Below are 57,157 nucleotides of genomic sequence, written 5' to 3' on the forward strand. Positions count from 1 at the left end.
CTAGGAGATCGATCGGCAGCCGCGCCACGCCGGAGGCAACGCCGGCAGATTGCAGCGCGGTCATCGCCGCATCGGCATCGCGCGCCGCGGTCCAAGCCGTGATCGCAGCCTCGATCTCGGCCTCGATGGCGCGGCGGCCCGCGGCCGTCTTGAGTGCCGCGTCCGCTGCCCAATCCTCGCGGCCGAGCAGCCGGGCGAGCTTCGGCCACATCGCGTCGTCGGACGCCGCGACGACGATCCAGTTGTCTTCTCCGGCGCAGCGAAAGCAGCCATGCGGCACGAAATCGGGATGGCGGTTGCCGTATTTGGTCGGCGGCTCGCAACTGGTCGAATGCGCCACGATCCAGGGCGCGGCGAACGGCATCATGCATTCGATCTGGGCGAGATCGATGAACTGCCCCTGTCCCGTCAGTTTGGCGTGGATCAGCGCGGTCAGCACCGCGGCGGCGCCGTTGAGCCCGCCGACGGCGTCGCCGAACGCGGTATGGCTCATGACCGGCGGACCATCGGGATCGCCGACCACACTGGGCAGGCCGGAGCCCTGCTCCAGCGTCGAGCCGTAAGCGCGGCAGTCGCGATGCACGCTGCCGGCACCGAACGCCGACATCGACATCATCACCAGCTTGGGATTGATCTTGCTGAGCACGTCGTAGCCGAGGCCGAGCTTGGGCAGCACCTCGACCGAATAATTGTCGACCACGAGGTCGGCATCGGCGAGCAGGCGCTTGGCCAATTCAAGCCCCTTCGACCGGGTCAGATCGAGCGTGATGCCGCGCTTGTTGCGGTTCATGATGCAGTAGCGCACCGACTTCTCGTACATCTGCTCCAGCACATAGGCCGGACGGCGGTCGACGCCGCGCCACCAGTCCGGATACTGGGTCGCCTCGATCTTGATGACGTCGGCGCCGAGATCGGCGAGCGTGCGGGTGCAGATCGGCCCGGCCCAGCCCATCGAAAAGTCGACGACGCGGATGCCCTCGAGCGGCAAGCGATCGGTTGCAGCGGGCTTGGGCGCCGGCACGCGCGGCGCAGCCTCGCGCCTCGCCTGCTGCTCGCCGAGATCAGGCACCCGGCCGCCGCGCAGCGGCGGCGTTGCGGTCAGCCGCTGCATCGTGCCGGCGGAAAAGCCGGTCTCGTCACCGATGGTGATCGGGACGATGGCGCCACGCGCACGCTTCTCCTCATCGGCGATGAGATCCGCGACCTCCGGCACCGGCACGATCGGAATCTTGCGCTTGAGCCCTTCGGCGAACCATTCCTGCGCGGTGCGCTGCTTCAGCTTCGGCAGGATCTTGGCTTCGATCTCGGCGACATGGCGCAGCCGGTCGACCCCCATGACCAGTGTCGGATCGTCGCGCAGCTCGTTGAACCCGAGCATCTCGCAGAACGCGCGCCACTGCGCCGGGGTCACCGTGGTGACGCCGAGCCAGCCCTGCTTGGTCTCGTAGATGCCGACCGGAAAGGTCGGCCAGAACCGGTTGACGCCGATCCGCCGCATGATGTCGCCGCGCTGGAATGCCTCGAACATGATGTATTCGGTGACGGCGATAGAGGCCTCGAACAGGCTGAGATGGTTTTCGCGCCCGCGCCCATCGTGCATGCGGCCGAGCACCGACGAAGCGGCCGCGATGAAGCCCCACAGCCCGCCCAGAATGCCGGTCTGGAAATCCGGCGCATGCATCGGCGGCCCCTGCTCCGGACCGACCAGCTTCACCAGTCCGGTCAGCGCGCGGATCGTGGAGTCCGTCGCCGCGAAATTGGCGTAGGGACCGCGATCGCCGAACCAGGCGAGGTCGAGATGGATCAGGCCGGGATGGTCCCGCCTGATCCCGTCGAGATCGATCTCGGGACAATCCGCCGCAGCGATGCCGCGCCCGTCGAGCAGGATGTCGCAGCCGGCAATCAGCTCCCGCAAGCGCGATACCGCACCCGCATCGCGCGTGTCGAGGACGACACTCGACTTGTTGAAGTTGAGGAACGCAAACCACGCGCTCCGGCCTTTGGGCGTCAGCGGCGCGGTGCGGCGAAGCGGATCGCCGTGCGGCGGCTCGACCTTCTGCACATCGGCGCCGAAATCGGCAAACAGCCGCGCGCAATAGCTCGTCGCCGCAGCACTTCCGATCTCGACAATCCGCAGATGCGATAACGCGCCCATCAGGCTTCCTCGCGACACATGACCAGCCGGTGACAGCGACTGATTCAGTCTTCTTGTTGGGTGAACTTGAAGCCGCGCCGACTGTGTGATGCAAGTGGAATTTTCTTCCGCTTGACGGAATTAGCGAGCGTATGACCGAAGTTGCTGCTCAGCGCGAAGCGAAGATTGTGCAGCTAATTGCAGGTGAGCTGCGCTTCGAACCAGTGTTGCACTGAGTTCGACAATCGCGGCCATGCGCGCAAGACATGCGCGTATGTGGCCGCGCTCGCGCGGGTGATGCCGCGCAGTTCCTGCTCGATGGCGGGGAGATCAACACCGAGGCACCGGCCGGCCTTGGCGACGCTGCGACCATCGACCACAAGCTCAGAGATCAGCGACGCATTGCCGCGTGCGAACAGCAGATCGAGCGGATCGGCATCGAGAATCTGATCACGCTCGAGGCGGTCGAGATCGATGCTGACGAAATCGGCCGGCGCACCGACCGCGAGCTCGCCGGTGCCCGGCGCGCCGGTGGCGCGGCGGCCGTTGCGGATCGCGAGCGTGAAGAATTCCTGAGCAGTCCATGTACGCTTGAAGCCGAGACCACCGTGCATCATCTGCACCAGCCGCATCTCGCGCAGCACGTCGTCATCCTCATCGAGCGCGAGGCCATCGACGCCGACCGCGATTGCACAGCCGCAGCCGTGCGCCGCCGCGATCGGTGCCAGCCCGGAGCGCAGATGCAGGTTGGAGGAGAAGTTGGTGACAATGCGCGCGCCCGACGCCGCGATCATCTCGAGCTCGTCGGGCCGCGCGTGGATGCAATGCGCGAGCGTCAGCCGCTCCGAGAGGAAGCCGATATCGCGGAGATAGCGCACGATGCCGCCGGGAAAATGCTGGTCGGCCCAGGTGCGCTGGTAGGTGGTCTCGAGCAGATGCATGTGGATGCGGCGGCCGGTCCGCGCCGAGTTCTCCGCGACCGCCTCCAGCAGCGGCTTCGAGCACCACTGCACCCCGGCCGGCCCAAGCTGCACATCAACCTTCGGCCCGCCGATCGCAGCCGCGATCGCGTCGGTCAGCTCGATATACGCTTTTGGCGACATCGGGGCCCGCACGAACAGCTGTTCGATCGTCTTGCGGTCATCGGCCGGAAGACCTGACAGCACCGCTTCGCTGTCGCCATAGACGATCGGGTTCTGGTCGCGCACCGCGATGGCAAAGGCGATGCGGATGCCGACATCGCCGGCGGCGCGCGCGATCGCCCTGGCTTCATCGACGAGCGGCATGGTACCGCTCGGGCGGGTGTAGTGCACCATCATCGCCGCGCAGCCGGCCTGCGCCGCGCGGGCAAACGCCGAGGCCGCGGTGAGATAGGGATCGACCGGCGTGCCGACCACCGTGCGCAGGATCCAGCTCTCCAGCGGCATGCCGACCGCGCCGAAGCTCGAGGCGCGCGGGCGGGCGTGGTCGTGGGCGTCGACGAAGGCGGGAAGGATGAGGGAACGCGGGCCTGTCGCCGGGCGCGCGGCTTCGGAAATATCGGTGATGACGCCGCCGTCGTGACGGAGCACGACGTCGTTGCGGATGTCGTGGTCAGAACCGCAGAACAGACGGGTTGCCGTGACGTCCATCGGTCCCTCCGCCGTCATTGCGAGGAGCGGAGCGACGAAGCAATCCATCTATTCCCGTGCCGAAGAATGGATTGCTTCGCTTCGCTCGCAATGACGAGTTAAACTTAATTCGCCGTATACACCAGCTCCCGCTCCGCGCGTGGCGGCAGGAATTCCCGCGAAAACACTTCGGCCGGGGCCGGCGTGCGGGTGAGCTGGTAGCCTTCGACGATGAAGCCGATGGCGCGCGCCATGCGGTCGTCCTTGACGTCGCCGATGCCGATGTCCTTCATCTCCGGCGAGACGATCAGCTTCTCGAAGGAATATTGCAGCCGGCGCTTCTCGACATCGACATTGATCAGATTGTCATAGTTCAGCGCCGCCTTCATGGCCGCGTTCTGGTCCTTGGCGACCGCGACCGCGCCCTTGTTGATGGCGCGCACCAGACCGGCCACCGCCTTCGGGTTCGAGGCGATCAGCTTGCGCGAGACCATCACGCCGTTGGAATAGAGGTCGAGCCCGTAATCGCCGAACGAGAACCATTTGAAGTCCTTGTCGGGGTCCTGGCGGTTCAGCACCAGGTTGAAATAGCTCGTGATGTTGAACACCAGCGCGGCGTCGATGTCGCCCTTGATCAGCATCGGCTCCTGCAGGTTCGGCGCCATGTTGGAGACCTTGATCTTCTCGCCATCGAGCCCGTTCTTGTGCACGAACACCGGCAACAGCCGCGTGGTCGGCGTCCCCTGCGCGCCGCCGAGCGTGTGGCCCTCGAAATCCTTGATCGTCTTGATGCCGCTCGAGTTCTTGGCGACGATCGCGAATGGCGGCTGGTTCCACATCATGTAGACCATGACCGGCGCATCCTGCGGCTTGGTCGCGGCGTTCTGGATGATCGCATTGACGTCGCCGAAGCCGGCGTCATAGGCGCCCGACATGATGCGCGTCACGGTCGCGCCGGAGCCTTCGCCCTGGTCGATCACGACGTTGAGGCCTTCCTCTTTGAAGTAGCCGTTGTCCTTGGCGTAGAAGAACGCGGCGTCCGAGCCTTGCGTCTTCCAGCCCAGCGTGAACTTGATGGTGGTGTCCTCGGCGCGCGCGGGACCGGCGACCAGGGCCAATCCCAACAGCGCGGCGCTTACTTTTCTCAGCATCGATATCTCCTTAAGCTTCATTGCTTGACGGTCGACGAAGTGTCTCAAGTGGCGATGACATTGTCCTTGCGTGTCGCCCAGCCGGTGACCTGGCCCTCGATCAGCGAGAACAGGACGTAGAGCGCGACGCCGAGACCGGCGAGCACGAACAGCCCGGCGAACACCAGCGGCACGTTGAAATTGGAGGACGCGGTCATCATGACGTTGCCGATGCCGCGGTTTGAGGCGACGGTTTCCGACAGCACCGCGCCGACGAAGGCGTAGGAGACCGCGACCTTCAGCGAGGCGAAGAAGAACGGCATCGTCCTCGGCAGGCCGACGTTCCAGAGGATGTCGAACTTGCTGGCGCCGAGCGCCTTCAGCACGTCCTCAAGCTCGGGCTCGGTGGTGGCAAGGCCGGTGGCGATGTTGACGACGATCGGGAAGAAGCAGATCGACAGCGAGGTCAACACCGCCGGCACGGTACCGGAGCCGAACCACAGCACGAAGATCGGCACCACGGCGACCTTCGGGATCGACGAGAAGCCGACCAGCAGCGGATAACAGGTGTCGTAGGCGGTTTTTGACACCCCGATCACGGCACCGAGCGCGACGCCGAGCGCCACGCCGAGCACGAAGCCGATCATGGTGGTGACCAGGGTCTGCACGATGTGCGGCCACAGGATCGGGAATTTCTCGAACAGCGTGACGAAGATTTGCGACGGCCGCGGCAACACGAGGTCCGACATCCCCGTCATCAGGCAGAACAATTCCCAGGCGACGAAGAACAGCACGATCAGGGCGGCGGACCAGGCCTTCTGCCTGATGTCTGACACGGACATGGTCAGGCTCCCTCGCGCGCCGCGCTGCGCGCATCGACGATGAAGGCGCGGAGCTTCTGGTTGAGCGCGACGAAGTCGGGCTCAAAGGTCATCGCCACGGTGCGCGGACGGGCGAAGTCGACCCTGGAGTCGTCGAGGATGCGGCCGGGCCGCGCGCTCATCACGCAGATACGGCTGGCGAGGAAGCCGGCCTCGCGCAGATCATGGGTGACCAGCAGCACGGTCGGCCTGTGGGTCATCCAGAGCTGCTGAAGGATTCCCCACAGCTCCTCGCGGGTGAACTGGTCGAGCGCGCCGAACGGCTCGTCGAGCAGCAGCATGCGCGGCTCGTGGATCAGCGCGCGGCACAGATTGGCGCGCTGGAGCATGCCGCCGGAGAGCTGCCACGGATAGCGGCCGCCGAACCCCTTCAGCCCGACCTGCTCGAGCAACGCATTGGCCTTGTCGCGGAACTCGGTCTTGCGCAGCTTGCGGAACTGCGAGCGGAACGGCTCGACGATCTTCAGCGGCAGCATGATGTTCTTTTCGATCGTCATCCACGGCAGCATGGTCGGGTTCTGGAACGCCATGCCGACCCGCATCGCGCGCGCCGCGACCTCGCGGCCGCCGACGATGACGACGCCGGTGGACGGCCGCGCCAGGCCGGAAACCAGCCGCAGGATGGTGGACTTGCCGCAGCCGGACGGGCCGACCAGCGCGACGAACTCGCCGTCGGCGATCCGCAGCGTGGTTGTCGACAGTGCCGGCACGGCGCGGGCGCCGCGGCCGAAGGTGACGGAGGCATCCGACAGCTCGATCGCGGTCGGCGCGGATCCGGCGGCCATCGGCTCGCCGGCAAATTCGGAGTTTGGTTGCATGCGCATCACGAGCAAAGTGCATGCAAGCCGGATGCCAGCGGCAGCCGCGTTGAAAATCAAGGAGATCGCGCGTTCCCCGCCTCAAAGGCCGGATTCCTTTTGGGCAATCCGCGGCTCAAACTGCATGCAATTCGAGCGCCCGATTGCTCTGGCGGTATGATAAAGAGGCGTTCGAAGCACCTTCGAGAGGGATTCGCGGCAATGGCGGGGCGCGCCGACAGCAGCAAGACGGCTGAATCGTCAGACAAGGTCAGCGTGATCTGCCGCGCGCTGCGGCGCGCGATCATCGAGCAGGCGCTGGAGCCCGGCGCCAAGCTGCCCGAGGATTCGCTCGGCGAGCGCTTCGGCGTCAGCCGCACCATCGCACGGCATGCGCTCGGGCAATTGGCGGCCGAAGGCCTGGTCGAGCTGCGCCGCAACCGCATCGCCGTGGTGGCGACGCCGAGCTGGCAGGAGGCGCGCGATGCCTTCGATATTCGCATCGAGCTCGAGCGGCTGGTGGTGCGGCAGCTCGCGGGCAAGCTGACCAAGGCGCAGATCGCCGAGCTGAATGCCCATGTCGACGCCGAGGATCGCGCCCGCGACGGCACCGACGCGGTGTCGATCCGGCTCGCCACCGAATTCCACATCCTGCTCGCCCACATGACGAACAGCCCGATCCTGGTGCGCTATGTCAGCGAGGTCGCCTACCGCTGCTGCCTGACGCTGTCGCTGTACAGCCGGCCGCATTCGTCGGAATGCGCGATCAACGAGCACCGCGCGATCATCGCCGCGCTGGCGAAAGGCGACGTCGACAAGGTGATGGGGCTGATGCACAGCCATCTGGATTCCGTGGCGACCCGTGCGCTGGTCGCGCCAAGCCCGCAGCGCGGCCGCGATCTGCTGGATATTCTGGCCCCCTATGCCGACGAGGCAAGCGGCGAAAAGGTGGTGAAGCTGCCGAATGCGGCGCGGCGCTGATGCTCTTACCTCGCCCCGCCTGCGGCAGGGGTGTCCGGGGAATGATTCACTGTGTCGCGGTGCATGCTCGGCAGGACCGAGGCAAATCGGTCTTTTCTGGTTGTCGAGACACAGAGGGCCGAGCATGCGATATCGCGGTAGCATTTTTGGAAGGCTGCTTGAACCGATCAATCGACGGCAGTTTCAGACGGTTGTGGATCGTCTGGACGGGATGCCTACGACAAGTCGTTCAGGAGCTGGGATCATCTGGTGGCGCTGATCTATGCCCAGCTTAGCGGCAACAGCAGTCTGCGCGGGGTGGTGACTGGCTTCAACGCCAATTCGCAGCATCACTATCACTTGGGAACCGGCAAGCTGTCGCGCTCGACGTTGTCCGATGCCAATGCCCGCCGTCCGATCGGCCTTTTCGCGCAAACCTTTGCGGCGCTGTCGGCGATGGCGCGTCGCCAGCTGCGGAGTGAAGGCATGGAGATGGTGCGTCTGATCGACGCCAGTCCGATCCCGCTCGGCAAGGTCTGCAGTTGGGCGACGTGGAACGGCCGCATCCGCGGCATGAAGCTGCATGTCGTCTACGACCCAAGGAGCGATGTCCCGACCTGCGTCGAGATGACGGCCGCGAACGTCAATGACATCGAGATCGGCCGACAGACCCCAATCCAGCCTGCCACCACCTATGTGTTTGACAAGGGCTATTGCCGTTTCGACTGGTGGCAGAAGATCAATGATAGCAAGGCTTTCTTCGTTACCCGGGCGAAGACGAGCATCCGTCTTCGCTCGCTCAGGCATCGCGCCATCCGCAAGCGTAACGGGGATGGCTTCGAAATCCTTGCCGATGACGAGGTGAAGCTCACCAGCAAGGGCGATTCGCGCCTTCCAATCCCGCTCCGCCGCATCAAGATCAGACGCGAGAAAGGCGGCAAGATCACACTCCTGACCAACGACCTTGCCCGTAGCGCCGTCGAGATCGCCGCCCTCTACAAGAGCCGATGGCAAATCGAGCTGCTGTTCCGCTGGATCAAGCAGCATCTCGATATTCGCAAGTTCCTCGGCGCCAACGACAACGCGATCCGCCTTCAGGTGCTCGCTGCGATGATTGCCTACCTGCTGCTGCGCATCGCCGCTCACACCAACTGCATCAAAATGCTCCCGCTCAGGTTCGCCGAACTCGTCGGCCAGCTCCTGCTCACGCGTCGATCCCTCGCTGCCATCGACAAACCTCCGCCCATCAACCCCAGCCGTCGGAAATCAACCATCTCACCTGACCAGATGGAGCTCCGCTATGCCTGAATTTCCCCGGACACCCCTGCGCCTGCGGGGAGAGGTCGGATCGCATCGCAGATGCGATCCGGGTGAGGGGGTACAGGTCTATCCGCGGCCGATACTCGCGGATGCAGCCCCTCACCCCGACCCTCTCCCCGCAAGAGCGGGGCGAGGGAGAAGTGGCACCGCTTCCTACGCCTCGATCCCCCGCTGCATCAAAATCCGCTCGGCGCTGTCGTTCCAGACGTCCATCTTGACGATCTGCCCGCCCCGCACCACGAAGCGGTCGACATAGCGGTTGCCTTCGAACGGCGTGCCGTCGGTCCATTCGCCGTAGAGCGTGCCGACGCTATAGACGACGGTCTCGTCCGTGCCGGGACAGACATCGAAGCGGTCCATCTTCTTCTTCACCCAGCGATAGCGCTTCGCGTTGAAGCCGGTCGGCCCGCGCGGATGGTCGAATTTGCGCCCGCCGGTGAAGGTGATCACCGTGCCCGGCTTCATATAGGCCGCAGCCGCATCCGGATCGGGGATCATCGACGCCGTCAAATAGGCCTCGACGATCTCGGCATCGGACATCGGGCGGGCATCGGCTTTGGCGGGTGCGGACATGGCGGGTCTCCGGGGATAATCAGGACTCTACAATCTGGTCATCAAAGTGTATGCATATTTTTTAGACAATCGAACCATATAACTGCACACAATCTGGTGCTGCCGGATTCTGGCCGTTCCGCTAGGCTCAGACCACCCTGATGCTTCCCTCGCCGATGATCGCGAAACCTGCCTTCGACCTCGTCTTCCGCAATGCCGTGACGCGCAGCTCTGCCGCCGCGGTCGATATCGGCATCGCCGGCGGCAGGATCGCCGCGATCGCGCCGCGCCTCGTGTGCGAGGCGGTCGAAGTCGACCTCAACGGCCGGCTGGCGTTGCCCGGCTTCGTCGACACCCATATCCATCTCGACAAGGCCTGCCTGCTCGGCCGCTGCGGCCACGATCACGCCAGCCTCGGCGAGGCGATCCGCGCGGTATCGGCGATGAAGCGCGACTTCACGATCGAGGATGTCCATGCGCGCGGCTCAAAAGTGATCGAGCGCGCAATCACGGCGGGCACCACGCGGATGCGCACGCATGTCGAGATCGACCCGAGGATCGGGCTGCGCGGCTTCGAGGCTGTCAAGGCCTTGAAACGCGACTATGCCTGGGCGCTCGACCTCTCGCTCTGCGCCTTTCCGCAAGAGGGCCTGACCAACGATCCCGGCGCCGACGAGCTCTTGGTCGCGGCGCTCAACGACGGTGCCGAGGCGGTCGGCGGCTGCCCCTATGTCGACAGCGATCCGAACGCGCATATCGCACGCATCTTCGACCTCGCGCAGGAGTTCGATGTCGACGTCGACCTCCATCTCGATTTCGACCTCGATCCCTCCTGGTGGCACATGGAGGAGGTCTGCCGGCAGACCGAGCGGCGCAACTATCATGGGCGCGTCGCGATCGGGCACGCCACCAAACTCTCCGCGCTGCCGCCTGATCGGTTGAAGAAAGCCGGCGCTCGGCTCGCCGAGGCCGGTGTCGCGGTCACCGTGCTGCCGGCGACCGATCTCTATCTGATGGGCCGCGACGCCACCCACAACGCGCCGCGTGGGCTGACCGCCGCGCACCGGCTCGTCGCCGATGGCGTGCTGTGCTCGGTCGCGACCAACAATGTGCAAAATCCCTTCACGCCGTTCGGCGATGCTTCGCTGCTGCGGATGGCCAATCTCTACGCCAATGCGGCGCATGCCGGGATCGGCGAGTTCGACGCCTGCCTCGATCTCGTCACCGACCTGCCGGCGCGGCTGATGAACCTGAAGGATTACGGCATCACGGTCGGCAATCCCGCCGACATCGTCGTGCTCGACACCGACAGTGGAACCAACGCGATCGCCGAGCTGCCCGACGTGCTGATGGGCTTCAAGCGCGGCCGCAAGACCTTCGAACGGCAGCGGCCGACGCTGTTCCGGCCTGACACCGAGATGTTTGTCCCGTCACCCTGAGGCGCGAGCTCTTGCGAGCCTCGAAGGATGCACGGCCCCGCGAGATCCATGAAAGAGCCGGGCCGTCGCCCTTCGAGACGCGCGCAAGAGCGCGCTCCTCAGGGTGACGGTGAACGAAGAGGCGAGTGCCGCCTTGCCAATGCGCATTGTCGCCTTGCCTTGGCGCGAATTGACGCGTCCGCCGATCCGTTGTTGGTATCCCGCCAACAGCAACAAACAACCGGGCAGGAAACCATGAGCAAATCCACCACAATCAAAAGCGTCGAGACGCTCGCCTGCGATGCCGGCTGGCGGAATTATCACTTCGTCAAGGTGACGACGACGGACGGGCTGGTCGGCTGGAGCGAATATGACGAGGGCTTCGGCGCGCCCGGCGTGACGGCGGCGATCGAGCGGCTTTCGGCGCGGGTGGTCGGCAAGAACGCGTTCGAGCACGAGCGGATCCATGTCGAGCTGTTCGCCGCGACGCGCCCTGCCGCCGGCGGCGTGGTGGCGCTGGCGCTCGGGGCGATCGAGAACGCGCTGCTCGACGTCAAGGCCAAGGCGCTCGGCGTGCCCTGCTACGACCTGCTCGGCGGCAAGATCCGCGACCGCGTGCGGGTGTACTGGTCGCATTGCGCGACCTGGCGCATCAATCATCCCGACTGGTACAAGCCGGCGATCACTGATCTCGACGGCGTCAAGGCGATCGGGGCCGAAGTGCGCGAGAAGAAATTCACGGCGATGAAGACCAACATCTTCGTCTATACCGACGGCAAGCCGCAAGGCTGGCGCCCCGGCTTCGGCTCGCCGTTCCAACCCGAGATCAATATCGACCGCACCGTGCTGCGCAATCTCTGCATGCACCTGGAGGCGATCCGCGACGGCGCGGGGCCGGATGTCGATCTCCTGCTCGACCTCAACTTCAACGCCAAGACCGAGGGCTATCTCAAGATCCTGCGCGCGATCGAGAAGATGGACATGTTCTGGGTCGAGATCGACACCTTCAACCCGCAGGCGCTCGGCTACATCCGCCGCCAGAGCCCGCACCCGATCTCATCCTGCGAGACGCTGCTCGGCCTGCGCGAGTTCCTGCCCTATTTCACCGAGCAGGCGATGGACGTCGCGATCATCGACACGCCGTGGAACGGGGTCTGGCAGTCGATGAAGGTCGCCGCCGCCGCCGAGCATTTCGAGGTCAACGTCGCGCCGCATAATTTTTACGGCCACCTCTGCACCATGATGAACGCGCATTTCTGCGCCGCGGTGCCGAACCTGCGCATCATGGAGACGGACATCGATCGCCTGGCCTGGGACCACGAGCTGTTCACCCACGTGCCTGAATTCGTCGACGGCCATCTGGTGATCCCGGATCGCCCGGGCTGGGGCACCGAGCCGAACGAGGAAGGCCTGCGCGCGCACCCGCCGAAGAACAAGGGCGGGCTGCTGAATTATGGATTGAAGAAGTAGGCGTTTGTTGCGCCGGCCCACACCCCATCGTCGTCCCGGCGAAGGCCCATAGGCGCTAAAATAGGATTTGCGCCTTGGATTCGTTTGTGATTCCAAGATGGAATGGCACACGAATCGCTTGTGAACAAAGATTGGGCGCGCGTTGTCGCCCGACTTGGCGGAGCCGAGGCTCTGAACATTAGCGCGCGCAAGACGAAGGCGTTTGTCCGTCCGCGGGAGATCAGCAATGCGGTCGACTTGCTGCGCCTGATCTTGGCTTATTGCCTTGGTGAGAAAGGGCTGCGGTTGACGGCGGCATGGGCCACGTCGGTTGGGCTTGTCGATATCTCCAACGTGGCTCTGTTGTATCGCTTACGTCAGTGCGGAGATTGGCTGGCAATCTTGGTCGAGCAGGCGCTTGCCGACGCGGCGCCGAAGGCGAGCCGCGGTCGTCTGATCCGTATTGTTGACGCCACGACGGTCCCCAAGGCTGGGACGAGCGGCAGGAACAAGAACGCAGTGTGGCGTATCCATAGCGCGTTCGATCTTCCGCAGGAGCGCTTTGGTCACTTCGAGCTGACCGATCAGCGAGCGGGCGAGACGCTGGATCGGATACCGGCGGTTGCCGGTGAGATCCGTCTTGCCGATCGCGCCTATCTGCAACCGGAGCGCATGGCGCATCTCGTCGATGCCGATGCAGACTTCGTGATCCGGGCCGGCTGGAAGAGCGCGCGCTGGCTCGATGCCGAAGGTAATCTTGTTGACCTCACTGCCGAACTGCGCAACGCCTCGGCGCGTGGCCTGATCGATCGGCCGATTTGGATAAAGCGCAAGTCAGGTGCGCCGCCGCTCGCAGTGCGTCTGGTTGCCGCGAAGAAGCCGGCGCAAGCTGCTGCGGCTGCGCGACGCAAGGCGCGCCGGACTGCACAAAAGGGAGGTCATCAGCTCTCCAGGCAAACACTTGACGCCGCAGATTGGGTGATCCTGGTGACCTCACTCAGGCCAGAGGACTTCACGACTGCAGATATCCTCGCCCTCTATCGGCTGCGATGGCGCATTGAGCTCGGCTTCAAGCGGCTGAAAAGCCTGATTGGCCTGAAGGGACCTCCCGGAACCGACGAGCGGTCCGCCAGACCCCATATCCTCGCTCATCTGCTGATCATTCTATTGCTCGAGCCGCTCGTCGACGAACTCGAAGACTCTCCCCGCTTGCCCGACGCCGCCTGACCCACCCAGTGACGTGGCGTCTGCTGCGCCAGCTCGTCGCTTCGCTACGGCAAGCGATCATTCCACAGCCCGCAATCGCTCTACTCTGCAGAGCCAGTCACGCTCTCCGGCGACATCTACGCGAGCCACCCAGACATAAGCGCCACTATCAGACTATGATCAAACTATCTTAGCGCCTATGGGCGAAGGCCGGGACCCATAACCACCGCTGCCTGGTGTGTAAGGGATTATCGCCCCAGCAGAGCAAAACAATGCGCAGTTGGGGTAATGAGTCCCGGCCCCCCGTGCGCAATTGCGCACTAGGCCGGGACGACGCATGACCCAACTCAACGGCCCTCAATTATCCTCGCGCACCGCCGTGAACGCGCTGTCGATCACGTCGCCGATCGGCTGCCAGGCATTGCCGTCGAACTGCACCAGCCGCATCTGCTTGATCGGGCGGAAGTCCTTCGGTCCGGTGTTGATCACGATCCCGGGTAGCGCGATCGGGCTCTGGTAGTCCTTCAGCGACGCGGCCTGCCGCATGACGTTCTCGCGCGACAGATCGTCGCCGCACTGGCGCAGCACCTGCATCAGCGTATCCGCGGCGGCGTAGCCGAACACGGCGTAGATGTCGTCCTTGTCACCGTCGGGATAATATTTGTCCATGAAGGCGAGCCACGCCTTGATCTGCGGATCGTCCTTCCAGGAGGCATCGCCGGCATCCTTCAGGAATGAGGTCGAGATCACGCCAAGCGAATTCTGCAGGCCTGCTGGCCGCAAGGCGCTGGCGATCGAGGCCGACGCATTGTCGAGGATGAACACCGGATGCCAGTCGAGGTCCGCGGCGACGCGGATCGCGCGCGCCGCGATCGCCGGCGCCCCGTCGAACACCAGGATGTCGGCGCCGGAGTTCTTCAAAATTCCGATCTGGTTCTGGATCGCGGTCTCCGATGCATCGAAGGCGAGATCGGCGACGATCATGCCGGCGGTGTCGCCGAGCCCCTCCTGCAATCCCTTGAACAGGTCGCGGCCGAACTGGTCGTTCTGCCAGAGCACCGCGATCTTGCGCGAGGGATAGGCGGCCTGGATGTAATTGGCGTAGATCCGCCCCTCGGCGCGGAAGGTCGGCTGCCAGCCCATGGTCCAGGGAAAGGTCGCAGGATGCGCCCATGCCTCGTCGCCGGAAGCGACGAACAGCTGCGGGACCTTGTTCTCGTTGAGGTACTTCCGGACCGCGAGGTTGCTCGGCGTGCCGAACGAGCCGAACATCAACAGCACATCCTGCTTCTCGACGAGATCGCGGGTCTGCTCCATCGCGATCTTCGGATTGGAGCTGTCATCGACCGAGACGAACCTGACCTTGCGGCCGTTGATGCCGCCATGCTCGTTGACCATGTCGAAATAGGCCGCCTCCGCCCGCCCGATGGTCGCGAACGCGGCGAGCGGCCCGGTATAGGGCATGACGTTGCCGATGCGGATCTCGTTGCCGGCCGCCGCCGTCTGCGCCAGCTGCGCGCGCAACGGCGCCGCCGCGAGGACAGCTGCGAGGACGAGGGATATCGAAAGCGCAGTTTGTCTTTTTGTTTGCATCAACATCGCCACAAACGCGCCGGCACCAGGCCGGCGCTCCTCCCGAGCGAGCGGAGTTTATCGCCCAAGCCAATGCCGGAAAAATGAAATGTTGATGGCGGAGGCAGGCCTTCTTTCACCTCCCCCGCAAGCGCAGGGCAATCGCATATGGCAGCGAAAAGCTTGGCGGCGCTATTTCCACATCGTCATGGCCGGGCTTGTCCCGGCCATCCACGTCTTTTTCGCGCGGAAACCAAGACGTGGATGCCCGGCACAAGGCCGGGCATGACGAGTCTGTGGAGGGATCGAGCGCACATGCGATAGCCCTGCCCGCAAGCGGGAGAGGGAGTGCAGTTCCGACTTGACGATCAGCGCAATATTATATCGAGCCAGCCCAGCGGGTTGACCGCGACGCGGTCGCCGCTGTCGACCAGGACGGTCGTGGTTTCGGCCTCAATGATCGCGGGACCGGCCAGCGCTTGGGCCGGCCCGAGATCGTCGAGCGCGTAGACCGGCACCTCGCGCCAGGCACCGAACCAGGCCTGCCGCTTGCCGCGCGGCGCGCAGGGCGCAGCCGAGCTGGCCTTTCCGGCATCACTGCTGCCGCGCGCCACCTTGCCGACGGCGGCAACTCGGGCGTTGACGAACACCACCTCCTGCCCGCGCGAGGCATAGGTGTAGAGCTCCTCGTGGCGGCGATGGAAGCGTTCCTCGATCTGCGCCACCAGGTCGGCGGCGCCGAGATCGAGCTCGCCGAGCGGCACGTCGATCTCGAACACCTGCTCGCCGTAGCGCATCTCGGCCGAGCGCTCGATGCCGATATCGCCCTTGAACCAGTCGCGCAGCCGCCCCGCCGCCTGCTCTTCCAGCCCGGCGAACAAGGCGCGAACCTCGTCGGCGGAAATCCGGCCGGTGCCGTAATGGGTGCGGCTGACCTCGTAGCGCAGATCGCTGGTCAGCATGCCCCAGGCCGAAAGCACAGAGGCGACCGTCGGCACGATGATGCGCTTGATCTCGAGCTCGCGCGCGACCTCGGCGGCGTGCATGCCGGCGGCGCCGCCGAAGCTGAGCAGCGCGAATTTGCGCGGATCGACGCCGCGGCGCAAGGTCATCAGGCGGATGCCGTCGGCCATCTTCAGATTGATCATCTTGTAGATGCCGGCGGCGGCCTCGATCCGCGACAGCTCGAGCGCTGCGGCGATCCGGTCCACCGCGGCTTCCGACGCCGCACGGTCGAGCGGCCGCGCGCCGCCCATGAAGGCGGCGGCGTCGAGATAACCGAGCACGACATTGGCATCGGTGACGGTGGCAGCCGTGCCGCCATTGCCGTAGCAGGCCGGTCCCGGCACCGAGCCCGCGCTCTCCGGCCCGACCCGCAGCGTGCGGCCGCCGTCGACGCTCGCGATCGAGCCGCCGCCGGCGGCGATGCTGGCGATGTCGAGGCTGCGCAGCGCGATGCGCTGGCCGGCGAGCATGCCATCCGCCGACAGCGAGGCCTGGCCATCTGCGATCAGCGAGATGTCGGTCGAGGTGCCGCCCATGTCGAACGGCACGAGATCGGGGATCCCGAGCATCTCGGCGCAGCGGCGGCTGCCGGAGATGCCGCCGGCCGGCCCCGACAGCACCGTGCCCGCGGCGAGCCGCGAGGCTTCCTCCACCGGCGCCATGCCGCCATGCGACAGCACGACGAACAGCGAGCCCTTGAAGCCCGCCTCATGCAGGCTACGCTCCAGATTGGTGAGATAGCGTCGCACCGTCGGCGCGACATAAGCGTTCACGATTGTGGTCGAGACACGCTCATATTCCTTGATCTGCGGCAGTACGTCGCTCGAGCGCGACACGCTGACGTCGGGCAGCTCCTTCGCCAGTTGCTCGACGGCGGCAAGCTCATGCGCCGGGTTGAGATAGGCATGCAGAAAGCAGACCGCGACGGAATTCGCACCCGAACGTTTCACTTCCGCGATGACGTCGCCGAGCGCGGCGGCATCGAGCGCAACCGCAGCGCTGCCGTCGGCCTTCAGCCGCTCGCGCGCGCCAAAGCGGCGCTCGCGCGGCACCAGCGGCTCGGGCGGCGGCGTGCGCAGATCGTAGCGGTCCGGCTTCAACCCCTCGCGCATCTCGACGACGTCGCGATGACCTTCGGTGGTCAGCAGCGCAACTTTGGCGCCCTTGCGCTCGAGCAGCGCATTGGTCGCAACCGTCGTGCCGTGCACCAGGCGATCGGTCGCGGCGAGCATCGCCGCGCGCGTCACGCCGAGGCGGCGCGCCAGCTCTTCCAGTCCCGCCATCACGCCGATCGACTGATCGGCCGGCGTGGACGGCGATTTCGCGAACACGGTGCGCCCGCTTTGATCCGTCGCAACCAGGTCGGTGTAAGTGCCGCCGACGTCGACCCCAATCGTATACATCGCTGCCCTACACCGCTTTCGAAACCAAACCTTGCGCAAGATCGCGCGCCCGCGCTTCCGCCGAGCGCTTCTCGGGTGGACCCCAGCCGCCGCCGCCGGAGGACCGGATCTCGAGGCAGTCGCCGGGGCGCAGCTCGATGCCGACTTCCTTCGTCTTCAACACGCGCGGCGCGCGGCCTTCCGAGAGCAGCCGGTAATGATGCGGCTCGCCGTCCTTGCCGCCGAGCATGCCGCAGGGACCATGGCGCGCGCCGTCGCCGGCGGTGTTGCCCTTGGCCGGCTTCTGCGTCTCCAGCACCATGTCGAGCGCGACGCCAAGCCCGCCGCGATGCTGGCCGTCGCCGCCGGAGTCCGGCCGGAATTCGTGCTGGCGGAAATGCAGGGGAAAGCGCACCTCGGCCACCTCGATGCTGCCGAATTTGAGACCGCCGACCGAGTGCCATTCGCCGATCGACGAATAACCGTCGCCGCCCGGCGAGGCGCCGCCGCCGGGCCGAGCCTGGAACATGTGCCAGATGAAATTGCGTCCGTTGCGCGGGTCCTCGCCCTGGATCGCGATGCGGAAGCGGCGCCCCCACCCGCCCATGACGCGATCTGGACAGGACGCCGACATCGCCTTGATGATGGCTTCAACGATCTCGTTGGAGGGATGGCTGGTGCACAAGGTGACGGGACGGCCGGGATCGGCCCAGACAATCGTGCCCTGCTTCGCCACCACCTTCAGCGGCCGCAGCGCGCCGGTGTTCTTCGGAATGTCGGCGTCGATCAGATAGGCAAAGGCCATCGCGACCGCTGCCTGCATGTTGGCGTGTGACGAATTGACGAAACTGGTCGACTGCGGATCGGAGCCGGTGAGATCGACCTCGATGTCGCTGCCCTTCTTGGTCACCTTGGCGGCGATCTTGATGTCGGTGCGGCCGTGGCCGTCATCGTCGAGCAGAGCTTCGCCGTAGAACACGCCGTCCTTCCAGGCGGACACCACGGCGCGGGTCTGCTGCTCGGTCGCATCGAGAATGGCCTCGATCGCGGCTTCGACCGTCTCCGCGCCGAACTCGCTGAACAGTTTTGCGACACGGCGCTCGCCGAGATGCGCAGCGCCCAGCATCGCGGCGAGGTCGCCGCGGAATTCCCTGGGGTTGCGGATGTTCAAAGCCAGCAGGTCGAGCAGATCCTCGCGCGGCTTGCCGGCCTCGTAGAGCTTGATCGGCGGAATGCGGATGCCTTCCTGATAGATCTCGGTGGCGGCTGGATTGTAGGCGCCGTGGGTGGCGCCGCCGATATCGCTCTGATGCGCGCGCACGATGGTCCAGAGCAGCCGCTTGCCACCGTCGAACACCGGCACGAAGGCAGTGAGATCGGGCAGATGGCTGCCGCCCTGGTAGGGATCGTTGAGCAGGATGACGTCGCCGGGCGCGACATCCTTGAAGCGCTCCTCGACCGCCAGCGTCGCCCAGGGCAAGGCGCCGACATGAACCGGAATGTGGTCGGCCTGCGCGATCAGCCGCCCGTTGGTGTCGCAGATCGCCAGCGAGAAATCGCGGCTGGAATTGAGGATCTGCGAATACGAGGTGCGAAGCATGGCTTCGCCCATCTCCTTCACGATCGACGACAGGCGGTGCTGGACGACGGAGCGGGTGATCGGATCGATCTTGGCGGACATTTTGGCCTTCTTGGCGCGAGGATTTGCGCAGGGAGGATGGTGGAACCGGTCGATCGAAACCGGAATTCCTTCTTATAGCCAGTGGCTTGCGGATCGCAAATCGGCTGCCCCGGCCGAAACGGATCATTCCGGCGATCAGCAAGTCGTGATCGACAAGAATCTGCCTGACGACGGAATAGAACTCACGCTGCTGCGTCCCACCCATGCAAGCCGGCCCAAGCCCGTAACCGCTCGGGCCTCCCCGACAACTCCCAGGGTGAACGCAAATGCTTCCTCGATTCCTTAAGTCCGGCCTCGCGCCGCTCGCCGGCGCCGCCCTGCTTGCTTTTGCAGCTGCGGCGGCTGCTTTCGCGCATGACGACCATCATCCGGTCCAGACCGGGCAGACGGCCGAAGAGAGCGCCTTCCTTGCTGAAAACGATACCGCGATGACCAAGATGATGAATGACATGGCGGCCAAGCCGAGCGGCGACATCGACCGCGACTTCGTCGCGATGATGCAGCCGCATCATCAGGGCGCGATCGACATGGCCGTGATCGAGCTCCGCTACGGCAAGAACGAGCAGCTGCGCCGGATCGCGCAGGAAATCATCGTCGAGCAGCAGCAGGAGATCGACGCCATGAAGCTCGCGATCGGAGATCCGGTTACGGCGTCCGCGCCCGCCCCAACACAGCAGACCCCGGCGCCTGCCGCTCACGATCATATGAACATGTCCCACGGAATGAAGAACTAGGAGCCTCAAACGATGAACCGTCAAATCCTCAAGAGCCTGCTGGCCACGACCGTGCTGGCGATGTCGAGCCCTGCTTTCGCCGGACAGGCGCCGGGCGCTGCGTCCGCGCCCGACATTCCGGTCAGCCGTCACGATCGCGTCTACGCCGCCGAGCAGTTCTCCAACACGGTGTCGGTCACCGACCCGGCCGACAACAAGCTGCTCGGCGTGATCCGGCTCGGCGACCCGCAGCCGGGCAATTTCAGCCCGCTCTACAAGGGCCAGGTGCTGGTCCACGGCATGGGCTATTCGCCCGACCACCGCACCCTCGCGGTGGTCTCGATCGGTTCGAACTCGGTGAGCTTCATCGACACGGCAACCAACGCGGTCAAGCACGTCACCTATATCGGGCGGTCACCGCACGAGGCGTTCTTCACGCCCGACGGCAAGGAAGTATGGGTCACCGTGCGCGGCGAGAATTACATCTCGGTCATCGACGCGCAGAGCTTCAAGGAAACGACGCGCATCGAGGTGCCCGCGGGACCCGGCATGCAGATCTTCTCGCCCGACGGCAAGTACGGCTACATCTGTTCGTCGTTCAATCCGGAGACCGACGTGGTCTCGGTCGCAGACCATCAGATCGTCGCCAAGGTGAAGCAGGAAAGCCCGTTCTGCCCGAACATCGCGGCGTCGCCCGATGGCGACCAGGTCTGGTTCACGCTGAAGGATGTCGGCAGGACGCAGGTGTTCAACGCCAAGCCGCCGTTCAACCTGATCAAGACCATCGACAGCGGCCCGATCACCAACCACGTCAATTTCGCCAGGACCTCAAAGGGGACCTTCGCCTATGTGACCATCGGCGGCACCAACGAGGTCAAGGTGTTCCGAACCGACGATTTCTCGCAAGTCGCGACCATCCCCGTCGGCAATCTGCCGCACGGCGTCTGGCCGTCCGGCGACGGCACGCGAGTCTATGTCGGTCTCGAAAATGCCGACGCGCTGGCCGCGATCGACACCGCGACCAACAAGGTGATCGCCAATATCCCGATCGGCCAGGCGCCGCAGGCGATCGTCTATGTGCCGAACGCCGCGCCAAATCCGGAAGATCGCCAGAACCTGCAGGCCCTCGGCGTCGCCGGCCAGGCCGCTCACCTCGCGCTCGCACCGAAAAAGCAAGCCAAGGGCGAGAAGCCGCCGACCAGCGTATCGCTGTTCGATCAAGGCCTGATCCAGGTGCTGCAGGCTTCCGTGACCGGGCTCGAGCCGAAGCAGCGCTACGTGCTGGGATTGGCCGAACACGCTGACGGTGGCGGCATGGTGGAGCCGCTGGCAGCCTTCATGACCAATCCGGCCGGCTCCGCGATCGTCAACGCGGCCGGTCCGATCCGGCAGATCGTGCAGAGCGCGGCCAGGGCGGAGCGACGCTACCTCGTCATCGCAGCCGGCGAGCCGGCGAAACTCGGCGCGGTCGTGCAGGTACAAGCGCCATGAGCGACATGCTGCACCTGGTCGAGCCGCTGATACCTGCCTTGCGGCGTTATGCGCGGGCCCTGGTCCGCGATCACGCCGCGGCCGACGACCTGGTGCAGGACTGCCTGGAACGCGCCGTCATCCACTGGGAGCAGCGGCGGTCGGACAATCCGCGCCCGTGGCTGTTCGCGATCCTGCATAATCTCGCCATCAACCAGTTTCGCCGCGCAACGGTGCGCGGCGTTCATGTCGCGATCGACGAAACAAACGAGGGTTCGTTCGGCCAGGAAGCGGCGCAGGAGCACAAGGTGATGTATCGCGACGTCATGGCGAAGCTCACCAGGCTTCCGCATGACCAGCGTGCGGTGCTGCTGCTCGTCGGCGTTGAGGATTTGTCCTACGCCGATGCCGCGAAGGTGCTTGGGGTGCCCATTGGCACGGTGATGTCACGCCTCGCGCGCGCCCGCGAGCGGCTGCATCACGAACTGGAGGGGACTCCCGGCGACCGGGATCATAATGTCGTGCAATTGCGGAACAAGACATGAGTAACCGACCCATTACAGAAGACGATCTGCACGCCTATGTCGATCGCGCGCTCGAGCCGGAACGCGAGGCCGAGGTCCGTGCCTATCTGGACAAGCATCCGGACGTGGCCAAGCGCATCGCCGCCTACTCCGATGAGCGTAACCTCTTGCGATCGGCGCTGCTGCCGATCGCCGAGGAGCCGCTGCCGCCGCGGCTCAACCTCGCCAGGATGATCGAGAGCCCACGCCGCCGCCCCTCGTCGTTGCGCTGGGCCATCGCAGCGATGCTGATGCTCTCGATCGGCGGCCTCGGTGGATGGATGATCCGTGGCGCGACACAGACACCGGTCGGCGGAATTGTGGCGCTCGCCGAGGAAGCCAGCGATTCCTACAGAGTGTACGCCTCCGATCGCACGCGGCCGGTCGAGCTGCGCGACAGCACCGAGCTTGTGCAATGGGTCTCCAACCGGTTGCATCAACCGGTGAAGCTGCCGGATCTCACCAAGTCGGGATATCGCTTAATGGGCGGACGGGTAGTGCCGACCGCACATGGTCCTGCGGCCATGTTCATGTACGACGACGATCGCGGCGAGCGGCTTGTGGTTCTCACCCGCCCGATGACGTCAGACCAGAACGCGCCGATGGCCGCGCATTCGGGTGGCGATGTCGCGGGCTTCTCGTGGGCTGACGGCGGTACGGGCTACTCCCTGGTGGGGCCGCGCGGGGGCGATTCCCTGCGGCCGCTTGCCAACGAGATTCGCAAGCAGGCGCAGACGATCTGATCGGAACGGCGCGCTAAAGCATGATCCGGAAAAGTGCGAAGCGGTTTTCCGAAAAGATCATGCTCAAACAAAGAGCCAAGGCGCGATGACGTTTCAACCCAATCTCATCGCGCTTTAGGGCCTGGTGTAGATCAGGAACAGCACGGTCCCGATCACCAGCGCGCCGGCGATGAACAGCAGCACCGCAGGCAGCCCGAACAGCGCCGCGACGCCGGCGGTGCTCGATTGCAGCAGCGCTGCGCCAAGGAAGAACGCGAGATTGACCGAGGACAGCGCCTTGCCGGTGTTCTGTGCGGCGACAAGCTGCCGCGTCATGCCGTAGATCAGCGGCTGCGCCGACGTCGCGAGCCCGATCAGGATTAACAGCACCAAGTCATATTGCGTCGGCATCACGGCAACCCCGAAGAGGTTCGAGACCGGGAAATGCGGCGCACCGGCCGCCATCAAGACGAGCAGCAGCGCGGCGATGGCGTGCGTCACCGCCACCATGGCACGGCGGTGCCCGAACTTGCGATCGAAAGCGCCGATGCAGGCTGGGCCGACGATCATCGCCAGCGTGAACAGGCCGAGCACATTGCCGGCCTCGATCCGGCTCAGCCCTTTCTCGTCCATCAGCCACGGGCCGCCCCACAAGCCGCGCAAGGTCAGCGACGCGCCGAGCGACACCAGCGACAGCGCGATCAGACCACGCAGGCCACGCGACATGCCGAGCCGCAGCACCTCGGCCATCTGGTGCAGCGGCGAGGAATCATCCGCATGCGCCGCCGGCTGCCGCGGCACCAGCGCGAACACCGCGATCAGCACGACAATGCTGAAGCCGGCCGAAACCCAGAAACCGGCGCGCCAGCCGAACTGATCGACCACGAACGCCAGCGGGCTTGCCGACAGCAGCATGCCGATATTGCCGATTGAGAGGATCAGGCCGGACCACAGGCCGAATTTCGCCGCCGACATCTGTTTCGCCGCGAGCGTCATCGGGCACATCAGCATGCCCGAAGTGGCGACGCCGAGCATGAGCTGGCCGAGCACAAAGCTCGCAGGCCCCGTCGCCAGCGCCGAGACCAGCGTTCCGATCACGGTACCGGCGAGCAGGCTCAGCGACACCGGCCGCACGCCGAAACGATCCATCGCGGCGCCGACCGGGATTTGCGAGGCAGCAAAGGAGAAATGATAGATCGAGGTGAGGCTCGCGAGCGCCTGCGGCGAGGTGCCGAAATCCGACGCCATCAGATCGAGGCTGATCGCCGGGATGGTCCGCAGCAGCGTCGACAGCATGTGGCCGGAGGCCAATGCCAGAAGTGCAAGCACCAGGGCGCGGAACCCGATCCCCGCCTCTTCCTTCGTCACCACGCCGTCCACGAATCGCCTCTTCCCCGAGCGGTTTGGCGACGGGCGTAACATTATTGGGCGGAGGGTGCCAATCGGTTAGCCCTCTCCCCGTTCTTCACGGGGTCGAGACGAGCGAAGCTCGCTCTAAAGGGTTGGGTGAGGGGCTGCACCCGCGAACACGGTGACAATTGGATGTGCGGAGACTCCCCCTCACCCGGAACGCATCTAACGATGCGTTCCGACCTCTCCCCGCACGCGCAGGGGTGTCCGGGGAATGATTCACTGTGTCGCGGTGCATGCTCGGCAGGACCGAGGCAAATCGGTCTTTTCTGGTTGTCGAGACACAGAGGGCCGAGCATGCGATATCGCGGTAGCATTTTTGGAAGGCTGCTTGAACCGATCAATCGACGGCAGTTTCAGACGGTTGTGGATCGTCTGGACGGGGATGCCTACGACAAGTCGTTCAGGAGCTGGGATCATCTGGTGGCGCTGATCTATGCCCAGCTTAGCGGCAACAGCAGTCTGCGCGGGGTGGTGACTGGCTTCAACGCCAATTCGCAGCATCACTATCACTTGGGAACCGGCAAGCTGTCGCGCTCGACGTTGTCCGATGCCAATGCCCGCCGTCCGATCGGCATTTTCGCGCAAACCTTTGCGGCGCTGTCGGCGATGGCGCGTCGCCAGCTGCGGAGTGAAGGCATGGAGATGGTGCGTCTGATCGACGCCAGTCCGATCCCGCTCGGCAAGGTCTGCAGTTGGGCGACGTGGAACGGCCGCATCCGCGGCATGAAGCTGCATGTCGTCTACGACCCAAGGAGCGATGTCCCGACCTGCGTCGAGATGACGGCCGCGAACGTCAATGACATCGAGATCGGCCGACAGACCCCAATCCAGCCCGCCACCACCTATGTGTTTGACAAGGGCTATTGCCGTTTCGACTGGTGGCAGAAGATCAATGATAGCAAGGCTTTCTTCGTTACCCGGGCGAAGACGAGCATCCGTCTTCGCTCGCTCAGGCATCGCGCCATCCGCAAGCGTAACGGGGATGACTTCGAAATCCTTGCCGATGACGAGGTGAAGCTCATCAGCAAGGGCGATTCGCGCCTTCCAATCCCGCTCCGCCGCATCAAGATCAGACGCGAGAAAGGCGGCAAGATCACACTCCTGACCAACGACCTTGCCCGTAGCGCCGTCGAGATCGCCGCCCTCTACAAGAGCCGATGGCAAATCGAGCTGCTGTTCCGCTGGATCAAGCAGCATCTCGATATTCGCAAGTTCCTCGGCGCCAACGACAACGCGATCCGCCTTCAGGTGCTCGCTGCGATGATTGCCTACCTGCTGCTGCGCATCGCCGCTCACACCAACTGCATCAAAATGCTCCCGCTCAGGTTCGCCGAACTCGTCGGCCAGCTCCTGCTCACGCGTCGATCCCTCGCTGCCATCGACAAACCTCCGCCCATCAACCCCAGCCGTCGGAAATCAACCATCTCACCTGACCAGATGGAGCTCCGCTATGCCTGAATTTCCCCGGACACCCCTGCCGCACGCGGGGCGAGGTGACTTCACTGCTTATGGAACACCAGCGTGCGCAGCTCGATGCTCTCGCGCGGCGCGGCATCCGCCGGCGTGGTCGGATCGACGAACGCCGTATGCGGCCCGAACCGCGTGCGACCGTCGGTCGCCGAGTCGTAGCATTTCAGCAGGATCGCCTCGTCCGGCGTCATCTCGGGAATGTAGAACCAGCGGTGGTTCGGATTGTACTTCACCGAGTAGGTCTCGCCGCTGCGGTTCGGATAGATCAGGTCCGAAGCAATCAAATCCTCCGGCGCGACCGTGGTGCCGTCGGCCATCGCCAGCGGTGAATCCCGCAGGGGACCGCGGATCGGGCGCCACAGATTGATCACCTGGACGCGGCCCTTGACCAGCTGCTCGGCCTCGTCGGGCAGGTGCTCGAACACCCGGTTGCGGCCGGAGACGGCGGTCTGGTCGACATGGACGCGGGTCGCCGGCTGGCGCGGACCACCGCCGCGGATGTCAGCCGCGCCCTCGACGCGCTTGCGCACGGTGTGATCGAAGATGACAACGCGATCCGCCTTCAGCGTCGCCTTCAGGAAGGCTTCGACGGCGGGATAGTAGACGTTGCGGACTTCGTTCTCGTCGTAATAGTCCTTGACGCTGGTCGGATGCTTGACCAGCGCAAAGCCCTCGCGATCGAGCGAGAAGCTGTCGGCGATCAAACGCCCGTCAAATATCGGAACATTGTGGGCTTCGGGCAGCGCGGTGGATTTGGGTTCGCCGGGCGGCGGATCGAAGGCGTAGGTCCGGGGCTTACCCGGCGTCGGCGCGAGATAATTCAGTTCAGCGGTCACAAACGGCAGCGACTCGACGCGAGTTTGTTGAAGGCCCATGGTGATCTCCCGGACTCGATTGTTCGTCTGATTGATCTTGGCGGCGCCGGGCGGGGTGGCAAGGTCGTGGCGAAAATAGCAACGTTGCGGTTTTGGAATGTGCCAAACGGGGAAAATCCTTGCCGCGCGGCAGCCGGCGGACGAATGGATGTTTTGAATCACGGGTTCGTTAGCGGTGCAATAGTGCGGAGCTGAATCGCTTCCGCGCAGACGGTCCACATCTCCCGCCTGCAGGGCCGCCGCAGGCGCCGGCAAAATATCGAAAACAACCCCATGCAAAGGACCTCGCGGCTGCCGGCCTTCGACAGGGCAGCTTCGACAGGGCAGCTTGACACGTCGGGCAAATCAGGGATATTTTTCCAATATTCCGAAATCGTGCGAGCACCCGCCGTCCTGGCGAAAGCCAGGACGACGCTGAATGTTTGGTGTCGCTTGCAAATTGCCTACAGTCCCGCGCCCTTCCCGACGGCCGCACCAAACGAGCGGTCGACGATGTCGGCGGCGTTGATCTTCTGCCGGATCAGGCCCCAGCGGTCGTAGAGGTCGATGGTCTTCTGCTCGTCGGCGACCACGCTGTCGTCGATCGGCGCGATGCGGATCTTGGCCCGCGTCAGCCAGTTCACCGCCACCGCGGGCGGGATGTTCATCAGCCTGCCCCAGGTCGCAGCGTAGCCCTCGACATTGTTCTGCGACCATGCGCGCGCCGCGGCGAGGCGACGCACGAAATCCTCGAGCTCGGCGCGCTTGCCCTTGATCGCATCGGGCGTTGCGACCTGGAAGCCGAGGCCGGGCGTGATGCCGTCAGCCGTGATGACGCGGCGCGACTTGAACAGCACCTCTTCCTGGCTCACATAAGGCTCCCAGGTCGACCAGGCGTCGACCGAACCTTGCGTGTAGGCGACCTTGGCATCCGACGGCGCGAGGAACACGATCTGCACGTCGTTCGCCTGCCAACCCCTGGATTCCAGCGCCGCCAGGATCAGCTGATGGCCGATCGAGCCGCGGCCGGTTGCGATCTTCTTGCCGCGCAGATCGTCGAAGCTCTTGATCGCGGAGTTCTCCGGCACCACGACCGCGAGCCCGTCGCGCGACTGCCGCACCGCGGCGATCGCCTTGACCGGAATTTTGGCGGCCGCCGCGAAGGTGAACGGCGCGTCGCCGACCAGCCCGGTATCGATCGCGCCTGCGCCCAGGGCCTCCAGCAGCGGCGCGGCTGCGGCGAACTCCTTCCACTCGATCTTGTAGGGAACGTCCTTGAGCACACCGGCCGCTTCCATCACGGCCTGCGAATTGCCCTTCTGGTCGCCGACGCGCAGCGTGGTCTGCGCGAAGGCCGCGTCGACGGCGACGAGCGCAAGCACTGCCGCAACAATGAGACGGATCATTCGGCGGCAATCCCTCGCTGCTGGTCGCGCGCTTCGATCAGCTTGCGGGTCAGCGGGATCAGCGCCCGGCCATAATCGATCGCATCGACCAGCGGGTCGAAGCCGCGGATCAGGAAGTGGCTGACGCCGAGATCGTAATAATCGCCGAATACCTCGGCGACCTGCTCGGGTGTGCCGACCAGCGCGGTGGTATTGCTGTTGGCGCCCGTCAGTTTGGCGATCTCGGTCCACAGCCGCTTATCGATGCGCGTACCCTGATCGGCGAGCGCCAGCAGCCGCTTGGCGCCGTCGGTCGCGTGGTTGGGACGGCGATAGCCGGTCTGGTCCTGCAGCGCGGTGGCGCGCTCGAGGATATGTTCCGCCTTCTTCCACGCCTTCTCTTCGGTGTCGGCGAGGATCGGCCGCACCGACAGACTGAAGCGCGGCGTCGGCCTTCCGTGCCTGGCCGCGGCGGCGCGCACCCGCGCGGTGACATCGCGCACCTGCGCGTAGGACTCGCCCCACAGCGCGAAAGTATCGGCGTGCTTGCCCGCGACCTCGACCGCGGCGTCCGAGCCGCCGCCGACGAAGGTGTAGATGCCGCCCTTCTGCAACGGCTTCACCTGCGAGAAGCCGTTCTCGACGTTGTAATACTTGCCGCTGTAGTTGAACGGCTTCTCGCTGGTCCACTCCAGCCGCACCACGTCGAGGAATTCGCTGGTGCGGGCGTAGCGCTCGTCCTTGTCGTCGAGCGTGTTGCCGTCCTGGCGCAGCTCGATGGCGTTGCCGCCCGTGATGACGTGCAGCGAGACGCGGCCGCCGTAGAACTGATCCAGCGTCGCGAGCTGGCGCGCCAGCAGCGTCGGCGCGGTGAAGCCCGGTCGCTGCGCGATCATCACCTTGAGCTGTTTGGTGATGGTCAGGACATGCTGCGCGACCTGCAACGCATCCGGCGTGGTGGAATGGAACGCCAGCAGCGCGCGATCGAATCCGGCGAGCTCATGCGCCTTGGCCACTGTCTCGATATAGGGCGGATCGAGCACCGGGCCTGAGCGGACGATGGTCTCGGAGGCATTGTTGTTGGTGATGAAGCCGATGAACTCGACCGGCATGACGGGAACTCCGTTGTTGTTGGCTATTGTTTTCAGACGCCCAGCGCGGAGCGTCCGGCGGAGACACGGGTGGCATCGTCTTGCGGGGTATGGACGCGGCCGCACAGCACGTCACGGTAATGCCGCTCCAGCGGATTGGTTCGCGACAGGCCGTGATTGCTGGTCAGCGACAAGGCATCCTCCACCACTGCCGCGGCGTTATTTGTCACCGTCAGCTTGATGATGTTAGACTCGATCGCGGACAGCGGGAAGCCGTTATCGAAATCGGTCGCGAAGCTGTCGATCAGGCGGGCATTGACCGCAAGCCGCGCCTCGATCGCACCGACGACCTCCTGCATCCGTGGCAAGGTCGCGAGCGCCGCGCCGAGATTGGCGGGCACCCGCTGCTTCAGGAATGTGACCAGCCAATCGCGGGCCGCGCGGGCGATGCCGTCATAGATCGCGGCGACGAAGATCGCATGCACGGTCGCCTGGGTAACGTCAGGAACCTTCCAGTCGTCGGGCGTGCGCACGTCGATCTCGTAATCCAGCGGAAACACGACGTCGTCGAAGATCACGGTGTGGCTGCCGCTGGCGCGCAGGCCGAGCTGGTCCCAGGTCTCCTCGATCCGCGTTCCCGGCAGACCGGCGGGAACCAGAAACAAGCCGACACGGGTCTCCTGCTCGTCGGTCTTCGCCCAGACCGAATACCATTTCAGGATCGGCGCGCCGGTCGAATAGATCTTCTTGCCGGTCAGCCGCCAGCCGGTCTCGGTGCGGCGCGCCGTCGTCGCCGGCAGGCCACCGCGCGCGGGCGAGCCGAGCTCGTGCTCGACGCGCAATGCGTTGATCAGCGCCACGCCTTCGACCGTTTCCTTGGCGAGCTTGCGCGACAGCCGGCCCGGCCAACGCGTGCTGCGCGCCATCACCAGATGCTGGATGTAATGCATCGACAGCACCAGCGCGGTCGACGGATCGGCCTTGCCGATGATGCCGAGCACGCGCGTGGCGTCGCGGGCGCCCGCTCCGCCGCCGCCGAGCGCCGCCGGCACGGTCAGCGCCAGCAGGCCTTCGCGGGAGAGATCGACGAAATTCTCGAAGGGAAAACTGGCGTCGCGGTCGTGCGCCGGCGCACGCGCTGCAAACACGTCGGCGAGCCGCAACGCGCGCGCGATGTGCTCCGGCCCGTCCGCCGGATGCAGCTCCCTCGCCGCAGATCTCACCATGTCGCCTCCAGTCCGAGCAGGCCGAGAATCTGCTTGCGCAGCTCAGCCAGATAAGGATCGCCGCGATGCCGCGGATACGGCCGGGCGACAGCGATGTCCGCCTTGATCCGCGCCGGCCGATCGGAGAGCACGATGACGCGGTTGGCGAGCACCAGCGCCTCCTCGACGTCATGGGTGACCAACAGCGTGGTGAAGCCCTTGCGCTGCCACAGCGCGACGAGTTCTGACTGCATGGCGATCCGCGTCAGCGAATCGAGCTTGCCGAGCGGCTCATCGAGCACCAGGATCTTCGGATCGTTGACCAGCGCGCGCGCCAGCGCCACGCGCTGCGCCATGCCGCCGGACAACTGGTGCGGATAAGCGTTGCGGAACGAGGACAGGCCGACCAGCTCGATGACGTCATCGACGCGGTGGCGCTGCGCCTTCAGAATGCCCTGCGCTTCGAGGCCAAGCGCAACATTGTCCCACACCGTGCGCCACGGAAACAGCGTCGGGTCCTGGAACACGACAACCCGCGACGGATGCGGTCCGGCGATGCGGACTTCATCCTCGCGCAGCGTGCCCGCGCGCGGCTTCTCCAGCCCGGCCACCAGCCGCAGCAAGGTCGACTTGCCGCAGCCGGACGGGCCGAGCAGCGCGACGAACTCGCCCGGCGCGATCGCGAGGTTGACATTGTCGAGCACCGGCAGCGTGGCGCCATCGATATCGAAGGCGTGGCTGACGCCTTCGATATCGAGCTCGGCGCCGACCGCCGGATAGGTGATCGCCTCAGCTGCGGACTGCGCTACCATTTGACGACGCCCTTCTGCCAGACCAGCAGGCGGTCGCGGGTGCGGAACAAGAGCGTGATCGCGCCGGAGCAGAGCAGCGACATCACGATCAGCGCCGCATACATGTTGGCATACGCCGCCCAGCCCTGCGCCCATTGCAGGTACCAGCCGAGCCCGGCCTTGACGCCGATCATCTCGGCGACGACGAGCACCGCGAAGGACGAGCCGAGCCCCATGAACAGGCCGACGAACACATGCGGCAGCGCGGCGGGGATCGCGACCTTCAGCACCAGGAATGACGGTTTTGCGCCGAGCGTGCGCGCGACGTCGTAATAGGCGCTGCTGACGCTCGCGACGCCCGACCAGGTCAGGACCGTCACCGGAAAGCCGGTGGCAAGCGCGATCAGGAAGGTCGAGGCGCTCCAGCTCGACGGAAAGGTGAAGAAAGCGATCGGCAGCCAGGCCGTAGCCGGCAGCGGGCCGATGAAGCGCAGCACCGGATGCACCCAGTAACCGATCTTCTGCGACCAGCCGATCGAGACACCGGTGATAAAGCCGACGGTTGCGCCGATGATGTAGCCGCCGAGCTGCAGCTTGATCGAGGCGAACACGCTATCGAGCAGTTTCGGCAGATCGTCGGTATAGACCTCGAGGATCGACTGCGGCGGCGGGAAGAACGGCAGCGGCAGCCAGGCGAACTTTGCGGTGGCCACCTCCCACAACGTCACGAAGGCGCCGAATGCCACCAGCCATGGCGCGCGCTTGCGCAACGCCTGCCCGGCGCCGCCGAGATAATCCGCGCTGAATGTGCCGAACAGGATGAACGCGGCGATGACGATCGCGCCGATGCCGAGCGATCCGGTCCGCGACCAGTCGCCGACATCGGGCCAATAAAGGCAGGAGAGGCCAAAGGCGAGCCAGACGAGGCTCGCCGCAAGGCCGACACCGTAACTGCCGGAGAGGTTCGAGAACGTGACCGCCGCACGCGGCGCGGCCGCGGCCGTCGCGTCAGACACTGAATACGTCGACATAGATCCGCTCCGCGAATTTGGCCGTGTCGGTGCTCTGCTTGAACACCTGCACCGTCTTGAGGTCGTCGGCGTAGCCCTTCAGCTCGCGCTTGAGCACCTCGCCGGTCGGATGATGGTGATGGGTGTGGTAGCGCGCCATTGCCTCGAGATCGGCGAGGCTCGCCGCCTTCGGCGCATAGGGCTGGAACGACTTCGCCGCCTTGTCCGGGTTCTGCGAGGTGAACATCGCGGCGTCGAGCAGCGCCTGGGTGATGGCGCGCGCGACTTGAGGCTCCTCGCGCACCAGGCTGCCGCGCAGGCCGACGATGCAGCAGCTCTTGTCGCGATATTCGCCGTCGAGGTTGGAGGCGACCTCCTTGTACTGCGCATCCTTCAGCCAGAGATAGGCCAGCGGGTCCGACGACAGGAAGGCCTGCACCTCGCCCTTCTCGACCGCGACGTTCAGGAGATTGCCGGGATAGGCGCGCCAGTCGACGTCCTTGATCGGGTCGATGCCGAGCTTGGCCAGCTGGATTGAGAAGAAATTCTTGTCGGGACCTGCGAGATCGCCGACCGCGACGATCTTGCCCTTGAGATCGGCGAGCTTGTCGACCCCGGAATTGGTGCGGGTCAGGACGCGCATGCAGCCGCCATGGGTGCCGGCGGCGATCTTGACGTCAAAGCCCTGCTCCAGCGGCTTCAGCCAGCGCAGCGCCATGCCGAGACCGGCGTCGCTCTTGCCGGTGGCGATCGCCTCCAGCAGCTGGTCGGTCGAGCCCGAATAGTTGACCAGCTCGACGTCGAGATTCTGCTTCTGGAAGAAGCCGTGGTCGATCGCGACCGGCAGCGGCGCAAGGCAGACCGCGCCGGCGTTCCAGGACAGCTTCAGCTTGCGCGGCGCGCCGGTCAAAGCCGGTGCATCGGATGCGGTCTTGCAGACCGGGAATTCCGAGAAGTCGATCGCCGGCGTGATCGCCCGTGGCGCGAAGGCCTGCGCACTATACGCCCCGATCGGCGCGGCAAAGGCCGCGGCGGCGCCCGCACGCAGCAATGTGCGGCGATCCATCACCGTCTTCTTGTTATCCGTCGACATCTTCACTCCTGCATTTCGGCAAGGCTCCGCCCCGCGCGCAAAACGTCTCCGTTTGAACGCCCCGTCGTTCGAAGCACATGGTTCAGAAAAAAGCGGATTTCTCCGGCGCGATTGCACTCAAAGCAACATGCAAATGATGCGGCGCGACAAGATCATCGTCAATGAAATGGAATTTCGAATGTTGTCGGCGCCACAGCTGAACTCTCCACGATCGCATCGCGCGGCGATGAAAGGATTTTCACGATCGTCCCAGACGGAGATGCGGCGCGATCACCCGTGACTGCATCAAATCTAGGCGTTTTGCGGCCGCATGCGCGATGTCTTCTACGCGCGGCCTGCTTGACGAGATCATCCTTGCCGCGCAGCCGGCGAATTCAGATTTCCGTTTCGTTGACGGCGAACGGCTTGCTCATAGACTTGATCGAACGCTGCCGCGCGTTCCGCGGCGCAGCGAATGAATCAGGAAGAAAATTCATATGCGCAAACTGACCCGCTCGGGCCCTGCCTATTCTCTCACCCGCCGCACGGCGGCAGCGCTGATCACGGCCGTGATCACGCTGTCGACATCGGCTGCGGCGCTCGCGGCCGACGCGATCGTGCTGCGCGTCGGCGACCAGAAGGGCGGCAACCGCTCGCTGCTGGAGATTTCCGGCCTCGCCAAGGATCTGCCCTACAAGATCGAGTGGTCGGAATTCCCCGCCGCAGCCCCGATCCTGGAAGCGATCAACGCCGGCGCGCTCGACGTCGGCTACACCGGCGATCTGTCCTTCCTCACGGTCTATGCGTCGGGCGCGCCGATCAAGGCGATCGGCGGCACGCGCTCCGATGCGCGGACGCAGGCGATCCTGGTGCGCGGGGATTCGCCGATCAAGACCGCGGCCGATCTGAAGGGCAAGCGCCTCGCCGGCACGCGCGGCGGCTGGGGCCAATTCCTGATCAACGCGACGCTGGAAAAAGCCGGCAGCAGGATCGAGGACGCGACCTTCGCCCCGCTCGGCCCGGTCGACGCCAAGATCGCGCTGCTCGCCGGCTCGATCGACGCCTGGGCGGTGTGGGAGCCGTATGTCTCCTACGCCACGCTGAAGGACAAGGCGCGCGTCGTCGCCGACGGCGAAGGGCTGACGCCGACCATCACCTTCATCGTCGCCTCCGACAACGCGATCGCAACCAAGCGCGCGGCGGTGCAGGACCTGGTGCAGCGGCTCAACAAGGCGCGGCTGTGGTCGCTCGACCATCTCGCCGAGTACGCCAGGAACACGGCCGAGCTCACAAAACTGCCGGAGGACGTGCTGCTCGCCGCCTACACCGCTCAGAAGACGAGCCCGATCGCGATCGACGAGGCCGTGGTGAAGGAGGTGCAGGCCGCCTCCGATCGCGCGACGCGCTACGGCATCCTCGGCAAGACGCTGGATGTCGGCAAGGCCGTCGACCGCAGCTTTACGGCAAGCGCGAGCTCGAACTAGCGGCGCGCGTGAACGGGGCACGCTCTTTCCTCACCTCCCCTTGCAAAGGGAGGTCGGTTTGCGCGCAAGCGCAAGCCGGGTGGGGATCCTGCCTCCGCAAGCGCCGGCGCCCGTGGAGAGCAACCCCCACCCCGCCCTCCCCCTTTCAGGGGGAGGGAGTCAGGCGACGGTGCTCGCCTGACGACAAATAAGATGCGCACCACCATGGAGATCTCCGATGTCCGGTCCGCTCCATCTCGCACTGATTGTCACAGCACACCTGCTCTGCATGACCTTGTTGGTCGCGCTGTCGGTTTGATAGCGTCCTCTCCGGGCCAGCCCCAGGGAGAACAACAATGAACCTATCAATGAAGGACCGCGTCGCGGTGGTTACCGGCGGCAGCAAGGGCATCGGGATCGCGGTGGCGCGGCGGTTTGCCGAATCCGGCGCCAGGGTCGCGATCCTCGCCCGCGGCGGGGCCGACCTCGCTGCGGCGCGCGAAGCGCTCGCTAGGGACGGCCTTGTGGTACGCGATTATGTCTGCGACGTCGCGAAGGCTTCCGATATCACCAAGGCTCACGACCAGATCGTTGCCGATCTCGGCAAGATCGACGTGCTCGTCAACAACGCCGGCACGGCGCGCACGCTGGCGTTCGAGAGCATCAGCGACGAGGCCTGGCAGGAGGACCTCGACCTGAAACTGTTCGCCGCGATCCGCTTCAGCCGGCTGGTGTGGCCGGGGATGAAGCAGCGCAAATGGGGCCGCATCATCAATGTGCTCAACACCTTTGCCAAGGCGCCGGCCGGCAATTCCGCGCCGACCTCGGTGTCGCGCGCGGCCGGCATGGCGCTGACCAAGGTGATGGCCAATGAAGGCGGCGAGCACAACATCCTGGTGAACGCGCTGCTGGTCGGCCTGATCATGAGCGATCAATGGGTCAAGCGGCATGCTGCCCAGGCGCCGAACACGGATTTCGGGGAATTCGCCAAGGGCCTTGCCAAGGGCACCCCGCTCGGCCGCATCGGCACGGCGGAGGAGTTCGCCAACCTCGCCTGCTTCCTGGCCTCGGAGCAAGGCTCCTACATCACCGGCACCGCCATCAATGTCGATGGTGGCCGGTCGCCGGTAGTCTAGAGCCCCGGTCCCGGTTCAACCCGGTCCGGAGCTCCAGATTCTGCTTTGGCGCGTTTTCTTCACGCGAACCGGTGTCCACTCGCTGGAAAACGCGGGCTGGCAACCAACGGCAGGAAGCGACGGCTCAAAAGCAAAAGGCCTCCGTCACCGGAGGCCTTTCATCTTAAACCGCGTCCTTGGCGGCCTTGACCGGCCGTGCGCGGACGATCTTCCGGGCCGGCTTGGCCTTGAACATCATCTCTTCGCCGGTGAAGGGGTTGGTGCCCTTGCGCGCCTTGGTCGCAGGCTTCTTGACCACAACGAACTTCGCGAAGCCGGGGACGAGGAACACCCCGGCCTTCTTCAGCTCCTTGTGGCCGACATCGACAAGCGAGTCCAAAACGTTCTTGACGTCGCGCTTGGAGAGTTCGGTGGTGGTCGCGATCTTCTCGATCACTTGCGACTTCGACAGTTGGGTAGCCATGGTTGCTCCATTGATTCTGGAGTGGGCACGATATGGCGGAAAACGCCGAGAAAAACAGTGTTTTCTGCACTCCCCACCACAATATCGCTGTGGACAGCCGCCGAATCAGGGTTTTTTCCAGCGTTTTTTCAAGTCAAGGTGCTTCCGACCCCTAAAATTACAGGGTTTGCGCGGCTTCGGCGCTCCCGAAACGTCCCTTCGAGAGAATCACCAGACGCAACTCGCGCGGCCCAAACTGCGACAATGCGGCGCCCGATCCGGGTTGCGAAGCGTCGCAATGCGCCACTTCAGGTTTCGGAAACGATCCTCCAAAAGGCCGAGGCATTAGAAAATGACTCGGGTTCCCATTCCATCGTAACATCGCAAAGGGGCGCCACGACCGATCCGGCTGGTCGCCCGATGCAAGCCTTTATGTAAGTACCGGAGACCCGCGTATGGATTTGAGCCGCCTCGAGATCAACCGCCGCACGGCCCTTCTGACCTCGGCCGCGATTGCGGCCAATGTCATCAATCCGATGCGGGCATTCGCGCAGGAGGCCCCGCGCAAGGGCGGCGTGTTCAACGTCCATTACGGCGCCGAGCAGCGCCAGCTCAATCCCAGCATCCAGGCCTCGACCGGCGTCTACATCATCGGCGGCAAGATCCAGGAGAATCTGGTCGACCTCGACGCCAACGGCCAGCCGGTCGGCGTGCTCGCCGAGAGCTGGGAGGCGACCCCGGACGGCAAGAACGTCACCTTCAAGCTGCGCAAGGGCGTCACCTGGCACGACGGCAAGCCGTTCACCTCTGATGACGTCGCTTTCACCGCGATGAACATGTGGAAGAAGATCCTCAACTACGGATCGACGCTGCAGCTGTTCCTCACATCGGTCGATACGCCCGATCCGCAGACCGCGATCTTCCGCTACGAGCGGCCGATGCCGCTGAACCTGTTGCTCCGGGCCCTGCCCGACCTCGGCTACGTCTCCGCCAAGCATCTCTACGAGAGCGGCGACATCAGGCAGAACCCGACCAATCTGGCGCCGGTCGGCACCGGCCCATTCAAATTCGTCAAATACGAGCGCGGGCAATACATCATCGCCGACCGCAACCCGGACTACTGGCGGCCGAACGCGCCCTATCTCGACCGCATCGTCTGGAAGGTGATCACCGACCGCGCCGCCGCGGCCGCGCAGATGGAGGCCGGCGAGCTGCACTACAGCCCGTTCTCGGGACTGACGATCTCGGACATGGCGCGGCTCGGCAAGGACAAGCGCTTCATCGTCCAGACCAAGGGCAATGAGGGCAACGCCCGCACCAACACCATCGAGTTCAACTTCCGCCGCAAGGAACTGGCGGACATCCGGGTCCGCCGCGCCATCGCGCACGCGATCAACGTGCCGTTCTTCATCGACAATTTCCTGGGCGATTTCGCCAAGCTCGGCACCGGCCCGATCCCGTCGACCTCGACCGACTTCTATCCCGGGCCGAACACGCCGCAATACCCCTATGACAAGGCCAAGGCGATCGCGCTACTCGACGAGGCCGGCTTCAAAGCCTCCAGCGGCAACCGCTTCTCGCTGAGACTCCTGCCGGCACCGTGGGGCGAGGACATCTCGCTGTGGTCGACCTTCATCCAGCAGTCGCTGGGAGAAGTCGGCATCCAGGTCGACATCGTACGCAACGACGGCGGCGGCTTCCTCAAGCAGGTCTATGACGAGCACGCCTTCGATCTCGCGACCGGCTGGCACCAGTATCGCAACGACCCCGCGGTCTCGACCACGGTATGGTACCGCTCCGGCCAGCCCAAGGGCGCGCCGTGGACCAACCAATGGGGCTGGGAGGACAAGACCGTCGACAAGACCATCGACGATGCCGCCACCGAAGTCGATCCGGCCAAGCGCAAGGCGCTCTATGCCGATTTCGTCAAGGAGGTGAACACCGAGCTGCCGGTCTGGATGCCGATCGAGCAGATCTTCGTTACCGTGATCACGGCCAAGGCGCGCAACCACTCCAACACGCCGCGCTGGGGCTCGACGAGCTGGCACGATCTTTGGCTGAGCGCATGAGGCCACATCTGCGCTAGGCGTGGCGCCCTCTTCTCCCTCGCCCCGCTCTTGCGGGAAGAGGGTCGGGGTGAGGGGCTCGCTCCACGATATTGCTCCATCGATAGACCTGTACCCCCTCACCCGGATCGCATCTGGCGATGCGATCCGACCTCTCCCCGCAAGCGGGGCGAGGTAAGAAGGGGCCGGTGCCCACCCCGAACCGGTGTCCACATCGTTCGAAAACGCTATAGATAAAATATGCGTATCCTGAGCCTTGCGGGGCGGCGGCTCGCCGCCTCGATCCCGACCCTGTTCCTGATCCTGATCGGCGTGTTCCTGCTGCTGCAGCTCGCGCCGGGCGACACCGTCGATGCGCTGATGGCGCAGATGGGCGGCGGCGACGCCGCGACCGCCGAGGCGCTGCGCAAATTCTACGGGCTGAACCTCTCGGTTCCGGCGCAGCTCGGGAACTATCTGTGGCACCTGGTCCGGCTCGACCTCGGCTTCTCCTCGATCTACGGCAAGCCGGTGGCGACCGTGATCCTGGAACGGCTGCCGCCGACCATCCTATTGATGACGGCGTCGCTGTCATTCGCGTTCTTCTTTGGCCTCGTGTTCGGCGTGATCGCCGCGCGTGGCGTCAACCGCTGGCCGGACACGATGATCTCCACCCTCGGCCTGATCTTCTACGCCACGCCGTCGTTCTGGTTCGGGCTGATGGCGATCGTGGTGTTCTCGGTCTATCTGCAGTGGCTACCGCCGGGCGGCTTCGAGGATATCGGCAACGTCCAGACCGGAATCTGGCGCATGCTGGATATCGCGGCGCATCTGGTGCTGCCGACGCTGACGCTCGGGCTGATCTTCCTCGCGATCTATTTGCGCATCATGCGCGCCTCGATGCTTGAGGTCCTGAACCTCGATTTCGTCCGCACCGCCCGCGCCAAGGGGCTGGACGAGACCCATGTCATCACCCGCCATGTGCTGCGCAACGCGCTGCTGCCGATGGTGACGCTGATCGGATTGCAGGCCGGCACCATGCTCGGCGGCTCGGTCGTGGTGGAGAGCGTGTTCTCGCTGCCCGGCCTCGGCCGTCTCGCTTATGAGTCGGTGGTGCAGCGCGACCTCAACACCCTGCTCGGCATCGTCTTCGTGTCCGCGCTGCTCGTCATATCCGTGAACTTCGTCGTCGATCTGCTCTACGCGCGGCTCGATCCGCGCATCGCGGCGGAGGGCTGACGATGGATGCCGTGAAGCGCTACTTCCGCAGCCCGGCCGCGGTGATCGGCCTGATCCTGCTGCTGCTTGTCATCGCGATGGCAATCAGCGCGGGTCTCCTCTATCCGCGCGATCCGCTCGCTCTCGCGGGCCGGCCGCTGATCTGGCCGTTCTCCAACCCGCGCTTCCTGCTTGGCACCGACAATTCCGGCCGCGACATCGCCGCCCAGATCTTCTACGGCGCGCGGATCTCGCTGCTGATCGGCGGCGTCGCCACCTTGATCGCGATCCTGATCGGCATCCTGGTCGGCGCCTTCGCCGGCTATTACGGCGGCTGGGTCGACAATGTGCTGATGCGGATCACGGAAGCGTTCCAGACGCTGCCGAACTTCGTGCTGCTGCTGGTGCTGGTCGCGGTGTTCGGCTCGACCCTGACCACGGTGACCATTGCGGTCGGCGTGGTGTCGTGGCCGGCGCCGGCGCGGCTGACCCGCGCCGAGTTCCTGTCGCTGCGCAACCGCGAATTCGTCCAGGCCGGCAAGACGCTCGGCATGAAGGACGTCCAGCTCATTCTCGGCGAAATCCTGCCCAACGCGCTGCCGCCCGTCATCGTCTATGCCAGCGTGGTGATGGCGGTCGCGATCCTGCTGGAAAGTGCGCTCGCCTTCCTGCGTCTGTCCGATCCCAACGTCGCCTCCTGGGGCAATCTGATCGGGCTCGGCCGCGACGTGCTCCGGGTGCAATGGTACGTCTCGGCAATCCCTGGCATTGCGATCCTCGTCACCGTGCTCGCGGTGTCGCTGGTCGGCCAGGGCCTGAACGATGCGCTCAATCCGAGGCTGAAGAGCCGATGAGCGAGAGCGTCCTTTCCCTCGACGCCCTGACGGTGCGCCTGCCCAAGGGCGCCGACCGGCCGCATGCGCTGTCCGACGTTTCGCTTTCAATTGCGTCGAACGAGATCCTCTGCGTGGTCGGCGAGTCCGGCTCCGGCAAATCGATGATGGCGAACGCCATCATGCGGCTGCTGCCGAACGAGGTGACGATCGAACGGGGCCGGATGATGTTCGACGGCCGCGACCTCTGCGCCGCCGATAGCGCCGAAATGCGCGATGTGCGCGGCGCCGGCATCGCGATGATCTTCCAGGAGCCGATGACCGCGCTCAATCCGCTGCGCACGATCGGCGACCAGATCGGCGAGATGTTTGCGATCCACACCGCTCTCTCGAAGGCCGAGATCAATGCTCGTGTGCTGGCGCTGCTCGAGGACGTCCGCATCCCCGACCCCAAGGCTGCCGCAAAAGCTTACCCGCACGAGCTGTCCGGCGGCCAGCGCCAGCGCGCGATGATCGCGATGGCACTCGCGCTCGACCCCAAGCTCCTGATCGCGGACGAGCCGACCACCGCGCTCGACGTGACGACACAAGCACAGATCCTGAAGCTGATCCGCGATTTGCAGCAGCGCAAGAAGACGGCGGTGCTGTTCATCACCCATGATTTCGGCGTGGTCGCCGAGATCGCCGACCGCGTCGTGGTGATGCAGCATGGCGCGATCGTCGAGCACGGCACGGCCGACAAGGTGCTGAACGATCCGCAGCATGCCTACACGAAGCAGCTGATCGCAGCCGTTCCGCCGCTGAAGGCGCCGCCGCCGCGCATCCTTTCCGGCAAGGACATCCTAACCATCGACGGCGTCTCCAAGACCTACCGCACCGGCGGCTTCCTCGGCCGCGGCGCGCGGATCACGGAGGCCGTCAAGAACGTGTCGCTGCACCTGCCGCGCGGCGCGACGCTCGGCATCGTCGGCGAATCCGGTTCGGGCAAATCGACGCTCGCGCGCTGCATCGTGCGGCTGATCGATCCGGACATCGGGTCGATCGTGCTCGACGGCAAGGACTGGGCAAAGCTCGGCCGCGACGATATCAGGCGCGAGACCCGCCACATCCAGATGGTGTTCCAGGATCCCTTCGCCTCGCTCAATCCGCGCCGCAAGGCGGCCGAGCTGGTGGCGCAGGGACCGATCGTGCACGGCACCGACCGCGCCACCGCGATCGCGGAAGCGCGAAAGCTGTTCGAGCTGGTCGGCCTCGATCCGTCCGCGGGTGACCGCTACCCGCACGAATTCTCCGGCGGCCAGCGCCAGCGCATCGGGCTCGCCCGCGCGCTGGCGCTGAAGCCGGATGTGCTGGTTGCCGACGAGCCGGTCTCGGCGCTCGACGTCTCGGTGCAGGCGCAGGTCTTGAAGCTGCTCGCCGGGCTGCGCCAGCAGCTTGGCCTCTCCATCATCTTCATCACCCACGATCTGCGCGTCGCCGCCCAGATCTGCGATCTCGTCGCCGTCATGAAGGACGGCGCCGTGGTCGAGCAAGGGCTGACCGCCGAGGTGTTCGGCAAGCCGCGGCATCCCTATACGCAGGCGCTGCTGTCAGCGATCCCCGGCGGCGCGTTTGCGCGCGAGCACGGCACCGCAACCGTGTAGCCGGGCACGCGCGGCCCTACTCCGCCGCTTGTGGCTTGGGCTCCTCGCGCAGCCGGAAGCGCTTCAGCAATCCGGATACCGTGTCGCGGAAGCCGCCATATTCCAGCTCTGAATAGGGCAGCATCGCAGCGCCGGACCAGCCCTGGCTGCGCATCTCGATCGCCTTGCGCTGCGCGCGCTGGCGGACCTCGTCCCAGGCAAGGTTGTCAAAGAAGTCGATATAGGACTCCGAGAACTTCCCGTCCCGGTCGATCGAGAAGCCGACGCAGGACACGATCGGCAGGCAATACATCCCCGTCACCGGGGTGTTGAGCGGCACCGGCATGAGCGGCATCACATGCGAGCCGCGCGCATCGCCGCCCACGAAGTGCGCCTTGGTGAACGGCGAGATGATTTCTTCGGGCGCCGCGAAAATGCCCTGGTTCCTGACGACCGCGACCGGATCATCCTTGCCGGTGTACTTGCCTGCGATGGAGTGAAGGCGCTGCGCCGACACGGCGACGGCGACCTCGCCATAGGTTTTCGAGACGATGCGATCAATGCCGAAGCGCTCGTTGTCGCGAAGCAGCGCCGCAATGTGGTAGCCGTCCGCGGGCGCATCGAGTTCGATCACGCTGTCGCCGGCCGTGTTGTCCATATCGATGATATGGAAACGGAAGCCCTTGATCATCGGGGGCAGCATCAGCCCGGCGCAATACATGGGATCGGCAAAAGCCAGATAGAGCGGCAGGTTGTAGGCGCCGGGGCCGCACTTGTCTGCGGCGAACACCATGAAGGACTCCGCGGGTCTCGCGCCCGAGAGGCTGTGGTCGAAGCTGAGCTCGGCGACAGCCGGGCCCGCGCCGCGAACGTTTCCGGACGGGGCGTCGACGAGAAGATCCTGGCCGGCGCCGTAGAGCCCGGAGGTCTTCGCGACCGCAGTGGCCGCGAGAAACGTCTTCCAGGCGAATTGGTGGACTTCGGAGCTCCCTTCGCCCCGCGTGTGCGTCATGATGATCGCAATATCGTCGCCGGTATGGCGCACGAAACCGTCGATCAGGAGACCGTTTTCGATCGCCTTCGCGACCTCCCCTTCGACAGCCGCCATCATGCGCGCAGATGGTTTCGTGTGGCCCCCGACGGAGCCAATGTCAGCCTTGATGACCGAAATGGTGAGTTTCATGAGCATCCCTCCGACCGCAGCGCAGCGCCTTCGCCTCGGCGCTCGCTGCGCCGGGGGCGACGGCGCGCTCATTTGCAAAAAAGAACGTCGTGTGGTGCGACAGGTTCCCTGCGCATATTGCTTGCGGAACTATGGCCCCTCCGTCACCGCGTGTCGATACGGGCTATCGACGCATCTGGAATAGCTCGCCCTGCCCGATGGGGTTACCACCCGCCCTATGAAGCGCGGTTGAGAAAGATCGGCAGGCCCCGCTTGTTGGAATAGAGAGGACGGTAGCGCTCAGTGTTGTACGCGCTTGCGACGTCCAATTTGCGTGGCCCGAGCTTGGCGTCGGGGATCGGCACGAGGTCGTAGCGGCCCTCGACCAGCGCCGACATGAGGCCGGTCTTGCCTTCCAGGATCGCATCGTAAGCCATGTTGCCGAACGTCAGCGCCACAAGCTTGTCGATGAAGTCCGGATCGCCTGACCGCAGGTCGTAGGTGAGGTCAGAAACGATGGTCTCCTCGCCGGTGCGCCGCTTGATCTCGTCCGCGAACGCTTCGGCCACGCTCGCCTTCCTGCGGTGACCGTAGGCGTCAGGCTCGCCGAATTCCTGCACCTTGTAGCCCTCCCACTCGGCGCCCTCGCTGAGCACGATCAGCGCGTAGTTGCTTGGGTTGCCGTGCTTGTCATCGAGGAGAAGCTGGATCAGCTTGTCGAGATTGACCTTGTACTCCGGTATGGCGCATCGGATCGAGGTTGCGTATGCGGTATAGAGTGCCGTAAAGCCGGCATCGCGACCAAAGACGCGGAAAATGCCGATTCGCTCGTGCGAGCCGACGGTGGTGCGCTGGCGCTGGATGGCATCGCTGGCACGGGTGATCGCGGTCGAGAAGCCGATGCAGTATTCGGTGTTGCGAACGTCGTTGTCCATCGTCTTCGGGATCGCAATGATCTTGACGCCTCGCCTGTTGAGCTTGTCCGCGTAGCTGAGCGTATCGTCGCCGCCGATGGCGATCAGATGCTCGATACCGAGCCCCGCGAGGTTCGCGAGCACCTCGTTGGTGAGGTCCCACGTCGTGGTTGCGATGCCACCCTTGGTGCTCTGGGAAGCCGGAAAGTCGCGGCCCGCGAGATGATCGGGCAACTTCTTCATTTTGGAGGGATTGGTGCGGCTCGAGTGCAGCACGGTGCCGCCGCGCCGGTCGATGACGCGCGTATTTTCGCGGTTCAGCGGGATGATGTAATGGGACTTGCTCGACGGGTCGTCGAGGTTCAGGTGCGTGAGGGCCTCCCAGCCCCGGCGGAGACCGACAACCTCGATGTCGTCCTCACTGCCGCGATAAGTCACGCTCTTGATCACCGCGTTAAGGCCGGGGACGTCACCGCCTCCCGTGAGAATACCAATGCGCTTCCTCGCCATGCCCACCTCCCAGGGTTGCTATCTGGCAATAACGCCTGCGTCGCTCGGGGTTTCCACAACGCTATCCGCCAACGGCGGAATCCTCGTGATCGCGGCACCCACCCGAACCTGCTTGGGCCCCAATCTTCCAGCGACGTCCTCTGACCAGTCCCCAACTCGGGCGGCTTGCCCCTCCATGCCTCTCGCGTGCATGGCGCGACGTTGCTCCGCGCCTACCGCGAACGGCGCGAGGCGAGGAAATACTCCGCCCATCGCAGCAACTCGAAACGATCGCCCTTGACCAACTCCTGTGCATCGCGGCGCCGGTAGAGCAGCAGCATCCAGGGCGCGAGCTTGCGGAGCACGCCGTGCGCCATGTACTGCACCGGCTCGGAGAACGGCAGCGCCAGCTCGCTTTCCGGCACGCCTTGGACCGCGCGCGCCAATTCGCGGCCGAGCGGGATCGTCAGCGCGACGGCACGGCCGTTGCAGCCGGTCCAGCCATAGGCGTTCGGTCCCAACCGGTGCATGCGCGGCAGGAAATCCGCCGTCATCCCGACATAGCCGTTCCAGACATAGTCGGAGGAGACCTCGCCAATCTGCGGCCACAGGCGCTGCAACCGCTCGGTCACCCGCGCCTTCAGCCGCCCGGTCTTGTCGCCCGGACCGAGCACGGCACCGCCGGTGACGAGGCGATTGCGGGCATCGTAGCGCGCGAAATACAGCTCGCCATGGGTATCCGACATCGCCTGCCGGCCGGCAATGATGGTCTTGCGCACATTGTCCGACAGCGGCTGCGTCGCCATCTGCCACGACAGCACCGGCATCACCTCGGTCGCGATCTCCGGCACCAGCGATTTCGCGAACTCGCCGCTGTAGGCATTGGTCGCGACCACCAGAGCGCGACCGGAGATTTCACCCTTTTCCGTCTTCACCACCCAGCGATCGCCGCGGCGCTCGAAACTGAGTGCAGGCGAGCGGGCATAGATTCGCGCACCGAGGCCGAGTACGGTGCGCGCAAGGCCGCGCGCCAGCGCCAGCGGATTGACGTGACCGCCGGTCCTGTTCCAGAAGCCGCCGTACCACGCATCCGAGCCGAGCATGTCCTTGGTCTGATCGCGCGACAGCAATTCGACCGGCGCACCGAATTTCGACCATTGCTGCACCCGCCGCTCGGCGATCTTGATGCGGCCCGGCGAGTGCACCGGCTGCACCCAGCCGGCCTGCTCCTGCTCGGCCTCGATGTTGTAGCGTTTGACGACGTCGAACAGATCAGCGGCGCTGTCGCGCAGCATCGCGACGAAGCGCTCGCCGGCCGCACCGTGCCTCGCGATGATGTCGTCCGGATCGGGACGCGACAGTGTCGGGATCACCTGGCCGTTGTTGCGCCCCGAGGCACCCCAGCCCGGCTCGGCGGCCTCGACGATCGCGACGTCGACATTGGCCTCGCCCAAATGCAGTGCGGTCGACAAGCCGGTGAAACCGCCGCCGATGACGACGACATCGGCCTGCTGCGCGCCGGTCAGCTCGGGGCAATCAGGGCCGAAGGGCGTCACTGCTGCCCAGAGCGAATTGGGCCAGCGCACGGCATTGCTGTTCATCATGATCCTTTCTTGCGGGCGCCCGGTCGTTCTGGTTAGCTTTAGAGCATGATCCGGAAAAGTGTGTAGCGGTTTTCCGAAAAGATCATGCTCAAGAAAAGTCTCTTATTCCAGCCGGGAAGACAACAAGTGGCACTCAAGAACGTCATCGGAATCGATCACGCCGTGGTCATGGTGAAGGACCTCGACAAGGCGGCCGAGAACTACAAGCGGCTCGGCTTCACCGTGTCGCCGCGCGGCACCCATAGCGCGCATATGGGATCGGGCAATTACACCATCATGTTCGACCCTGACTACATGGAATTGCTCGGCGTGCTGACGCCGACCGAACACAACGCTCCGGCGCGCGCCTTCCTCGAGAAGCGCGGCGAAGGCATCGAACGCATAGCGTTCACCGCGGTGGATTCCGCTGCTGGTGCCGAGGAGATTCGCGCGCGCGGCTATGCGCCGATCGGGCCGACCGATTTCGAACGCACGGTGACCTTGCCTGATGGCACGATCTCCGCGGCGAAATTCCGCACCTTCCAGTGGCCGACCGCGGAGGCGCCCGGCGGCGTCCGCATCTTCGCCTGCCAGCACAAGACCCGCGAGACGGTGTGGATTCCCGAATTGATGACGCACGCCAATGGGGCAAAACGCCTCAAGCAGGTGCTGATCGTCTCCCCCGATCCCGCAGCCGATGCCGCGCATCTCTCCAGGATGATCGACGTCGCCGTCAGGAACGACGCCGACGGTGCGGTTGCGGTGCCGTCCGGCGGCAACCGCGCCGACTTCGTGTTCCTGACCAGGGATCAGCTCGGCAAACGTTATCCCGGCGTATCGCTGGATGGCCTGCCCGACCGCGGCGGCGCCGGCCTCGTGATCGCGGCCGACCTTGCCGCGACCGAGAAAGCGCTGGGCTCAGCCGGCGTGAAGAGCGGCAATAGCATCACCGTGCCGCCGGCTTCCGGCAACGGCACCCTGCTCGCTTTCGTCAAGGCATAGCTGCCATACCATGCGCGGCGCAGCGTTATGCAACGGCGCCGCGCATGTGGGACTAGGCACAGAAAGTTGAGGCGCTAGTATCTCTCCCAAACAAGAACCGTCCAGGGAGAGAAACATGTCGCATCACCTGATCTCGCGCCGGCAGATGCTGGCCGGCACCGCGGCCGCCGGCGCGGTTGGACTGACCGGATTTCCGGCCCGCGCCGACGTCAACTGGAAGAAATATTCCGGCACCACGCTCGAGGTGATTCTCGCCAAGGGGCCGCGCGGCGACAATCTGCAAAAATACATCAAGGAATTTACCGAGCTCACCGGCATCAAGGTCGAGTCGGAGCAGATCCCCGAGCAGCAGCAGCGCCAGAAATGCGTGATCGAGCTGTCCTCGGGCAAGCCGAGCTTCGACGTCGTGCACCTCAGCTATCACGTGCAGAAGCGGCAGTTCGAGAAGGCCGGCTGGCTCGCCGACATGTCGGGCTTTCTGAAGGATCCGAGCATGACGCCGCCGGACCTCGTCGAGAGCGATTTCTCGGCGGCCGGGCTGCAATATGCGCGCAACGACAAGGGCCAGATGCTGTCGCTGCCATGGTCGGTCGACTATTTCATCCTCTACTACAACAAGGAGCTGTTCCAGAAGAAGGGCGTCGAGGTCCCGAAGACGCTCGAGGAGATGGCAATCGCGGCCGAGAAGCTGACCGATCCGAAGGAAGGCATCTACGGCTTCGTCGGCCGCGGCCTGCGCAACGCCAACATGGCGATGTGGACCAACTTCTATCTGAACTATGGCGGCGAATTCCTCGATGCCAAGGGCAACATCCTGACCGACGGCCCCGAGGCGATCGAGGCTACCAAGCTCTATCAGCGCCTGCTGACGAAATGCGCGCCTCCCGGCGTCGCCGGCTTCAACTGGATGGAGTCGATGGCGTCCTTCACGCAGGGCAGGTCCGCGATGTGGATCGACGCCGACGGCTGGGCGCCGCCGCTGGAAGATCCCGCCGCCTCGCGCGTCGTCGGCAAGGTCGGCTACACGCTGGTACCCGCCGGTCCCAAGGGCAAGTTCTCCTCGACCTATGGCGACGGCGTCGGTATCGCCGCGGCGAGCAAGAACAAGGAAGCCGCCTATCTGCTGTGCCAATGGGTGGTCTCGCGCGGACAGGGCGCGCGCCTGCTGCAGGCCGGCGGCGGCGTGCCGTTCCGCAACTCCATCGTCGACGATGCCGAAGTCGCCAAGGGCGTGAAGACCAAGGAATGGCTGCAGTCGGTGGTTGACTCCGCCAAGATCTCCAAGCTCGGCCTGCCCGTCATCATCCCGGTCGCCGAATTCCGCGACATCGTCGGCGCCGCGCTGACCGCGACGCTGTCGGGCGCCGATCCGGCCACCGAGCTGAAAAAGGCGCACGAGCAATTCCGCCCCATCCTGGAGCGTAGCGAAAAAGCGTGAGCGTGGTGACACAGACTGAGCCGGCCGCGGCCGGCAAAGCGTTTTCAAGCGAAGTGGGTACCGGTTCGCGTGAAGAAAACGCGTCAAAGCAAGAGTCCAGAGCCGCAGGCTCTGGAGACGCCGCCCCGGCGCGTGAATGGCGTCCGCCGTCGTACTGGCCGTTCGTGATCCCGGCGCTCGTCGTGGTGCTGGCGGTGATCATCTTTCCGTGGGTCTTCACGATCTGGATGAGCCTGCAGGAATGGAAGGTCGGCTCGCCGACCGTGTTCGTGGGGCTCGCGAACTATCTGCGGCTGCCGACCGATCCGCGCTTCGTCGAGGCGGTCGGGCACACGCTGTCCTATACAGCGCTGTCAGTGCTGTTGCCGCTGGTGTTCGGCACGCTGGCGGCGGTGGTATTCCATCAGAAATTCGCCGCGCGCGGTTTCCTGCGCGGCATCTTCATCATGCCGATGATGGCCACGCCGGTGGCGATCGCGCTGGTGTGGACCATGATGTTCCACCCGCAGCTTGGCGTCTTGAACTATCTGCTGTCGCTGGTCGGGCTGCCGCCGCAGCTCTGGGTGTTCAACCCGGCGACGGTGATCCCCTCGCTGGTGCTGGTCGAGACCTGGCAATGGACGCCGCTGGTGATGCTGATCGTGCTCGGCGGCCTCGCCGCGATCCCGACCGAACCCTACGAGAGCGCGCAGATCGACGGTGCCAATTTCTGGCAGGTGTTCCGCTTCATCACGCTGCCCTTGATCATGCCGTTCCTGTTCATCGCCGGCATGATCCGCATGATCGACGCGGTGAAAAGCTTCGACATCATCTTCGCGATCACGCAAGGAGGGCCGGGCTCGGCGTCGGAGACCATCAACGTCTATCTCTACAGCGTCGCCTTCGTCTATTACGACCTCGGCTACGGCTCGGCGATCGCGGTGGTGTTCTTCCTCCTGATCGTGGCGCTGGCGGCACTGCTGCTTTACTTGCGCAAGCGCCTGCTGTGGACATCTGAACTCGGGGGCGAGGCATGAACCCGCGCCAGATTCTCGGGCGGATCGGGCTTTGGCTGTCGGTGTTCGTCATCGTCTCGCCGGCGATCCTGTTCTTCCTCTGGATGGCCTCGCTGTCGCTCAAATTCGAGATCGACAACGCCTCCTACCCGCCGGTGTTCTTTCCGGAGCATATCGCCTGGAAGAACTATGCCGACGTGTTCGCCTCCAACCGGTTCCTGACCTATTTCAGCAACAGCCTTGTGGTCACCGGCTGCGCCACGGGGCTTGCGATGCTGGTCGGTGTGCCCGCGGGCTACGGGATCGCGCGGATGGCCGCGCATAAATCGGCGATCGTGATCCTGATCGCGCGCATCACGCCCGGCCTGTCGTATCTGATCCCGCTGTTCCTGCTGTTCCAGTGGCTCGGCCTGCTCGGCACGCTGGTGCCGCAGATCATCATCCATCTCGTGGTCACGGTGCCGATCGTGATCTGGATCATGATCGGCTATTTCGAAACCACGCCGCTGGAGCTGGAGGAAGCTGCGCTGATCGACGGCGCCACCCGCTGGCAGGTGTTCCGCCATGTCGCGCTGCCGATCGCAAAGCCCGGCCTTGCGGTTGCCTTCATCCTCGCGGTGATCTTCTCCTGGAATAATTTCGTGTTCGGCATCGTGCTGGCCGGGCGTGAGACCCGCACGCTGCCGGTCGCGGTCTACAACATGATCTCGTTCGACCAGCTGAGCTGGGGCCCGCTCGCCGCCGCCGCCTTGATCGTGACGGCGCCGGTGCTGCTGCTCACCGTGATGGCGCAGCGGCAGATCGTGGCGGGACTGACGGCGGGTGCGGTGAAAGGCGGCTAGTCCCCGAGCGCCTCCAGCACGGCAGCTGAATCGGTGACCCAACCAAAGATGCCGCCCTGGGCCTTGATCATCTTCAGACCCATCTCGTGGAATTCCGGGAAGTAGGACGCGCAGCCGTCGGAGATCACGACGCAGCGGTAGCCGCGATCGTTGGCCTCGCGCACCGTGGTGTTGACGCAGACCTCGGTGGTGACGCCGCAGACCAGGAGATTCTCGATGCCGTATTTCTGCAGGATGTCGCCGAATTCGGTGGCGTAGAACGCGCCCTTGCCGGGCTTGTCGATCACGATCTCGCTGTCGAGGGGATAGAGCTCGGGAATGATGTCGTGCCCCGCCTCGCCGCGGATCAGAATCCGTCCCATCGGTCCGGGATCGCCGATCCGAAGCGACGGCGCGCCGCGCTCGACCTTCGCGGGCGGTGCGTCCGAGAGATCGGGCAGATGGCCCTCCCGGGTATGGACCACGAGCAGCCCGGCGTCGCGCACGGCCGCGAGCACTGCGGCAATCGGCTGCACCGCGCGGGCAAGCCGGCTGACGTCATTGCCGAGCGTCTCGCCGAAGCCCCCTCGCTCCATGAAATCGCGCTGCATGTCGATGATGACGAGCGCGGTCCTGCTCCAGTCGAGCGTGATCGGCGCCGGCTCCGCCGCGATCGTCCCGCTTGAATTCGCCATGACGCACGCCCCGAATGCGAGAAAACCCGCATTTGATTAAGCAAACCGCGTGCCATTGCGCAATGATGCGGCGCATCGCGGCGATCCCGATCAGCATGTGACCGTACGCTGCATTTGCGCATTCTGCGATCTTGCTGGCATGATCGTTGCTAGCTGGGAGCCCGACCGAACGAAGATCATCGTTCGCGAAATGACAGCCCATTTCAAACAGGCGGGAGGACAGGCATGAATGGACTTGGCGGTCTCAACAAATCACCGAACGGCGTGGTGATCGGACTGGTGCAGCTGCAGTTGCCTGTGGTTGCGACAAGGTCCGACCTGGCACGGCAGACGGAGCGCATCGTATGGATGGTCGGCAAGGCGCGGCGCAACCTCGGAACCATGGACCTCGTCGTGTTCCCCGAATACTCGCTGCACGGCCTCTCGATGGATACCAATCCGGAGATCATGTGCCGGCTCGACGGGCCTGAAGTCGCGGCTTTCAAGCGGGCCTGCATCGAGAACAAGATCTGGGGCTGCTTCTCCATCATGGAGTTCAACCCGCATGGCAACCCCTATAATTCAGGGCTGATCATCGACGATCACGGCGATATCAAGCTGTACTACCGCAAATTCCATCCCTGGATTCCGGTCGAGCCGTGGGAGCCCGGCAACATCGGCATTCCCGTGATCGATGGACCGAAAGGCGCGAAGATCGCGCTGATCATCTGCCATGACGGCATGTTCCCGGAAATGGCGCGCGAATGCGCTTACAAGGGCGCGGAGATCATGATCCGCACCGCAGGCTACACCGCGCCGATCCGCGACAGCTGGCGCTTCACCAACCAGGCCAACGCGTTCCAGAACCTGATGGTGACGGCCAATGTCTGCATGTGCGGCTCGGACGGGTCGTTCGACTCGATGGGCGAAGGCATGATCGTCAATTTCGACGGCAGCATCATCGCGCACGGGACCACGGGGCGGGCCGACGAGATCATCACCGCCGAGGTGCGGCCCGACCTCGTGCGCGAGGCGCGGATCAACTGGGGCGTCGAGAACAACATCTATCAGCTCTGGCACCGCGGCTATGTCGCGGTGAAGGGCGGTGCGATGGATTGCCCCTACACGTTCATGCAGGACATGGTGTCCGGCCGCTTCCGCCTGCCCTGGGAAGATCAGGTCAAGATCACCGACGGCACGTCCTGCGGCTTTCCCGCACCGACACGGATGTTCGGCAAGACCGCGAAGGCCGCCGAGTAGCCGGCCCTTTGATGTGCGCATGATCTCTTCGGAAAACCGCTCCACACTTTTCCGGATCATGCTCTACTTGAAGAAGTGCACGAGGCCGATGCTCAAGCCCAGCAGCAGCATCAACGACAGCGTGACGGCGGCCGTCACCCGGCCGCCGACGGTCGAGAGCACGCGGACATCGACGCCGAGCCCGAGCGCTGCCATCGAGACGACGGTGAGGATCGCCGCCGTCTTGGTCACCGGCGCGATCGCGATGTCGGGCACGAGCTGGAATGAGCGCAGCGCGGCCAGCGCCAGGAAGCCGATGATGAACCAGGGCACCAGCTTGAACGGGCTGATCGAGGCGGCCTTCGAGGTGCCCTCCCTGGCGGCGCCGGCCTTGCGCCGCCGCGCCACCAGCAGCGAGAGGCCGATCACGATCGGGCCCAGCATCAACACCCGCACCAGCTTGACCAGCGTGCCGATCTGGGTCGAGACGATGCCCGCCGGCACGGTCGCTGCCAGCACCTGCGGCACGGCATAGACGGTGAGGCCGGCGAGGATGCCGTATTGCGTCGCCGTCAGCTTCAGCAGCGGAATCAAGAGCGGCAGGCCGAGCACCATCAGCACGCCGAGAATGGCGGTGAACGAGATCGACGAGGCGATGTCGTCGCCATCGGCCTCGATCACCGGCGCCACCGCCGCGATCGCCGAGTTGCCGCAGATCGAATTGCCGCAGGCGATCAGGATCGCGAGCTTGGTCTTGAGCCCGAGCATCCGGCTGAGGCCATAGCTCACCGCCAGCATGATCGCGACGGTCACGGCGATGGCGCCGATCAGCAGCCCGCCCGACGCCACGATCGCGGCAAAGCTGATGGAGGCGCCGAGCAGCATCACCGCGACCTCAAGCAGCTGCTTGGCGCTGAAGGCAATGCCCGAGCGCCAGCGCGCCGACGGCTCCCAGGCGGTGCGCACCGCCATGCCGAGCAGGATCGCGACGACGAGGGCCTCGATATAGGGATGGTCGAAAACGCGCTCCTCGGCGGCCTGGATGCCGAGCGAGATGACCGTGACGACCCCGCAGAGCAGAATCCCCGGAATGAGCTGGAATATGCGCCGCAGCGCCCCCTGCTTCTGCCCCTGGTCTTGTTCTTGTTCCGGCACAAAATCCTCTTTTCGGAGAAGATTTTATGCGCCAAGGCACACCTCTTGGCTAATATATTTTCGGACTGCCCCAATAGAGAGAAGTTATGTCCCTCAACCTGCATCTGCTCCGCCTGTTCGCGGCCGTGGCGAGGACCGGAAGTTTCTCCCGCGCCGCCGACCTCCTGCACATCAGCCAGCCGGCGATCTCCAAGGGCGTGCGGGATTTCGAGCTGCAGGTCGGCTGCCGGCTGCTCGACCGCACGCCGAAGGGGGTGCGGCCGACCCGGGAGGGCGCGGCGCTGGCGCGGCATGCCGAGACGCTGTTCGCGGCCGAACGCGCCGCCGAGGACGAATTGCAGGCGCTGCGCAATCTCGACAGCGGTTCGCTGCGGATCGGCGCCAGCACCACGATCGCGACCTACATGATCCCGGAATATCTCGGCGTGTTCCACCGCGCCTTTCCCGGCATCGATCTGCATGTCGTCAGCGCCAACACCAGCGACATCGCCGCGCTGATGCTGGGACACGAGATCGAGATCGCGCTGGTCGAGGGACCGGTCGAGGACGAGAATTTGGTCAGCGAAGCCTGGCGTACCGACGTGATGGCGCTGATTGCGGGTCCGGATCATCGCTTCGCAGCGGTCCAGGGGCCGATCGACATCCGGTCGCTGAACGACGAGATCCTGATCGTGCGGGAACCCGGCTCAGGCACGCGCGAGGTGGTCGCGCAGGCGCTGTCCGCCCACCACGTCGAGCCGCAGCGGACGCTCGAGATCGGCAGCACCGAGGCGATCAAGCAGGCGGTGGCATCAGGCGTCGGCGTCGCCATCGTGTCGATCGCAACGATCGACGATCAAGTGAAGCTCGGAAAGCTGAAGGTGATCCCGATCAAGGGCATCCATATCGAGCGCACGCTCTGGCAACTGAAATCGCCCGGCCGGCTCGAGGTGCCAGCGGCGGTCGCGTTCGAGGGGATCATTCGGGAGGCGCAAAGGGCCAGGACGGCGCCGCGCGGACCTGCGGCTAGAGCGCGGCGAACAGACCCTGCGCCCAGGCAACGGCATGCTCGAAGCTGAACACGCCGGGCTCGAAATAGACGGCCCGTGCCAGCACGATGCCGACCACCAGCACCCAGAACACGCTGGTGCCTGCGGTCTTCAGCCATTTCGACACGCCCTCGCTCGCGATCGAAGGATCGACCGCGGGGACCGGCTCGCCGAAGGGATCGAATGCGGATTGGCTCATCGTCGTAACCATCAGGAATACCCTGAGAATGTCGCGACGACGGGGGCAGAAGCAAGGGTAGTGGAATGCCTTTTGCGGCGGTTACTTGGAAGGACGTTTTCCGGTCCGAAAGCCGGGGAGCATTTCCTTCTCGTCGCCCCCTGTAGCCATCAACCATCGGTCACGCGCCGCGGCGCCACGCGTGGCAGCGTGATGCGCATGCGTGTCCCCATACCCGGCGCACTTTCGAGATTGAGCTCTCCGCCGAGCCGGTTCGTGACGATGTTATGAACGATGTGCAGACCAAGCCCGATGCGGCCGATGTCGCGGCGCGTGGTGAAGAATGGATCGAAGGCCTGCCGCAGCACGTCGTGATCCATCCCGCAACCGTTGTCGGCGAACAGGATCTCGACCTGGTCCGCGCCTGAGGCGCGGAGCCGGATCGCGATGATGCCGCCCTTGCCATCCGGGAACGCATGCGCCACCGAATTGACGAACAGGTTGGTCAGCACCTGGCCGTAGGGGCCGGGATAGCTGTTCATGGCAAGACCGGGCGGGCAATCGACCTCGAGCGCCAGGTTGTTCTTCGGCAAGGCCGGACGCAGGCTCGAGAGAACCTGCTCGGTCGCCGCGCCGAGATCGAACTGGCTCCGGTCGAAATAGCTGCGATCGACGGCCACCTGCTTGAACGATTGCACCAGGTCTGCCGCGCGCTTGAGGTTGCCGACAAGCAGCGACGAGGCGCTTTCGACGACCTCGATGAAATCGCTCAGGCTGGATCGCTTCAGCTTGCCGCGCGCAGCCTCGGCAGCGAAGTCGGCGCATTTCTGCTCCAGCACCGAGGCGACGGTGAGACTGGTGCCGACCGGACTGTTGATCTCGTGCGCGACGCCGGCCACCAGCCGGCCCAGCGCCGCGAGCTTTTCCGCCTCGATCAGCGACGCCTGGGTCTCCTGCAGATGGTGCAAGGCCTTCTCGGCTGCATCGCGCGCGGCGCGGATCTCGCGTTCGCTGCGCTTGCGATCGGTGATCTCTTCGGCCGCAACGTTGACGCCGACGATGCTGCCGTTCGGTTCGCGCTGCGGATGCCAATGCGTGATCCAGCATCGCTCGTCATTGTGGCCGGGGCGCTGGCCGTAAACCTCCACGTCGGTGACGGGCTCTCCGGTCTCCATGATCGAGCGAACGATACCCTCGACGGCCGAAGCCAGCGCGGGCACGCAATCATGCACCGTGCGTCCGAGGTGACCTTCGACCGAAATGCCGCAGATCTCGGTGAGCCGCTGGTTGATCTGAAGGTAACGGCAATCCGGTGAGAGATAGGCGAGCCCGATCGGTGCAGTGTCATAGATCAGCTGCAGCGCCGGTTGTTTTGGGAACTGAACGTCCTGGACGACGGACGACCTCATGTCCACTACCCCCCGTTGCACCAAGTCTAGCGCTTCACGCCCGGCCCGCAAATAGGCCAGCTGAGCCGGAAACGGTGGTCTGATCTGTCCGGATCAGGCATGGGTCGGGCCGGCAGCGGCCCCTGACCAGTGCCTGCGGCGTGCTGACGCAACGTGGGCAGCAAGCGCCCCTCGGCGCAGGCCTGCGAAGCGCGCAATTTTAGCTATTCACTGCAACGTGCGGACGAAAATTCTCGACGACGCGCAGCAGCACCCGCGCGCCGATGTCGGCATCGGCGAGTTCGACATGCTCGGCCGGATTGTGGCTGATCCCGCCGCGGCAGCGCAGAAAGATCATGCCGATATCGGCGACATCCACCATCGCCATCCCGTCATGCCCCGCCCCGCTCGGCAGCTCGAACGCGGCATAGCCCTCGGCCGCGACGGCCTCGGCGATCTGCGCCTTGAGCCACGGCGCGCAGGGCACGCTGCGGTTCTCGTGGGTGACGTCGATCTGCAAGGCGAGGTCGCGGCGTTTTGCGATCGCCTCGATCTGCCGCACGATGTCGGCGACGGCGCGCTTGCGATGCATGTCGTTCTGCGAGCGGATATCCATGGTGAAGGACACCTTGCCCGGGATCACATTGGTGGCGCCCGGCATCGCGTTGACATAGCCGACGGTGCCGACGAGGCCTTGTTCGTCGGACCTGCAAAACTGCTCGATCGTAACGATGCATTCGGCAGCACCCGCCAGCGCATCGCGCCGCAGCTTCATCGGCACCGTGCCGGCATGGCCGGCGACGCCGGTGAGACTGGCGGCAAGCCGGGTCGCGCCCGAAATCGCGCTGACGACGCCGACCGGCAGCGCCTTCTCTTCCAGCACGGGACCCTGCTCGATGTGCAGCTCGACATAGCCGAGCAGTTCGCGGCGGGCGCGCGCCGCCTTGCCGATATGATCGGGATCGAGCCCGAAGGCGACCAGCGCATCGCGCATCGAGATGCCGGCGCGATCGCGCGTGTTGACCACGCTCTCGTCGAACGTGCCGGCCACCGCGCGGCTGCCGAGCAGGGTCGAGGCGAAGCGCACGCCCTCCTCATCAGCAAAGCCGACGATCTCGATCGCGAACGGCAGCCGCTTGCCGCGCCGGTTCAGATCGGCGACGCAGGCGATCGCAGTGATGACGCCGAGCGGGCCGTCCCATCTGCCGGCGTCGCGCACGGTGTCGTAATGCGAGCCGAGCATCAGCGCCGGCAGGCCCGGCCGCTCGCCTTCATAGCGGCCGCAGACATTGCCGATGGCGTCGAGATGCGCGCTCATGCCGGCCTCGAGCATCCAGGACAGGATGAGATCGGCCGCCTTGCGGTGCTCCTCGGTGAGGAAGATTCGCGCCAGATGCTCAGGCGTCTCGGAGATCGTCGCGAGCTGATCGATCCGCGCCACGATCTCTTCGCCAAGGGAAGACGATTTCGAGGACG

47 protein-coding genes and 1 pseudogene (2 of these 48 cut by a window edge) are annotated in these 57,157 nt (G+C 64.9%); 22 read left to right on the forward strand and 26 right to left on the reverse strand.

Annotation, left to right across the window (positions count from 1 at the left end; all coding sequences use genetic code 11):
• The 5 genes from ACVWZM_RS06355 to ACVWZM_RS06375 form a co-directional block, all read right to left on the reverse strand.
• Positions 1 to 2,155, reverse strand: partial view of a CaiB/BaiF CoA transferase family protein gene (locus ACVWZM_RS06355; RefSeq protein WP_456852223.1) — the 5' portion only. It extends 278 nt beyond the left edge of the window; only the first 2,155 of its 2,433 coding nucleotides appear in the window; its start codon is at positions 2,153 to 2,155; the stop codon falls past the left edge of the window.
• 173 nt (positions 2,156 to 2,328) lie between these two features.
• The gene (locus ACVWZM_RS06360; RefSeq protein ID WP_456852225.1) at positions 2,329 to 3,765 is read right to left on the reverse strand and encodes an amidohydrolase family protein; all 1,437 of its coding nucleotides are present in this window, start codon (positions 3,763 to 3,765) and stop codon (positions 2,329 to 2,331) included.
• Between the two features lie 104 nt (positions 3,766 to 3,869).
• Positions 3,870 to 4,895 (reverse strand): ABC transporter substrate-binding protein, encoded by a 1,026-nt coding sequence (locus ACVWZM_RS06365; RefSeq protein ID WP_057015162.1) that lies wholly within the window; start codon positions 4,893 to 4,895, stop codon positions 3,870 to 3,872.
• Between the two features lie 44 nt (positions 4,896 to 4,939).
• Positions 4,940 to 5,716: an ABC transporter permease gene (locus ACVWZM_RS06370; RefSeq protein WP_050425957.1), complete on the reverse strand. Its 777-nt coding sequence runs from the start codon at positions 5,714 to 5,716 to the stop codon at positions 4,940 to 4,942.
• Between the two features lie 2 nt (positions 5,717 to 5,718).
• Complete coding sequence (locus ACVWZM_RS06375; protein WP_076824349.1) at positions 5,719 to 6,573, reverse strand: ABC transporter ATP-binding protein; 855 nt, start codon at positions 6,571 to 6,573, stop codon at positions 5,719 to 5,721.
• 201 nt (positions 6,574 to 6,774) lie between these two features.
• Between ACVWZM_RS06375 and ACVWZM_RS06380 the strand changes: the two genes are divergently transcribed.
• Positions 6,775 to 7,533: a GntR family transcriptional regulator gene (locus ACVWZM_RS06380; RefSeq protein WP_076824333.1), complete on the forward strand. Its 759-nt coding sequence runs from the start codon at positions 6,775 to 6,777 to the stop codon at positions 7,531 to 7,533.
• Between the two features lie 124 nt (positions 7,534 to 7,657).
• A pseudogene (locus ACVWZM_RS06385) lies at positions 7,658 to 8,820 on the forward strand (IS4 family transposase).
• Positions 8,821 to 8,985: 165 nt separating this feature from the next.
• On the opposite strand, the gene ACVWZM_RS06390 reads toward ACVWZM_RS06385, so the two are convergent.
• A complete protein-coding gene (locus ACVWZM_RS06390) occupies positions 8,986 to 9,405 on the reverse strand; it encodes a nuclear transport factor 2-like protein (RefSeq protein WP_076824328.1) in 420 nt (139 codons plus the stop codon).
• Positions 9,406 to 9,560: 155 nt separating this feature from the next.
• Between ACVWZM_RS06390 and ACVWZM_RS06395 the strand changes: the two genes are divergently transcribed.
• The 3 genes from ACVWZM_RS06395 to ACVWZM_RS06405 all read left to right on the forward strand — a co-directional run bounded on the left by ACVWZM_RS06395 (position 9,561) and on the right by ACVWZM_RS06405 (position 13,478).
• Positions 9,561 to 10,823 carry an amidohydrolase family protein gene (locus tag ACVWZM_RS06395; RefSeq protein ID WP_076824331.1) on the forward strand — a complete coding sequence of 421 codons (1,263 nt, stop codon included), beginning with the start codon at positions 9,561 to 9,563 and terminating at the stop codon, positions 10,821 to 10,823.
• A gap of 234 nt (positions 10,824 to 11,057) precedes the next feature.
• Positions 11,058 to 12,272, forward strand: coding sequence for a mandelate racemase/muconate lactonizing enzyme family protein (locus ACVWZM_RS06400; RefSeq protein ID WP_076824326.1), 1,215 nt, complete (start codon positions 11,058 to 11,060; stop codon positions 12,270 to 12,272).
• A gap of 120 nt (positions 12,273 to 12,392) precedes the next feature.
• Positions 12,393 to 13,478, forward strand: a complete 1,086-nt coding sequence (locus ACVWZM_RS06405) for an IS4 family transposase (RefSeq protein ID WP_456851881.1) — start codon at positions 12,393 to 12,395, stop codon at positions 13,476 to 13,478.
• Positions 13,479 to 13,814: 336 nt separating this feature from the next.
• Here the strand turns inward: ACVWZM_RS06405 and ACVWZM_RS06410 are convergent, their stop codons facing one another.
• The 3 genes from ACVWZM_RS06410 to ACVWZM_RS06420 all read right to left on the reverse strand — a co-directional run bounded on the left by ACVWZM_RS06410 (position 13,815) and on the right by ACVWZM_RS06420 (position 19,097).
• Positions 13,815 to 15,050, reverse strand: coding sequence for an ABC transporter substrate-binding protein (locus ACVWZM_RS06410; RefSeq protein WP_456852228.1), 1,236 nt, complete (start codon positions 15,048 to 15,050; stop codon positions 13,815 to 13,817).
• A gap of 347 nt (positions 15,051 to 15,397) precedes the next feature.
• On the reverse strand, positions 15,398 to 17,437 hold the full coding sequence (locus tag ACVWZM_RS06415) for a hydantoinase/oxoprolinase family protein (RefSeq protein WP_168858916.1): 2,040 nt from the start codon (positions 17,435 to 17,437) through the stop codon (positions 15,398 to 15,400).
• Positions 17,438 to 17,444: 7 nt separating this feature from the next.
• Positions 17,445 to 19,097 carry a hydantoinase B/oxoprolinase family protein gene (locus tag ACVWZM_RS06420; RefSeq protein WP_168858917.1) on the reverse strand — a complete coding sequence of 551 codons (1,653 nt, stop codon included), beginning with the start codon at positions 19,095 to 19,097 and terminating at the stop codon, positions 17,445 to 17,447.
• Between the two features lie 266 nt (positions 19,098 to 19,363).
• On the opposite strand from ACVWZM_RS06420, the gene ACVWZM_RS06425 reads away from it, so the two are divergent.
• The 4 genes from ACVWZM_RS06425 to ACVWZM_RS06440 are packed head-to-tail and all read left to right on the forward strand — an operon-like array spanning position 19,364 to position 22,586.
• Positions 19,364 to 19,831, forward strand: a complete 468-nt coding sequence (locus tag ACVWZM_RS06425) for a DUF305 domain-containing protein (protein ID WP_057015145.1) — start codon at positions 19,364 to 19,366, stop codon at positions 19,829 to 19,831.
• A gap of 12 nt (positions 19,832 to 19,843) precedes the next feature.
• Entirely contained in the window at positions 19,844 to 21,301 is a 1,458-nt protein-coding gene (locus tag ACVWZM_RS06430; protein ID WP_168858918.1) for a YncE family protein, read from the forward strand.
• Positions 21,298 to 21,825: an RNA polymerase sigma factor gene (locus ACVWZM_RS06435; protein WP_057015143.1), complete on the forward strand. Its 528-nt coding sequence runs from the start codon at positions 21,298 to 21,300 to the stop codon at positions 21,823 to 21,825. The genes ACVWZM_RS06430 and ACVWZM_RS06435 overlap by 4 nt, the downstream gene beginning before the upstream one ends.
• Positions 21,822 to 22,586, forward strand: a complete 765-nt coding sequence (locus tag ACVWZM_RS06440) for an anti-sigma factor family protein (RefSeq protein ID WP_168858919.1) — start codon at positions 21,822 to 21,824, stop codon at positions 22,584 to 22,586. Before ACVWZM_RS06435 ends, ACVWZM_RS06440 begins: the two co-directional genes overlap by 4 nt.
• Before the next feature lie 114 nt (positions 22,587 to 22,700).
• Here ACVWZM_RS06440 and ACVWZM_RS06445 read toward each other — a convergent pair whose 3' ends face one another.
• Positions 22,701 to 23,936, reverse strand: coding sequence for an MFS transporter (locus tag ACVWZM_RS06445; RefSeq protein ID WP_456856628.1), 1,236 nt, complete (start codon positions 23,934 to 23,936; stop codon positions 22,701 to 22,703).
• 336 nt (positions 23,937 to 24,272) lie between these two features.
• On the opposite strand from ACVWZM_RS06445, the gene ACVWZM_RS06450 reads away from it, so the two are divergent.
• Positions 24,273 to 25,436 (forward strand): IS4 family transposase, encoded by a 1,164-nt coding sequence (locus ACVWZM_RS06450; RefSeq protein ID WP_456834807.1) that lies wholly within the window; start codon positions 24,273 to 24,275, stop codon positions 25,434 to 25,436.
• Between the two features lie 41 nt (positions 25,437 to 25,477).
• Here ACVWZM_RS06450 and ACVWZM_RS06455 read toward each other — a convergent pair whose 3' ends face one another.
• From ACVWZM_RS06455 to ACVWZM_RS06485, 7 genes are all read right to left on the reverse strand, one after another.
• Positions 25,478 to 26,323, reverse strand: a complete 846-nt coding sequence (locus ACVWZM_RS06455) for a CmcJ/NvfI family oxidoreductase (RefSeq protein WP_253624144.1) — start codon at positions 26,321 to 26,323, stop codon at positions 25,478 to 25,480.
• 443 nt (positions 26,324 to 26,766) lie between these two features.
• Complete coding sequence (locus ACVWZM_RS06460; protein WP_141340950.1) at positions 26,767 to 27,708, reverse strand: ABC transporter substrate-binding protein; 942 nt, start codon at positions 27,706 to 27,708, stop codon at positions 26,767 to 26,769.
• The gene (locus tag ACVWZM_RS06465) at positions 27,705 to 28,799 is read right to left on the reverse strand and encodes an LLM class flavin-dependent oxidoreductase (protein WP_106328824.1); all 1,095 of its coding nucleotides are present in this window, start codon (positions 28,797 to 28,799) and stop codon (positions 27,705 to 27,707) included. The genes ACVWZM_RS06460 and ACVWZM_RS06465 overlap by 4 nt, the downstream gene beginning before the upstream one ends.
• A 32-nt stretch (positions 28,800 to 28,831) precedes the next feature.
• Positions 28,832 to 30,004 (reverse strand): acyl-CoA dehydrogenase family protein, encoded by a 1,173-nt coding sequence (locus ACVWZM_RS06470; protein ID WP_456852230.1) that lies wholly within the window; start codon positions 30,002 to 30,004, stop codon positions 28,832 to 28,834.
• Entirely contained in the window at positions 29,998 to 30,795 is a 798-nt protein-coding gene (locus ACVWZM_RS06475) for an ABC transporter ATP-binding protein (RefSeq protein WP_229193070.1), read from the reverse strand. The genes ACVWZM_RS06470 and ACVWZM_RS06475 overlap by 7 nt, the downstream gene beginning before the upstream one ends.
• Complete coding sequence (locus ACVWZM_RS06480; RefSeq protein WP_141340949.1) at positions 30,789 to 31,805, reverse strand: ABC transporter permease; 1,017 nt, start codon at positions 31,803 to 31,805, stop codon at positions 30,789 to 30,791. Before ACVWZM_RS06480 ends, ACVWZM_RS06475 begins: the two co-directional genes overlap by 7 nt.
• Positions 31,783 to 32,877: an ABC transporter substrate-binding protein gene (locus ACVWZM_RS06485; protein WP_253587503.1), complete on the reverse strand. Its 1,095-nt coding sequence runs from the start codon at positions 32,875 to 32,877 to the stop codon at positions 31,783 to 31,785. Before ACVWZM_RS06485 ends, ACVWZM_RS06480 begins: the two co-directional genes overlap by 23 nt.
• 476 nt (positions 32,878 to 33,353) lie before the next feature.
• On the opposite strand from ACVWZM_RS06485, the gene ACVWZM_RS06490 reads away from it, so the two are divergent.
• A complete protein-coding gene (locus tag ACVWZM_RS06490; protein ID WP_456784223.1) occupies positions 33,354 to 34,340 on the forward strand; it encodes an ABC transporter substrate-binding protein in 987 nt (328 codons plus the stop codon).
• A 335-nt stretch (positions 34,341 to 34,675) separates the two neighbouring features.
• Positions 34,676 to 35,455 carry an SDR family oxidoreductase gene (locus ACVWZM_RS06495; protein WP_456852232.1) on the forward strand — a complete coding sequence of 260 codons (780 nt, stop codon included), beginning with the start codon at positions 34,676 to 34,678 and terminating at the stop codon, positions 35,453 to 35,455.
• 163 nt (positions 35,456 to 35,618) lie between these two features.
• Here ACVWZM_RS06495 and ACVWZM_RS06500 read toward each other — a convergent pair whose 3' ends face one another.
• Complete coding sequence (locus ACVWZM_RS06500) at positions 35,619 to 35,918, reverse strand: HU family DNA-binding protein (protein ID WP_021077434.1); 300 nt, start codon at positions 35,916 to 35,918, stop codon at positions 35,619 to 35,621.
• 434 nt (positions 35,919 to 36,352) lie between these two features.
• On the opposite strand from ACVWZM_RS06500, the gene ACVWZM_RS06505 reads away from it, so the two are divergent.
• The 4 genes from ACVWZM_RS06505 (at position 36,353) to ACVWZM_RS06520 (ending at position 41,636) form a co-directional block, all read left to right on the forward strand.
• Positions 36,353 to 37,966, forward strand: a complete 1,614-nt coding sequence (locus ACVWZM_RS06505) for an ABC transporter substrate-binding protein (protein ID WP_456852234.1) — start codon at positions 36,353 to 36,355, stop codon at positions 37,964 to 37,966.
• A gap of 237 nt (positions 37,967 to 38,203) precedes the next feature.
• Complete coding sequence (locus ACVWZM_RS06510) at positions 38,204 to 39,181, forward strand: ABC transporter permease (protein ID WP_168857950.1); 978 nt, start codon at positions 38,204 to 38,206, stop codon at positions 39,179 to 39,181.
• 2 nt (positions 39,182 to 39,183) lie between these two features.
• Positions 39,184 to 40,014, forward strand: a complete 831-nt coding sequence (locus ACVWZM_RS06515; RefSeq protein WP_253640418.1) for an ABC transporter permease — start codon at positions 39,184 to 39,186, stop codon at positions 40,012 to 40,014.
• Complete coding sequence (locus ACVWZM_RS06520; protein WP_456852236.1) at positions 40,011 to 41,636, forward strand: ABC transporter ATP-binding protein; 1,626 nt, start codon at positions 40,011 to 40,013, stop codon at positions 41,634 to 41,636. The genes ACVWZM_RS06515 and ACVWZM_RS06520 overlap by 4 nt, the downstream gene beginning before the upstream one ends.
• 16 nt (positions 41,637 to 41,652) lie before the next feature.
• Here ACVWZM_RS06520 and ACVWZM_RS06525 read toward each other — a convergent pair whose 3' ends face one another.
• From ACVWZM_RS06525 to ACVWZM_RS06535, 3 genes are all read right to left on the reverse strand, one after another.
• A complete protein-coding gene (locus ACVWZM_RS06525) occupies positions 41,653 to 42,798 on the reverse strand; it encodes a fructose 1,6-bisphosphatase (protein ID WP_456852238.1) in 1,146 nt (381 codons plus the stop codon).
• Positions 42,799 to 43,013: 215 nt separating this feature from the next.
• Positions 43,014 to 44,201, reverse strand: coding sequence for a 6-phosphofructokinase (locus ACVWZM_RS06530; protein WP_057015264.1), 1,188 nt, complete (start codon positions 44,199 to 44,201; stop codon positions 43,014 to 43,016).
• A 212-nt stretch (positions 44,202 to 44,413) separates the two neighbouring features.
• Positions 44,414 to 45,781 carry an NAD(P)/FAD-dependent oxidoreductase gene (locus ACVWZM_RS06535; RefSeq protein ID WP_456856629.1) on the reverse strand — a complete coding sequence of 456 codons (1,368 nt, stop codon included), beginning with the start codon at positions 45,779 to 45,781 and terminating at the stop codon, positions 44,414 to 44,416.
• Between the two features lie 129 nt (positions 45,782 to 45,910).
• On the opposite strand from ACVWZM_RS06535, the gene ACVWZM_RS06540 reads away from it, so the two are divergent.
• The 4 genes from ACVWZM_RS06540 to ACVWZM_RS06555 all read left to right on the forward strand — a co-directional run bounded on the left by ACVWZM_RS06540 (position 45,911) and on the right by ACVWZM_RS06555 (position 50,040).
• Entirely contained in the window at positions 45,911 to 46,765 is an 855-nt protein-coding gene (locus tag ACVWZM_RS06540; RefSeq protein WP_456852240.1) for a VOC family protein, read from the forward strand.
• A gap of 115 nt (positions 46,766 to 46,880) precedes the next feature.
• Positions 46,881 to 48,203: an ABC transporter substrate-binding protein gene (locus ACVWZM_RS06545; RefSeq protein ID WP_092082514.1), complete on the forward strand. Its 1,323-nt coding sequence runs from the start codon at positions 46,881 to 46,883 to the stop codon at positions 48,201 to 48,203.
• A gap of 53 nt (positions 48,204 to 48,256) precedes the next feature.
• Positions 48,257 to 49,219, forward strand: a complete 963-nt coding sequence (locus ACVWZM_RS06550) for a carbohydrate ABC transporter permease (protein WP_057015282.1) — start codon at positions 48,257 to 48,259, stop codon at positions 49,217 to 49,219.
• Positions 49,216 to 50,040, forward strand: coding sequence for a carbohydrate ABC transporter permease (locus ACVWZM_RS06555; RefSeq protein ID WP_038383999.1), 825 nt, complete (start codon positions 49,216 to 49,218; stop codon positions 50,038 to 50,040). The genes ACVWZM_RS06550 and ACVWZM_RS06555 overlap by 4 nt, the downstream gene beginning before the upstream one ends.
• On the opposite strand, the gene ACVWZM_RS06560 is transcribed toward ACVWZM_RS06555, so the two are convergent.
• The gene (locus ACVWZM_RS06560) at positions 50,037 to 50,714 is read right to left on the reverse strand and encodes a cysteine hydrolase family protein (RefSeq protein ID WP_076824447.1); all 678 of its coding nucleotides are present in this window, start codon (positions 50,712 to 50,714) and stop codon (positions 50,037 to 50,039) included. The genes ACVWZM_RS06555 and ACVWZM_RS06560 overlap by 4 nt on opposite strands.
• A 225-nt stretch (positions 50,715 to 50,939) precedes the next feature.
• On the opposite strand from ACVWZM_RS06560, the gene ACVWZM_RS06565 reads away from it, so the two are divergent.
• Complete coding sequence (locus tag ACVWZM_RS06565) at positions 50,940 to 51,953, forward strand: formamidase (protein ID WP_028339439.1); 1,014 nt, start codon at positions 50,940 to 50,942, stop codon at positions 51,951 to 51,953.
• A gap of 63 nt (positions 51,954 to 52,016) precedes the next feature.
• On the opposite strand, the gene ACVWZM_RS06570 is transcribed toward ACVWZM_RS06565, so the two are convergent.
• The gene (locus tag ACVWZM_RS06570) at positions 52,017 to 53,087 is read right to left on the reverse strand and encodes a YeiH family protein (protein WP_225643482.1); all 1,071 of its coding nucleotides are present in this window, start codon (positions 53,085 to 53,087) and stop codon (positions 52,017 to 52,019) included.
• Positions 53,088 to 53,173: 86 nt separating this feature from the next.
• Between ACVWZM_RS06570 and ACVWZM_RS06575 the strand changes: the two genes are divergently transcribed.
• Positions 53,174 to 54,145, forward strand: coding sequence for a LysR substrate-binding domain-containing protein (locus ACVWZM_RS06575; RefSeq protein WP_456852242.1), 972 nt, complete (start codon positions 53,174 to 53,176; stop codon positions 54,143 to 54,145).
• Here the strand turns inward: ACVWZM_RS06575 and ACVWZM_RS06580 are convergent.
• The 3 genes from ACVWZM_RS06580 to ACVWZM_RS06590 all read right to left on the reverse strand — a co-directional run.
• Complete coding sequence (locus ACVWZM_RS06580; protein WP_038377517.1) at positions 54,093 to 54,314, reverse strand: hypothetical protein; 222 nt, start codon at positions 54,312 to 54,314, stop codon at positions 54,093 to 54,095. The genes ACVWZM_RS06575 and ACVWZM_RS06580 overlap by 53 nt on opposite strands.
• Positions 54,315 to 54,463: 149 nt before the next feature.
• A complete protein-coding gene (locus ACVWZM_RS06585) occupies positions 54,464 to 55,702 on the reverse strand; it encodes an ATP-binding protein (RefSeq protein ID WP_057015257.1) in 1,239 nt (412 codons plus the stop codon).
• A 199-nt stretch (positions 55,703 to 55,901) separates the two neighbouring features.
• Positions 55,902 to 57,157: the 3' portion of an allantoate amidohydrolase gene (locus ACVWZM_RS06590; protein ID WP_456852244.1), read on the reverse strand. Its footprint extends 16 nt past the window's final position; the window shows 1,256 of its 1,272 coding nt (coding positions 17-1,272); the start codon falls outside the window, past its right edge; it ends in the stop codon at positions 55,902 to 55,904.

The sequence above is a fragment of the Bradyrhizobium sp. USDA 4501 genome (genome assembly GCF_054062115.1).

What these genes read in the sequence shown, in the direction of transcription:
- ACVWZM_RS06360 (WP_456852225.1), bottom strand. Translation starts at nt 3,765, where the DNA reads ATGGACGTCACGGCAACCCGTCTGTTCTGCGGTTCTGACCACGACATC.
- ACVWZM_RS06365 (WP_057015162.1), bottom strand. Translation starts at nt 4,895, where the DNA reads ATGCTGAGAAAAGTAAGCGCCGCGCTGTTGGGATTGGCCCTGGTCGCC.
- ACVWZM_RS06370 (WP_050425957.1), bottom strand. Translation starts at nt 5,716, where the DNA reads ATGTCCGTGTCAGACATCAGGCAGAAGGCCTGGTCCGCCGCCCTGATC.
- ACVWZM_RS06375 (WP_076824349.1), bottom strand. Translation starts at nt 6,573, where the DNA reads ATGCAACCAAACTCCGAATTTGCCGGCGAGCCGATGGCCGCCGGATCC.
- ACVWZM_RS06380 (WP_076824333.1), top strand. Translation starts at nt 6,775, where the DNA reads ATGGCGGGGCGCGCCGACAGCAGCAAGACGGCTGAATCGTCAGACAAG.
- ACVWZM_RS06390 (WP_076824328.1), bottom strand. Translation starts at nt 9,405, where the DNA reads ATGTCCGCACCCGCCAAAGCCGATGCCCGCCCGATGTCCGATGCCGAG.
- ACVWZM_RS06395 (WP_076824331.1), top strand. Translation starts at nt 9,561, where the DNA reads ATGATCGCGAAACCTGCCTTCGACCTCGTCTTCCGCAATGCCGTGACG.
- ACVWZM_RS06400 (WP_076824326.1), top strand. Translation starts at nt 11,058, where the DNA reads ATGAGCAAATCCACCACAATCAAAAGCGTCGAGACGCTCGCCTGCGAT.
- ACVWZM_RS06410 (WP_456852228.1), bottom strand. Translation starts at nt 15,050, where the DNA reads ATGCAAACAAAAAGACAAACTGCGCTTTCGATATCCCTCGTCCTCGCA.
- ACVWZM_RS06415 (WP_168858916.1), bottom strand. Translation starts at nt 17,437, where the DNA reads ATGTATACGATTGGGGTCGACGTCGGCGGCACTTACACCGACCTGGTT.
- ACVWZM_RS06420 (WP_168858917.1), bottom strand. Translation starts at nt 19,097, where the DNA reads ATGTCCGCCAAGATCGATCCGATCACCCGCTCCGTCGTCCAGCACCGC.
- ACVWZM_RS06425 (WP_057015145.1), top strand. Translation starts at nt 19,364, where the DNA reads ATGCTTCCTCGATTCCTTAAGTCCGGCCTCGCGCCGCTCGCCGGCGCC.
- ACVWZM_RS06430 (WP_168858918.1), top strand. Translation starts at nt 19,844, where the DNA reads ATGAACCGTCAAATCCTCAAGAGCCTGCTGGCCACGACCGTGCTGGCG.
- ACVWZM_RS06435 (WP_057015143.1), top strand. Translation starts at nt 21,298, where the DNA reads ATGAGCGACATGCTGCACCTGGTCGAGCCGCTGATACCTGCCTTGCGG.
- ACVWZM_RS06440 (WP_168858919.1), top strand. Translation starts at nt 21,822, where the DNA reads ATGAGTAACCGACCCATTACAGAAGACGATCTGCACGCCTATGTCGAT.
- ACVWZM_RS06450 (WP_456834807.1), top strand. Translation starts at nt 24,273, where the DNA reads ATGCGATATCGCGGTAGCATTTTTGGAAGGCTGCTTGAACCGATCAAT.
- ACVWZM_RS06455 (WP_253624144.1), bottom strand. Translation starts at nt 26,323, where the DNA reads ATGGGCCTTCAACAAACTCGCGTCGAGTCGCTGCCGTTTGTGACCGCT.
- ACVWZM_RS06460 (WP_141340950.1), bottom strand. Translation starts at nt 27,708, where the DNA reads ATGATCCGTCTCATTGTTGCGGCAGTGCTTGCGCTCGTCGCCGTCGAC.
- ACVWZM_RS06465 (WP_106328824.1), bottom strand. Translation starts at nt 28,799, where the DNA reads ATGCCGGTCGAGTTCATCGGCTTCATCACCAACAACAATGCCTCCGAG.
- ACVWZM_RS06470 (WP_456852230.1), bottom strand. Translation starts at nt 30,004, where the DNA reads ATGGTGAGATCTGCGGCGAGGGAGCTGCATCCGGCGGACGGGCCGGAG.
- ACVWZM_RS06475 (WP_229193070.1), bottom strand. Translation starts at nt 30,795, where the DNA reads ATGGTAGCGCAGTCCGCAGCTGAGGCGATCACCTATCCGGCGGTCGGC.
- ACVWZM_RS06480 (WP_141340949.1), bottom strand. Translation starts at nt 31,805, where the DNA reads ATGTCGACGTATTCAGTGTCTGACGCGACGGCCGCGGCCGCGCCGCGT.
- ACVWZM_RS06485 (WP_253587503.1), bottom strand. Translation starts at nt 32,877, where the DNA reads ATGTCGACGGATAACAAGAAGACGGTGATGGATCGCCGCACATTGCTG.
- ACVWZM_RS06490 (WP_456784223.1), top strand. Translation starts at nt 33,354, where the DNA reads ATGCGCAAACTGACCCGCTCGGGCCCTGCCTATTCTCTCACCCGCCGC.
- ACVWZM_RS06495 (WP_456852232.1), top strand. Translation starts at nt 34,676, where the DNA reads ATGAACCTATCAATGAAGGACCGCGTCGCGGTGGTTACCGGCGGCAGC.
- ACVWZM_RS06500 (WP_021077434.1), bottom strand. Translation starts at nt 35,918, where the DNA reads ATGGCTACCCAACTGTCGAAGTCGCAAGTGATCGAGAAGATCGCGACC.
- ACVWZM_RS06505 (WP_456852234.1), top strand. Translation starts at nt 36,353, where the DNA reads ATGGATTTGAGCCGCCTCGAGATCAACCGCCGCACGGCCCTTCTGACC.
- ACVWZM_RS06510 (WP_168857950.1), top strand. Translation starts at nt 38,204, where the DNA reads ATGCGTATCCTGAGCCTTGCGGGGCGGCGGCTCGCCGCCTCGATCCCG.
- ACVWZM_RS06515 (WP_253640418.1), top strand. Translation starts at nt 39,184, where the DNA reads ATGGATGCCGTGAAGCGCTACTTCCGCAGCCCGGCCGCGGTGATCGGC.
- ACVWZM_RS06520 (WP_456852236.1), top strand. Translation starts at nt 40,011, where the DNA reads ATGAGCGAGAGCGTCCTTTCCCTCGACGCCCTGACGGTGCGCCTGCCC.
- ACVWZM_RS06525 (WP_456852238.1), bottom strand. Translation starts at nt 42,798, where the DNA reads ATGAAACTCACCATTTCGGTCATCAAGGCTGACATTGGCTCCGTCGGG.
- ACVWZM_RS06530 (WP_057015264.1), bottom strand. Translation starts at nt 44,201, where the DNA reads ATGGCGAGGAAGCGCATTGGTATTCTCACGGGAGGCGGTGACGTCCCC.
- ACVWZM_RS06535 (WP_456856629.1), bottom strand. Translation starts at nt 45,781, where the DNA reads ATGAACAGCAATGCCGTGCGCTGGCCCAATTCGCTCTGGGCAGCAGTG.
- ACVWZM_RS06545 (WP_092082514.1), top strand. Translation starts at nt 46,881, where the DNA reads ATGTCGCATCACCTGATCTCGCGCCGGCAGATGCTGGCCGGCACCGCG.
- ACVWZM_RS06555 (WP_038383999.1), top strand. Translation starts at nt 49,216, where the DNA reads ATGAACCCGCGCCAGATTCTCGGGCGGATCGGGCTTTGGCTGTCGGTG.
- ACVWZM_RS06560 (WP_076824447.1), bottom strand. Translation starts at nt 50,714, where the DNA reads ATGGCGAATTCAAGCGGGACGATCGCGGCGGAGCCGGCGCCGATCACG.
- ACVWZM_RS06565 (WP_028339439.1), top strand. Translation starts at nt 50,940, where the DNA reads ATGAATGGACTTGGCGGTCTCAACAAATCACCGAACGGCGTGGTGATC.
- ACVWZM_RS06575 (WP_456852242.1), top strand. Translation starts at nt 53,174, where the DNA reads ATGTCCCTCAACCTGCATCTGCTCCGCCTGTTCGCGGCCGTGGCGAGG.
- ACVWZM_RS06580 (WP_038377517.1), bottom strand. Translation starts at nt 54,314, where the DNA reads ATGAGCCAATCCGCATTCGATCCCTTCGGCGAGCCGGTCCCCGCGGTC.
- ACVWZM_RS06585 (WP_057015257.1), bottom strand. Translation starts at nt 55,702, where the DNA reads ATGAGGTCGTCCGTCGTCCAGGACGTTCAGTTCCCAAAACAACCGGCG.